Origin of the sequence: Erwinia sp. INIA01 (genome assembly GCF_025947915.1) — a bacterium.
GTDB lineage: Bacteria > Pseudomonadota > Gammaproteobacteria > Enterobacterales > Enterobacteriaceae > Erwinia > Erwinia coffeiphila.
In genome coordinates, this window is record NZ_JAPDNC010000007.1 from 1 (window position 1) to 57,671 (window position 57,671).

Here is a 57,671-nt window from a genome sequence, read left to right on the forward strand (position 1 = left end):
CCGGAGACGTTGATATCAATCCTGCGAGTGCCCACACAGATTGTCTGATAAATTGTTAAAGAGCAGTGCAGTCAGTGGCGTTAGCCGTCCTGCTGCGAGGTGGCGTATATTACGCTTTCCTCCTTCGGAGTCAACTTCTTTTTGAGAAGTTTTTTCCGGCGGTTCAGAGACTTCCCGAACCTCCTGAGTGGCTGACTTGTCAGTCGCTGTGCCGTCTCAGTGGTTGCGCATTATAGGGAGGCCGAGCGGGAACGCAAGCAGAAATATTAAGTTTTTATCTGCTTGCTGAAACTTCGTGCGAAACGCTGCTTTTTAGCCCTGTTTGATGCGTGCAGGCAGCTCTGCAAGGCTATTTAGCACCCAATCTGCCGCTTTTTCACCCTCGGCGGTAACGGGCTTCCCGGTGCGAACCAGTACTTTTTTACCCACTCCAGCCGCCGCACCTGCCATCATGTCCTCTATTTTGTCGCCAACCATATAAGAAGCGGCCATATCAATGTGCAATTCCTGCTGTGCAGACAGCAGCATTCCCGGCTGCGGTTTACGGCAGTCACAGTTTTGACGAAGCTCTTCTACTACAGCTTCAGGATGATGTGGGCAGAAATAGATGCCATCGAGATCGACATCACGATCGGCGAGCGACCAGTCCATCCACTCGGTCAGGTGCATAAACTGATCTTCGGTAAACATACCGCGGGCGATACCAGACTGGTTGGTCACCAGCACCAGCGCGAAACCCATCTTCTTTAATTCGGCCATGGCTTCAATAACGCCATCGATAAACTCAAAGTTGTCGCTTTCTGAAACATAGCCATGATCGATATTAATGGTGCCATCACGATCGAGAAAAATTGCCGGGACATTGGTAGCCACGTAGTCACTCCTGCTAAAAAATTTGCCATAGAGTATCTCACGATTGCCATAGAAGAGAGAATGCCAGTTTGAAGGACTTCGATTGATTTAGACGTCTGGATGCCTTAACATCCAGTTGCGTTCTGCTTTACTGCTGAATGCATAAGTAAGAATGAACGCCACGGACAACCCCCATCACGATAATAAATAAAGCAATGATAAAACTTTCAAATATTACCAAAGTGTTCCAGCAGGGTTCACGCACGATTACAGCGCTGTCCGATGTCAGCCTGCACGTGCCTGCCGGGCAAATTTACGGGGTTATCGGCGCTTCCGGCGCCGGTAAAAGTACCCTTATTCGCTGTGTTAATCTGCTGGAGCGCCCGACCTCCGGTAAAGTGCTGGTCGATAATCAGGATCTCACCACGCTCTCATCAGCACAGCTGACGCTGGCACGCCGCCAGATTGGCATGATCTTCCAGCATTTTAATCTGCTGAACTCCCGAACTGTTGCAGGCAACGTTGCGCTGCCGCTGGAGTTGGGCAATATGTCGAAAGCAGAAATAAAGAACCGCGTGGTTGAGTTGCTGGAACTGGTCGGCCTGGCCGATAAGTATGACTCATGGCCAGCCAACCTTTCCGGCGGTCAGAAGCAACGTGTGGCAATTGCTCGCGCACTGGCCAGCAATCCAAAAGTTCTGCTGTGCGATGAGGCCACCAGCGCCCTCGATCCGGCAACCACGCGTTCAATTCTTGAATTGCTGAAGGATATTAACCGCCGCCTGGGTATCACCATCCTGCTAATCACTCATGAAATGGATGTGGTGAAACGCATCTGTGACTGCGTCGCGGTGATTAGTGACGGTAAGCTGATTGAACAGGATACGGTGAGTGAGGTCTTCTCCCATCCTAAGACGCCGCTGGCCCAACAGTTTATTCAGTCCACACTGCATCTGGATATTCCTGAAGATTACCTTCAGCGCCTGTCCCCTGAAGCCCGTGAGAATACCGTTCCTTTACTGCGTCTGGAATTTACCGGCCAGTCGGTTGATGCCCCCCTCCTTTCAGAATCCGCTCGCCGTTTCAATGTGAATAACAACATTATCAGCGCTCAAATGGATTACGCGGGCGGCGTCAAGTTCGGCATTATGCTGGCAGAAATCCACGGTAGCGCCGACGATACTAAGGCCGCTATCGCGTTTCTGCAGCAAAATCATGTAAAGGTAGAGGTATTAGGTTATGTCTGAGGCAATGATGTGGTTAATGGGCCGCGGCATCTGGGAAACCCTGATGATGACCTTTGTCTCCGGCTTTTTTGGTTTTGTTATCGGTCTGCCGGTCGGCGTACTGCTTTACGTTACCCGCCCGGGACAGATTATCGCGAACGCAAAACTCTATCGCGTGCTGTCGGCGGTGGTTAACATCTTCCGCTCGATCCCTTTCATTATACTGCTGGTGTGGATGATTCCATTCACCCGAATGATTGTCGGAACTTCAATCGGTCTTCAGGCGGCGATTGTACCGTTGACCATTGGTGCGGCACCGTTTATTGCACGTATGGTGGAAAACACCCTGTTAGAGCTGCCAACCGGTCTGATTGAAGCCTCGCGCGCCATGGGCGCAACCCCGCTGCAAATCATCTGTAAGGTTCTGCTACCGGAAGCGCTGCCGGGTCTGGTGAATGCAGCTACTATTACTTTGATCACCCTGGTGGGTTACTCCGCAATGGGCGGTGCAGTGGGCGCAGGCGGCCTGGGGCAGATTGGCTATCAGTATGGCTATATTGGTTATAACGCCACTGTGATGAATACCGTTTTAGTCCTGCTGGTTGTTCTGGTGTATCTGATTCAGTTTGGCGGCGATCGCATTGTTCGCGCGGTCACTCATAAGTAAACACAACAGTAATATTCGTTATTTAAGGAAGGGACATGTCTTTTAATTTTAAAACGTTTGCTGCCGTAGGCGCACTTATCGGTACTCTGGCTCTGGTTGGCTGCGATCAGAAAGAGAAAGATCCAAACCACATCAAGGTGGGTGTGATTGTCGGTGCCGAGCAGCAGGTTGCTGAAGTGGCACAGAAAGTGGCGAAAGAGAAATATGGCCTGAACGTGGAGCTGGTGACGTTTAACGACTACGTACTGCCTAACGAAGCACTGAGCAAAGGCGATATTGACGTCAATGCCTTCCAGCATAAGCCATACCTCGATCAGCAGATCAAAGATCGCGGCTACAAACTGGTTGCAGTGGGTAACTCCTTCGTTTATCCGATTGCCGGCTATTCGAAAAAAATCAAATCACTGGATGAACTGCAGGAAGGCGCGCAGGTTGCCATTCCTAACGATCCAACCAACCTGGGTCGTTCACTGCTGCTACTGCAGAAAGTGGGCCTGATTAAACTGAAAGATGGCGTTGGTCTGCTGCCAACCTCACTGGATGTTGTTGAGAATCCGAAAAACATCAAACTGGTTGAGCTGGAAGCGCCACAGCTGCCGCGCTCCCTGGACGATCAGCAGATCGCACTGGCGGTAATTAACACTACCTACGCCAGCCAGATCGGCCTGACCCCGGCGAAAGACGGTATCTTCGTAGAAGATAAAAACTCCCCATACGTTAACCTGATCGTTGCGCGCGAAGATAATAAAGACGCAGAAAACGTGAAGAAATTCGTTCAGGCCTATCAGTCTGACGAAGTTAACGAAGCGGCTAACAAAACCTTTAACGGCGGCGCGGTTAAAGGCTGGTAATACTTTAATGCAGGCCGTACCAGCGGCCTGCATGCTTTACGAATAACTGACTCCCGTTCTGCATATCCCGCTCTCCCCTTGTTATTTCTGCTACGGCTTGCTTCAATAACGCCACTTTTACCGAACATGAGGATTCCCCATGCGTGTTTTGCCGCTCTGTTTGCTGGCCCTGTCGCTGACAGGCTGTTCGCTGCTGCAGAAACCCTACCAGCCCATCACGCCAATCGAGAAACCAGCGCAAACGGAACCTGCACGTGCTAAACCTACGGCTCATCCAGCTCCGGTAAAACTGTATACCGATGCGGCTGAACTGGTCAGCAAGCCTTTCCGCGATCTCGGTGAGGTGTACGGTGATGACTGCCAAAGCAGCACCCAGGACTCTCCACCGAATATTGCGACTGCACGCAAGCGGATGCAGGTCCGGGCTTCAGGCATGAAGGCCAATGCTGTACTGCTGCACAAGTGTGAAATTGTGAGTTCAGCACAGGGATGCTACCGCCAGGCGATTTGTCAGGGCTCGGCACTGAAAGTCTCCAATTAACAATCGTTATTGGTCCACTCAGCCAGAATCCTCAAGAATTTATTGCGATATTTCATCTCGCAACCTATGACAAAAAGTAAGAACCATGCCGTAAAATATCGCTAAAAAGGAAGATGAAAATCATTATTTTTTAATTACTTAGTAAGATTGCGGGTTAATTATGGGGTTGTTATATTCAGCCCCCACAATTAACATAAAAGGGATTTTCCATGCGTCTTATTACATTTTGTTTGCTGGCTATGGCTCTGGCAGGTTGTACTGCACAGTCTCATAAAACTAAGCCGATCCAGGCTGCAACACCCGTTCAGCACGCTACTCCAGCCAAAAAAATGCTGACCAACACCACCAGCCCGAGCATTGCTATTTATAACAGCGTTGAAGCGCTGAACGGCAAAGCGTTTCTTGCGCTGGGTGGCGTTTCAGGTAATGATTGCCAGATTCAAGCGAATGATTTCCCACCTAATCTGGTAAACGTTCGCCAGCAAATGCAAAAACGCGCTGCCGCACTGTCAGGTAATGCCCTGCTGATGCAAAGCTGCGAAGTATTGAGTGGCTTACCCGGTTGCTACCGCGAAGCCACATGTCAGGGTTCAGCCATAAGAGTCGCAGAGTAAATGTCGTCATTCTCCTTCCAGCAAATTGGTACTATTCATTCCCCCTGGAAGGAGAAATTCGCCGTTCCCAGACAGCCCGGTCTGATTGAGGACGGCGGTGGTGAACTTCGTCTTTTACCTCCCTATAACCAGCCGGAAGCGGTGAGAGGCCTTGAGGCATTCAGCCACCTCTGGCTGCTGTTTATTTTCCATCAAACCATGGAAGGTGGCTGGCGCCCTACCGTACGACCACCGCGTCTGGGCGGTAATGCGCGCATGGGCGTATTCGCTACCCGATCAACCTTTCGCCCTAATCCAGTCGGGATGTCCCTGGTTGAGCTGAAAGGTATCCGCTATGAACAGCAGCAGGTTATTCTGGAGCTGGGCAGTCTCGATCTGGTCGACGGCACGCCGATTGTCGATATCAAACCCTATTTGCCTTTTGCCGAAGCCCTGCCCGACGCGCGCGCGGGTTTTGCCCAACAGGCCCCCGCAGCAGATATGCCCGTTTTCTTTACTCCGGCAGCCCAGGAACAGCTGGCACAACATCGGCTTCGTTATCCACATCTTGAGCGTTTTATTTCTCAGGTGCTGGCACAGGACCCTCGCCCGGCCTACCGTAAAGGCGAAGAACCGGATCGGGAATATGCTGCCTGGCTGCTGGATTTTAACGTTCGCTGGCGTGTCACCCTTGCGGGTACCGAAGTTATCGCTATCGACCCACGTTAATTTAGTCCGGCATCTTTTGACTCACCCGACACGCTGGTACACTAGCCGCCACGTTTTTTGACTCTCTTCCGTTCATATGGAATCGTAACTCATGCGTACTACTCAATACCTGCTCTCCACTCAAAAGGAGACACCTGCCGACGCTGAAGTGATCAGCCACCAGCTGATGCTGCGCGCCGGGATGATCCGCAAACTGGCATCCGGCCTTTATACCTGGTTACCGACCGGCCTGCGCGTGCTGAAAAAAGTTGAAAACATCGTGCGCGAAGAGATGAACAACGCCGGTGCCATTGAGATTTCGATGCCGGTTGTCCAGCCTGCCGATCTCTGGCAGGAGAGCGGCCGCTGGGAGCAGTACGGTCCGGAGCTGCTGCGCTTTGTCGATCGCGGCGATCGTCCTTTTGTACTCGGCCCAACGCATGAAGAAGTGGTCACCGATCTGATTCGCAATGAACTGAGCTCCTACAAACAGCTGCCGCTGAATGTATTCCAGATCCAGACGAAATTCCGCGATGAAGTCCGTCCGCGCTTCGGTGTGATGCGCTCGCGCGAATTTATCATGAAAGACGCTTACTCATTCCACACCACGCAGGAATCGCTGCAGGAAACCTACGACGCGATGTATCGCGCCTACAGCCAGAGCTTCACCCGCATGGGACTGAACTTCCGTGCGGTTGATGCCGATACCGGTTCAATCGGCGGTAGCGCTTCCCACGAGTTCCAGGTACTGGCACAAAGCGGTGAAGACGATGTGGTGTTCTCCACCGAGTCAGATTACGCGGCCAATATGGAAAAAGCGGAAGCGGTAGCACCAGCCGGTGGCCGTGCCGCGCCATCTCAGGAAATGGCGCAGTTCGATACGCCAAATGCCAAAACTATCGCCGAGCTGGTTGAGCAGTTTAACCTTCCGGTTGAGAAAACCGTGAAAACGCTGATGGTGAAAGCGACAGAAGAGAGCGGCCACACGCTGGTTGCCCTGCTGGTACGCGGCGACCACGAACTGAACGAAGTCAAAGCTGAGAAAATTGATATCGTTGCGGCACCGCTGACCTTCGCGACCGAAGAAGAAATCCGTGCGCTGGTAAGCGCTGGCCCGGGTTCGCTTGGTCCTGTTGGCCTGCCAATGCCAATCGTCGCAGACCGTACCGTTGCCGCGATGAGCGACTTCAGCGCCGGTGCGAACATCGATCACAAACACTTCTCGGGTATTAACTGGGAGCGCGATCTGCCGCTGCCGCGCGTCGCGGATATCCGCAACGTCGTGGAAGGCGATGCCAGCCCGGATGGGAAAGGTACGCTGCAGATTAAGCGTGGTATCGAGGTGGGTCATATCTTCCAGCTCGGCACCAAATACTCGGAAGCGATGAAAGCCTCCGTACAAGGTGAAGATGGCCGTAACCAGATTATGACCATGGGCTGCTACGGTATCGGTATCACCCGCGTTGTGGCGGCGGCAATTGAGCAGAACCACGATGAACGCGGCATCATCTGGCCAGCCGCATTGGCACCGTTCCAGGTCGCGATCCTGCCAATGAATATGCAGAAATCATTCCGCGTGAAAGAGCTGGCGGAAGAGCTGTACAGCACGCTGCGAGCCAAAGGCATTGATGTGATCCTTGACGACCGTAAAGAGCGTCCGGGTGTGATGTTTGCCGATATGGAGCTGATTGGCGTGCCGCATACCATCGTGATTGGCGATCGTAATCTCGACAGCGAAGAAATTGAGTACAAATCCCGCCGCGAAGGTGAGAAGCGTATGATCAAAACCAACGAGATCGTTGAGTTCCTGGTTGCCGAACTGGCGAAGTAATTCACTGGTTTATTAACGAAAACGGCCATCGCTAATGCGGTGGCCGTTTTATTTTAAGCGGAGAAAGACGCTTAGCTGGCGGGCTGTTGCGAACGGGCGGTTAAATGATAGCGCTGCTGATTACTCAGCGGCACACCACGGACCGATAACACCTCAAGTCCCTCTTCCGTTGGGCGGAACAGCTGTTTCTCGCCGTTCATCGCCACCAGCGTTAACGTGTCTGCCGTGCGCGCCCACTTGCCGTACTGAGCAAACCGCATTCCATTGGCACCCATTTCTCGCTGCTCCAGTACATAGCTGCCATCAGCGGCCAGGAAAAGCGAAGATTCGCTGTCGCGGCAGTTTTGCCCACAGGGCATTAGCCCGCTATAGCTCTGACGCATCGGTTCCAGTGCCGCATACTGCTGCGCGGGCTGATGGTTATTACAGCCAATCAGCGTGGCAAGTACCAGTGCGGCACTGAAACTTAACAAAACCGTTTTCATCGCATCTCCTGCTGCCTGAATAAATAGACCCAAGGTCCGTTAGTCGCTGCGAACTTTGCCGCGAAGCGATTTGGTCGACGATTTACGCGCTTTACTCTCCAGCCTGCGCTTTTTAGATGCCAGCGTCGGGCGCGTACTGCGGCGAACCTTTTCAACAACCGTCAGCTCAAGGATTAAATTCTCCAGCCTTTTTAATGCCGCCTCACGGTTCATGTCCTGGCTGCGATACTCCTGCGCCTTGATAATCACTATGCCCTCAGGCGTAATCAAATGATGACTGGCGGCCAGCATGCGCGACTGATAAAACTCGGGCAGGCTGGAAGCCCGGATATCAAAACGCAGATGAATGGCCGTAGAGCTTTTATTCACGTGTTGCCCACCCGCCCCCTGCGCACGAATCGCAGTAATGTCGATTTCAGCGTCGGGAATGGTGACATTACGTGAAAGAATAATCATGGCTTCTTACCTGCATCCAACCACGTCTCAAACTGAATTTCAAGGTGGTGGGTATCATCAGATAGCCAGATTGTGCCATCCTGAATGGTTGCCTGTAACTGCATGGAACGGGATGCAAGCTGGGTGAGTGCGCTGAGCTGTTCATCGTTCAGGTAACGAATGGACAAATTATCCTGCTGTGCCAGCTTGTTCTGATTCTGCTGCCACCAGGGCTGTGCCGCACGCCAGTTATAGGCATACAGCCAGACGTGCTGCGAACGACTGCAGGCTTTTTTAATACGTCGCTCTTCGGGCAGCCCCAGTTCTACCCACAGATCAATGCCGTTATGATCGTTAAGCTGCCAAATTTCCGGCTCATCCTCGGCGCTTAAGCCGCGGGTAAACGTTAAACGTTCATGGGCATGAACCATCCACGCCAGCAGTCGTAGCATCAGGCGCTCTTCGGTTTCAGACGGGTGACGTGCCAGCGTCAGTACCTGGTCAATAAATACATTGCGGTCCATATCCGCGACGTTAACCGTCGCTTTGTAAATCGTTGCTTTCAGTGCCATAGGGATCCTTATCTTCGTTACCGGTCATTGTAACCGATGGCGCAGCAATTCACCCGTACCCGGCTGATTTCCGATAAAAGCCTGTGCTATAGTCGATGTTAGTCAGAGAAACACTCTGAAGGAGGTGCAAGTGCAAAACTATTGTGAATTAGTTCGCCGTAAATATGCCGAGATCGGCAGTGGCGACCTGGGATACGTGCCGGATGCTCTGGCCTGCGTATTGAAAGCACTCGATGAAATAGCCGGGAATCCTGAGCTAAACTCTTCCATCAGGGAACAGGCAGCCTTTGCTGCCGCTAACTTATTGGTGAGCGACTATGTTGACGAATGAAGCCTACAAACCGATCAACTGTGATGACTACGACAGCCTGGAACTCGCCTGCCAAAAACACTGGACGCTGGCGCTGACGCTGAAAAGCGGCGAGCAGTTAAAAGCCAAAGCGAAAGATATTCTGTCGCGGAAAAACGTTGAGTACCTGACGGTGGAGATTGCCGGTGAAACCAGCGACCTCCGCCTCGATCATATTGCCAGTTTCAGCCATCCCGACCTCGGCACCGTCGTGGTTAGCGAGTCAGATTAACCCACACGTCAATCATAACAGGGGCGGAAAACACCTCGCCCCTTCCCCGTCAGGGCTTCAGGCCCGCGTAGTACGCCGCTAAATCATCGATATCTTCATCACTGAGACCGGCAACAAACGCCTTCATCACCTCAGCCTGTCCGCCACTGCGGGCACCCGTTTTATACGCGTGTAGCGCCAGTCCAAGATACGCCTCATTTTGCCCAGCCAGATTAGGGTAGATCGGCGCAGCGGCTTTACCGTCTGCACCATGGCAGGCCATACAGGCTGCGGATTTTTGCTGCCCGGCGCTGCTGTCACCCGCCGCAATAACCGGCAGGCTGGTTAACAGAAACATCGCTGCCGTCAGGCTTTTTTTCAACATAGCACTCCCTGAATTCATTGTTGCCAGCGTATCCGCCAGGCGGTTTCCGCTGAAGATGGCGCCCCTTCATGGGTCACAAATACCCCCAACGCGGCAATCAGCTGTTCACCATAAAACAGCAGCGGTATACGTTCACGCCGCCAGGGCGGAATACCGGCCTCCTGCCAGAGCTTTTTCAGCGGGCGGCTGCCCGCACGGCCCACGATATGAAACGAGCCCCGCGCCTGAAATCGTACGCTGACCGTTTCCGATGACTGCGGCTGACGCAGCGATATCCCGGCATCATCTACAGCCAGCTGCCCCAGCTCAGCCGGTAACGTCAACGGCAACCAGGGTGCAGCCCAGTCGATCTGACGATCGGCCAGCGGCTCAGATGGGCGTAACCACCACAGACGATCGCGAAAACGACGAACTTCAGAAACTCCAAGCCGCAGGCACGGCGTGGCATCTTCACGGCTCAGCACCACCTCCTGCCACAGCCGCTCAAGCCCTTCCCGCGAGGGCATCGCACCGTTTTGCCGCGCAATCCAGCGCCGCAGCAGCGCAGCGCGGCGGACCGGGCTCATGCTCAACAGCGGCGTGAAACCCAGGCTTCCATCTTCGGCGATCAGCGCATCAAGCGACTCGGCCAGCAGCTCGTCAAGCAGTTGCTCCTGTTCGCCGCACAGTGCGGCGCTGCGGGCAGCGGCGGCAGAAAAGTGTGGCCAGCGTTCATTCAGTAACGGCAATATCTCTAAGCGCAGGAAGTTGCGGTCATAGCGCGTGTCCTGATTACTCTCATCTTCAATCCAGCTGAGCCGATGGCGCGCGGCCCACGCCTCAAGCTGCTGACGACTGAAATCCAGCAGCGGGCGCAGATGCAGATTGTCACCGCGCATCTGCACCGGTGACATGGCTGCCAGGCCCGCCGGGCCGCTACCGCGTTTGAGCGCCAGCAGCAGGGTTTCACTCTGATCGTCCCGGTGCTGCGCGGTCAACAGCGTTTCCTCCGGATCGATGTGCTGAGCCAGCGCCTGATAGCGTGCGCTTCTCGCCGCCGACTCAATGCCCCCCAGCCGCGCATCAACCGTCACCTTCACCACCTCCAGCGGCACCTGCCACTCCGCACACTGGCGGCGGCAGTGTGCCACCCAGCCGTCCGCCAGCGGGCTAAGACCATGATGAACGTGCAGCGCCCGCAGTCGCAGCGTCGGCCACTGCTGGCGCAGCTGCACCAGCTGGTGAAGCAGCACGGTGGAATCCAGACCGCCGCTGTAGGCCAGCAGTACGGGCTGCTCTGCCGTCAGTGAGCGTTCAAGATGAGCAAGATCTGACATGGTAATCCTAAAGAGAACACCCGGCGCGGTACGCCGGGTTTGGACGTTCCTATTTTAAGCCTGATACAGTTCCAGGGGCAAACCGTCAGGATCGCTGAAGAAGGTAAAACGCTTGCCGGTCAGCGGATCGATGCGAATATCTTCACAGATCACGCCGCGTTCGCTCAGATACTGCGTGGCGGCATCAATATCCTCCACGCTGAATGCAAGATGGCGCAGGCCGCAGGCTTCCGGCCGCGAAGGCCGCGACGGGGGTTCAGGGAACGAAAACAGCTCAATCACATAGCTGCCGTTCAGTGCCAGATCGCCCTTCCAGGAATCACGCGCTTCGCGATATACCTCTGCCATGAGCGTAAAACCCAGAATATCGCAGTAAAACGCTCGGCTGAGCGGATAGTCTCGCGCAATAATCGCGATATGATGCACCTGCTTTAACTGTAAACCGGACATGCTGTCACCTGAATCAATGCTGTTTAGCAGTACCTTACGCAGCGACGAACCTGACCGCAACGGGTGAGATTCCGTAAAACGGCCTAAATTACCGCGTCATCTTTCAGCACCCGCACCAGATACTGCCCGTCCTCGGTAAGGGTGGCACCGTGTATATCCGTTTCAAAGCCGGGATAGCGCTCCCCCACCGAACACAGCATCAACAGAAAATCGAGCACGGCGCGGCTTTCAGCAGTGATCATTTCACCCGGCATTACCACCGGTACGCCCGGTGGATAGGGCAGGATCATATTGGCCGAGATCCGCCCCACCAGCTCGCTGATATCCACGGTTTCAACATTGCCCTTAACCTGCTGCTGGAACATCTGGTGTGGAGTAAGTTTCATCTCCGGCAGTACGGCAAACGCCTGCAGCATCAGGCGCGGTAAGTCATGCTGGCAGATCAGTGAGTGGATCCCCTGCGCCAGATCCTGAATACGCATATTGCGATAAAAGTCCGGATCTTCCGCATACAGATCCGGCAGCATATTTTTGACCCGCAGATTAAGGTCGTAAGCCCGCTTGAACTCCGTCAACCCGCGCAGCACGCTCATCGCTTTGGTTTTATCAATGCCGATACTGAACAGGAACAGCAGATTGTAAGGCCCGGTTTTCTCCACCACGATACCGCGCTGATCGAGGAATTTCGCTACCAGCGCCGCCGGGATCCCCTCTTTCGCCATCTCGCCAAGCTCGCTCATACCGGGAGTCAGGATAGTGACTTTGATCGGATCAAGGTACATATGATCGGCATCCGCATCGCGAAAACCGTGCCAGTCCTCCTCGCCAGGCTGGATCGGCCAGCATTCCGGTTCATCAATGCCTTCCGGCTGCCAGATATCGAAGAACCAGCCGTCTGACTCTTCGCGCAGGCGCTGGATTTCACGGCGGAAATGCAGTGCCCTCTCAACCGAACGGTTAATCAGCCGCTTACCGGGATTACCGCGCAGCATGGCCGCCGCCGTTTCAATGGAAGCGACGATTGAATAGTTGGGCGACGTGGTGGTGTGCATCATATAGACCTCATTAAAGGTCTGTTCGTCGTAGTCGCCCTTAATGTGGATCAGCGACGCCTGCGAGAAAGCGGCCAGCAGTTTATGCGTCGACTGCGTTTCATAAATCACTTTCCCCGCCGTTCGCTCGCCGCTCATGCCGCTCAACCCGATGTAGATAGGATGAAAATTGGTATACGGCACCCAGGCAGAATCAAAGTGGATAGAGGGAACGTCCAGCGTCTCCTTAATATACTGCGTGTTATACAGCAGCCCGTCGTAGGTTGAATTGGTAATCACCGCGTGAACCGGCCAGCTGGCACGCGGCGTCTGGGCCACTTTCTGTTCAATACTCTCTCTGGTGAACTCTCGTTTCGGTATACCACCGAGTATCCCCAGAGCGTTGCGCGTCGGCTTCAGCCAAATCGGAATAACATCACTCATCATCAACAGATGGGTCAGTGATTTATGGCAGTTGCGATCGACCAGCACGGTGCTTCCGGCGGGGGCTGCATACATGCCGACGATTTTATTTGAGGTCGAGGTTCCGTTAGTGACCATATAGCTCTGCTCGGCACCGAAGGTGCGGGCAACATATTCTTCGGCCTCAAGATGCGGACCGGTATGGTCGAGCAGCGATCCCAGTTCGGTCACCGAGATGGAAATATCCGCCTTCAGAGTGTTTGCACCAAAGAAATCGTAAAACAGGCAGCCTACCGGGCTTTTCTGGAAGGCCGTTCCGGCCATGTGTCCGGGGGTACAGAAGGTGTATTTTCCTTCTTTAACGTAGGTGAACAGCGCGCGGGTCAGCGGCGGCGTGATGTTTTCCAGATACTCATCGGTGTACTGGCGTATCCTCTGAGCGATATCCTCTGCCGCGTTAAGCGCATATTCGAAGAACCAGATCGCCATACGCATTTCGTTAATGCTGACGTCCATCGTCGAATGGGTATTGATAAAAGCATACAGCGGCAGATATTCGTTCAGCTGATTGATTTCACTGCAAAGCTCAAAGCTGTGTTCATCCCAGTCAAAAATCACGCCGCTTATTCGCGGGTTGTGCTCAATCAGCTTCAGCAGGTCCGCAGCATCGTGCGGGTAGATGGTCTGGAAGCCCTGTAATTGCAGTGCGGCATCCAGCTGTCGGATTGGTTCATCTTTATAAAAAACGTTGTGCGGTCCTACGATCGCGATAATGTTCAATGCTTACCTCCATCTGCATACAAAGGCGGAAGATTGCTTCCGCCTGGTCAAGACCGGTTGACCCTGCAGTCAAACTGTAAGCATAGCGGATCGCATCCTCTTGCGCTTATCCCTGCGGGTAAGCCTTAGCAATGTTTGCCTGAGCGCTCATCGACAGCTGCGCGGTAATGTCCTGTAGCACATAAAGATCGCGACGCCGGGTCCAGGGTTGATCGGACTGTGGGTCATACCATCGCGGCAGGGAAATTCCCCCGGGTGCAAACCCACGCACCTTACGCGCCGCACAGGTCATAATGCAGCGTTTAACATGGTCGCGATGACCCACGATCGCTGCCTTGCCCATTATTGCAGGATCGCCGGAAAAGTATTTGTTAATAATTTCCTGTACAACACCATCAGTGCTGAGATAAATCAGCTTACCGCTTTCATCCCAGTAGGGCTCTATAGAAATAATGTCACTTCGTGGAATATCCGAAAACTCGGAGGAATCCATCCAGCGCGCAATTTCCCATTGCAGATAGAGAGGCATGCGTTTATTACGCCATACGGCAGCACAGCATTGGGCCAGTGCCCTGTTCATCGGTCCAGGTAAAGCAAGCTTATTGGGATCGTGTTCAGGATTAGGTCGGTTGCCGAAGGCGAAAGCCATCACCATACTGGCCTCCTGTATGCGGCCAGTCGGTGGTGTCATGTTAAAAGCGGCATCCAGAATAAACGGGGCCAGAATATCGGCCGTGTGGCGATCCTCCAGCTGGTCGCTCAGCTGATTAAGCGCCATCCGATCGAAGGTTTTATCTTTGTGTGGCTTTTCTGCTGAAACGCAGCCGCCAACGGCGGCAGCTGCCGGGAGGGTCAGTAAACCCATGGCTAATTTACGACGATTAATATCCATAATTTCCCTTCCTTTTAGTGAGTTAGCAAAAAAAGGCTAACATGATTCGGGAAAGATTACAGATAGCATAAATTGTGAAAATTCTGAGACAAAAAAGGCCCCTGAGGGGCCTTGGTTGCGAGGATGACGAAATTAAGCGTAGCCGTAATTCATCAGGCGCTGATAACGACGATCCAGCAATTCCTCTTTGCTCAATGCATCCAGCTCCGCCAGATCTGAAAGCAGCTGCGCTTTCAGAGAATCAGCAATCGCCAGTGGATTACGGTGCGCGCCGCCCAGCGGTTCCGGGATCACGGTATCGATCAGGTTCAGCTCTTTCAGACGTGGGGCAATAATCCCCATCGCTTCCGCAGCCAGCGGCGCTTTGTCAGCGCTTTTCCACAGAATCGATGCGCAGCCTTCCGGTGAGATCACCGAGTAGGTGCTGTACTGCAGCATATTCACTTTGTCGCCCACGCCGATAGCGAGTGCACCACCTGAACCACCTTCACCAATCACCGTACAGATAACCGGCACTTTCAGACCGGACATCTCACGCAGGTTGCGGGCGATAGCTTCAGACTGACCGCGCTCTTCCGCACCCACACCCGGATAAGCACCAGGGGTATCGATAAAGGTGACGATAGGCATATTAAAACGCTCGGCCATCTCCATCAGACGCAGCGCTTTACGGTAACCTTCCGGTGCCGGCATGCCGAAGTTACGGCGAATTTTCTCTTTGGTTTCGCGCCCTTTCTGATGACCAATGATCATCACCGGACGGCCTTCCAGACGAGCGATGCCGCCAACAATGGCTTTATCATCGGCATAGGCACGGTCGCCCGCCAGCTCATCAAAATCGGTGAAAACGTTACGAACATAATCCAGCGTATAAGGACGCAGCGGATGACGCGCAAGCTGCGCGATCTGCCATGCACCTAAATCGGAGAAGATTTTACGGGTCAGTTCCACGCTTTTATCGCGCAGACGCTGAACTTCTTCATCCAGATTAATATCCAGTTTTTCATCCTGACGGCCAACCGATTTCAGTGAATCAATTTTCGCTTCAAGCTCTGCGATTGGCTGTTCAAAATCCAGGTAATTAAGACTCATAATAATCCTGTTTTAGTCAAACTCCAGTTCCACCTGCTCCGATCCTATCAACGACCGCAGATCGTTTAATAAACGATCGCTGGGCGACACGCGCCAGGTCGCGCCAAAGCGCAACTTCGCCCGCGCATCCTCTCTCTGATAGTAGAGATGTACCGGAATTGTCCCCGAACGATGGGGTTCCAGGGATTGACGGAGACGGTTCAAAAGCTGGTCATCAATTTGCCTGTCCGTCAGCGATATAGCAAGTCCACGCGCATATTTTTCGCGTGCTTCGTCGATGTCCATCATATCTCGGGCCATCATTTTAAGCCCGCCGTTGAAGTCATCAAAGCTGACCTGTCCGCTGACGATCAGGATACGGTCTTTTTCCAACATATGCTGGAACTTATCTAACGCATCTGTGAATAACATCACTTCCAGACGACCCGAACGATCGTCAAGTGTACAGATACCAATCCGGTTACCGCGTTTTGTTACCATTACGCGGGCCGCCACCACCAGACCGGCCGCAGTGGTCATTTTGCCACGTTCGGTCGGGTGCATGTCTTTCAGGCGCAGTCCACCGACATAGCGCTCAATTTCTTTTAAATACTGATTAATCGGGTGACCGGTTAAGTAAAGCCCTAAAGTCTCTCTTTCGCCATCCAGCTGGATCTGTTCAGGCCAGGGTGTGACGTCAGAATAGGACTTTTCTACCTGCTCAGGCGCTTCCGCCAGCACGCCAAACATATCCGCCTGGCCAATCGCTTCTGCTTTCGCATGCTGATCGGCAGCCTTCAACGCATCGGGCAGCGCACTCATCAGCGCGGCACGGTGTGGCCCCAGACGGTCAAATGCACCGGACATAATCAGTTTTTCCAACACCCGCTTGTTCAGCTTTTTGGTGTCGGTACGGGCACAGAGGTCGAACAGCTCGCGGAAGTATCCTCCCTCGTTACGCGCCTCAATGATCGCTTCGATCGGGCCTTCGCCGACGCCCTTAATTGCCCCGATGCCATAAACGATTTCGCCATCGTCATTAACGTGGAACTGATACAGCCCGGAGTTAATATCCGGCGGCAGCACCTTGAGGCCCATACGCCAGCACTCATCCACCAGGCCAACCACCTTCTCGGTGTTGTCCATATCGGCGGTCATTACCGCGGCCATAAACTCGGCCGGATAGTGCGCCTTCAGCCACAGGGTCTGATAGGAAACCAGCGCATAGGCGGCAGAGTGTGATTTGTTAAAGCCGTACCCGGCGAATTTCTCCACTAGGTCAAAGATCTTAATCGCCAGTTCGCCGTCAACGCCGCGAGCTTTCGCGCCGTCTTCAAAGCCGCCGCGCTGCTTGGCCATTTCAACCGGGTTCTTTTTACCCATTGCGCGACGCAGCATGTCCGCGCCGCCCAGACTGTATCCCGCCAGCACCTGGGCAATCTGCATAACCTGTTCCTGATACAGGATGATGCCGTAGGTGGGTTCCAGCACCGGCTTCAGCGACTCGTGCTGCCACTGAATATCAGGATAGGAGATTTCCTCACGTCCGTGCTTACGGTCAATAAAGTTATCTACCATGCCGGATTGCAGCGGCCCGGGACGGAACAGGGCAACCAGAGCGATCATATCTTCGAAGCAGTCGGGCTTCAGGCGCTTAATCAGATCCTTCATGCCGCGCGATTCAAGCTGGAAGACCGCGGTGGTTTCCGAACGCTGCAGCATGTCGAAGCTTTTCTGGTCTTCAAGCGGGATGGCCGCGATATCGATCGGCTCAAGCCCCTCTTTTTTACGCCGCGCGTTGATCATTCCCAACGCCCAGTCAATGATCGTCAGCGTACGCAGGCCGAGGAAGTCGAACTTGACCAGCCCTGCGTATTCCACGTCATTCTTATCGTACTGAGTAACGGGGTGGTTGCCGTTTTCATCACAGTAAAGCGGCGCAAAGTCGGTAATTTTAGTCGGCGCGATAACCACGCCCCCGGCGTGTTTACCGGCGTTACGTGTGACGCCTTCCAGCTTGCGCGCCATATCAATCAGCGCTTTAACCTCTTCATCCGCCTCGTAGATTTCCGGCAGCTGTGGTTCAGCGGCAAAGGCTTTTTCCAGCGTCATCCCCGGATCGGGCGGCACCAGCTTGGAAATACGATCGACGAAGCCGTACGGATGCCCGAGCACGCGCCCCACATCGCGAATAACCGCCTTCGCCGCCATCGTACCGAAGGTAATGATCTGCGATACCGCTTCACGCCCGTACATTTCCGCCACGTGATCGATGACCAGGTCGCGCTTCTCCATACAGAAGTCAACGTCGAAGTCCGGCATGGAAACACGTTCAGGGTTGAGGAAGCGTTCGAACAGCAGGTCAAACTCCAGCGGATCGAGGTCGGTGATTTTCAGCGCATACGCCACCAGCGAACCGGCACCGGAACCACGACCCGGCCCCACCGGTACGTCATTATCCTTCGACCACTGGATAAACTCCATTACGATAAGGAAGTAGCCAGGAAACCCCATCTGGTTGATAACATTGAGTTCAACATCCAGACGCTCGTCATATTCCGGCCGGCGTTCGGCACGCAGCTGTTCATCAGGGAACAGGAATTCCAGACGCTCTTCCAGCCCCTCTTTCGATTTCATCACCAGGAAATCTTCGGTGGTCATTTCACCGGTCGGGAACTGCGGCAGGAAGTATTCACCAAGGCGGATGGTCACGTTACAGCGTCGGGCAATTTCCACGCTGTTTTCCAGCGCTTCCGGGATGTCCGAGAACAGCTCGCACATCTCCTCTTCCGTCCGCATATACTGCTGCGGGCTGTAGTTTTTCGGGCGCTTGGGATCGTCAAGCGTGAAGCCGTCGTGGATCGCCACACGGATCTCATGGGCGTCAAAGTCATCTTCCTGCAGGAAGCAGACTTCGTTGGTTGCCACTACCGGTATCCCTTCAGCAATCGCCAGATCGACCGCTGCGTGCAGGTAAACCTCTTCATCCTGGCGGCCGGTACGGATCAGTTCCAGATAGTAACGATCCGGGAAATAGGTCTGGTAGAAGCTCAGGCACTCGGCAACGCCGGTGGGATTGCCGCGCAGCAGCATTTTGCCGACGTCACCGCGCCGCCCACCGGAGAGCAGAATAATGCCCTGCTGGTGCTCCATCAGCCAGTCGCGGTCAATGGTCGGGCCCGCCGGTCCGTAGCCACGCTGGTAGGCGCGGGAAATCAGCAGGGTAAGGTTTTGATAGCCTTCGTTATCCGCAGCGAGCACGGTCAGCTGGCTCAGTTCATCGCCCATCAGCGGACTGGCAACGTTAAAATCTGCGCCGATAATCGGCTTCATTCCCTGCCCGTGTGCAGTCCCGTAAAACTTGACCAGCCCGCACAGGTTGGTGAAATCGGTGATACCAATTGCCGGCATACCCATTTTCGCCGCATTTTTCACCAACGGGCCCGTCTTCGCCAGTCCATCGATCATGGAGTAGTCGCTGTGAACGCGTAAATGAATAAAACGAGGTTCGGCCATCTGGGATTCCGTTAAAACTGAAGGGGAAGATTACAGCGTACGGGAACGCGTAGCGGCAATTTCAGCATCCAGCAGCGCATTGCGCACCGGAGCAAAACTGCGGCGATGATGCGGCGTTGCACCGTGCTGCGTCAGTTTTTCCATATGCAAGGCGGTTGGGTAGCCTTTGTGCTGGGCAAAACCGTATTCGGGATACAGCAGATCCAGCTCGGCCATTTCACGATCGCGCGTCACCTTGGCGATAATGGAAGCCGCACTGATTTCACGCACCAGGCTATCCCCTTTGACCACAGCCTGGCTGGGCATCGCCAGCGCCGGGCAGCGGTTGCCGTCAATCAGTACAAAATCAGGCGTGATATGCAGACCGGCCACGGCACGCTGCATCGCCAGCATAGTGGCATGCAGGATATTGATCCGATCGATCTCTTCCGGTTCTGCCCGTCCCAGGCTCCAGCTCAACGCTTTCTCGACGATTTCATCGTACAGCGCCAGCCGCCGCTTTTCAGACAGTTTTTTCGAATCGGCCAGGCCCTGGATAGGGTTGGCAGGATCGAGAATTACTGCGGCGGTTACCACGGCACCGACAAGCGGGCCACGCCCTACTTCATCAACGCCAGCAATCAGCGCGGCGTTGGGATAAATAAAATCACTCATGGACACAGCTCCAGTACGGCGGCCGCAGCCTGTTCATCCGCATTCCAGCGGATTTGGTGGTGCAACTCGGTAAAGGTCGCCAGTAACTGTTGACGAGCTTCACCGTTGAACAACAGTGGTTCCAGCGCCGCAGCCAGTTTCTGCGGTTCACACTCGTCCTGCAACAGCTCTTTCACCAGCTCACGACCGGCCAGAAGATTGGGCAGTGAAACATAATCCGTTTTCACCAGGCGTTTCGCCAGCCAGAAAGTGAACGGCTTCATACGGTAGCCCACGACCATAGGACATTTCGCCAGCATACACTCCAGCGCGGCAGTGCCGGAGGCAAGCAGTGCGGCATCGCTGGCCACCATTGCAGTGCGGCCTTTGCCATCCAGCAAATGCATGGTCAGATCCGGCGCAACGTCGGCTTTTATCTTTTCAAACTGCTCGCGGCGGCGCGGATTGACCAACGGTACAACCACCTCCAGCTGCGGGTATTTTTGCCGCAGCAGCATGGCGGTACGCAGGAAATCTGCGCTGAGCATTTCCACTTCGGCATTGCGGCTTCCCGGCAGCAGAGCGAGGCAAAGCGCATCGGGCGCGATGCCCAGTTCCTGCCGCGCAGCCAGCTTATCAGGCTCTATCGGCATCGCATCGGCCATCGTATGGCCGATAAAGCGGCAGGGTACATTAAAGCGGTCATAAAAGGCTTTTTCAAACGGCAGGAAGGCCAGCACCAGATCGGTAGCACGGCCTATTTTAAATACCCGCTTTTGCCGCCATGCCCAGACTGACGGGCTGACGTAATGAATCGTACGGATACCACGCTGTTTCAGACGTTCTTCCAGCGTAATATTGAAATCGGGCGCATCAATACCGACGAAAACATCGGGCTTCAGCTCGGTAAAGCGGGCAGTCAGATCCCGGCGAATATGCAGGATACGGCGCAGCCGTCCGAGTACCTCGACGATACCCATCACGGCTAACTCTTCCATCTCATACCACGCTTCGCAGCCTTCGGCCTGCATCAGCGGGCCCGCTACGCCAACGAAACGGGCATCAGGATGCTTTGCCTTCAGCGCACGGATCAGACCGGCACCAAGAATATCGCCGGAGGTTTCTCCGGCGACAAGGGCAATCGTTAAGGGATGCTTAGGCATGAGTTAACGAATCAGACCCCGGGTCGAGCGCGCAAAGAAGTCATAGAAAGGCTGAACTTCAGGGTGCACTTTCGCCAGCTCGGCAATCTCTGGCTTCACTTCATCCAGCGTCTTACCGCTGCGGTACAGCAGCTTGTAAGCATTACGGATTGCGTGCAGGGCATCTTTGCTGAAGCCACGGCGCTGCAGGCCTACAAGGTTAATACCAAATGGCGTTGCGTGATTACCCTGGGCGATAACGTAAGGAGGAACGTCCTGCGCCACACCGGAACAGCCGCCGACCATCACATGCGCGCCAATGATGCAGAACTGATGCACCGCCGTCATACCACCGATAATCGCGAAGTCATCGACGGTAACGTGGCCTGCCAGCGTGGCATTATTCGCCAGGATGCAGCGATTGCCAACGACACAGTCATGGGCAATATGCGCATTCACCATCAGCAAATTATCATCACCCAGTTTGGTCACGCCTTCTGCCTGAGCAGTACCACGGTGGATAGTCACGCTCTCGCGAATGCGGTTACGATCGCCAATCTCAACACGGGTAGGTTCACCGGCGTATTTCAGATCCTGGTTTACCTCACCGATGGAGGCAAACTGGTAAATGGTGTTGTCCTTACCAATACGGGTATGGCCATTCACCACGACGTGCGATTTTAGAATCGTGCCTTCACCGATTGATACATTAGCGCCTACGACGCAAAAGGGACCAATCTGAACGCCAGCGCCAATGACGGCACCTTCTTCAACGATCGAACTTGGGTGAATTACGGCGGTGCTGTCAATCACGAATTAAGCCTCCCGGCTGCGGGCACACATCATTGTTGCTTCGCAGACAATTTTACCGTCAACGGTTGCCACGCCCTTAAAGCGCGTTAACCCACGGCGGGTTTTCTCGAAGGTCACTTCCATGATCATCTGGTCACCAGGCACTACAGGGCGCTTAAAGCGCGCTTCGTCAATTCCGGCGAAGTAGTACAGCTCACCCGGTTCCAGTTTCCCTACGCTCTTGAACGCCAGAATTCCCGTGGCCTGAGCCATCGCTTCCAGGATCAACACGCCTGGAAAAATCGGCTTACCAGGGAAATGGCCCTGGAAAAACGGTTCGTTAACCGAGACGTTCTTCACCGCACGCAGATACTTGTGCTCTTCAAACTCAAGCACGCGATCGACCAGCAGAAACGGGTAGCGGTGCGGCAGTAGTTCAATAATCTCTTCAATCTTCAGAGTATGCGTTTCAGTAGTCAAAATACTCTTCCTGTCCTAAACATTCTGATGGCATCAATAACACGGCCTGCAACAATCGGAGATCGTTAGCAGGCCGCAAATCATTTCCGTGCGCTTGGCTTTCCCTGCTTAGCATGTTCTATTTATGAAAGCTGGGCAGCGTAAGTGGTGAATCGTCGCTCAGTCTTTATCAACCTTGCGTTCGACGGCCTTCAAGCGTTTGCTCAGTTCGTCGATGTTCATCACCAGCGCTGCAGTTTTGCGCCAGGTTTTGTTGGGCTGCAGTGGAATCCCCGAAGAGTATACCCCAGGTTCGGTGATTGGTCGCATCACCATTCCCATTCCAGTGACGGTTACTTTGTCACAAATTTCCATATGACCATTAATTACGCTGGCACCGCCGATCATGCAGTAACGACCGATCTTAAGACTGCCAGCCATAATCACTCCGCCTGCAACGGCAGTGTTGTCACCGATCACAACATTGTGTGCAATCTGGCACTGATTATCTATGATAACACCATTCCCGATTTGAGTGTTATCCAGCGCACCACGATCGATGGTGGTACAGGCGCCGATCTCAACGCGATCGCCAATAATGACCGTGCCGAGCTGGGGAATTTTCACCCAATTGCCGCGATCGTTGGCATAGCCGAAACCGTCAGCACCAATGACTGTACCTGACTGGATCAGGCAATCGCTGCCGATTTGCACTTCGTGGTAAACGGTCACATTGGCCCAAAGGCGGCTACCGGCACCAATTCGTGCTTTTTTCCCAACGAAGCAGCCAGCACCGATAACCGCGTTATCGCCCAGCACGACGTCGGATTCGATCACCGCATTTGCGGCAATCGAGACATTTTTGCCCAAAGTCGCAGTAGGATCGATCACTGCGTGAGGCGAGATAGCGGTGGCCGGCTGCGGTGTGGTATCCAGCAACTGTGCCATACGGGCATAGGTCAGATAAGGATTTTTCACTACCAGAGCCGCGCCAGCAAAGCATTCGCGGTCTGCTTCTAACAGCACCACGGCAGACGCCTGACAGGTAGCCAGCTGTTCACGATAACGGCTGTTGGAAAGGAAAGTGATCTGACCGGTTTGAGCGGATTGCATAGAAGCAATGCCGGAGATGGCGATATCGCCATCTCCGTGCAATTCTGCATCCAACTGCTGGGCTAAATCAGCCAGTCGAATTGAAGACATGTATTATTTAACCTGTTTCAGTACATCTGCAGTGATGTCTTTTGCTTTAGCCGAATAGGCTACAGCATTCTGATCGATAACCACATCATAGCCTTCGCTATCAGCAACTTTCTGCACGGCATCCTGAATGCGGCTCAGAATTTTGTTGCGCTCTTCAGCCTGACGACGACGGTTATCCTGCTCGAAAGCCTGCGCTTTGGTTGAGAAGGTTTCACGCTGTGCCATCACGTCTTTTTCCAGGCGGCTACGATCGCTGGCTTTCATGGTAGAACCGTCACGCTGTAAACGCTGCATTTTAGTTTGCAGATCGCGTTCCATGCCCTGAAGTTCGGTAGCACGGCCTTTGAATTCATTCTCAAGCTGCTTCGCAACGGTCGCACGCGCTGGTAACTGTTGGAAAATGCTGGAAACGTTCACCACTGCAATTTTGTCAGCTGCCTGGGCTCCAGCGGAAACCGCCATAGCAATACCCAGACCTGCGGCACACAACAACTTTTTCACTATAAACTCCTTACCATCAACGTTTGTGTCATGGACACATGTGTTGCGCATTGTGTGGCCTGCTTAAGCAGGCCATCACTTAACTGCGCGATACTCTTTTGCGTACTTCCTTGCTACACCGAATTACCAGGTTTTACCAATGTTAAACTGGAACTGTTCGGCTTTATCTCCATCATACTTTTTAAACGGCTGAGCGTAGGAGAACACCAGAGGACCTAAAGGTGACATCCACTGCAACGCTAAGCCTGCAGACATACGAATGTTGCTTGGATCGCTATAGTCAGGAATACCTGCCGCACGCGTTTCGGCGGTGTTTTCCCACTTAGTATCCCAGACCGTACCCGCATCCACAAACAGTGACGTACGTACCGAGTTCGAGTACTTCTCACTGATAAATGGCGTTGGCGTAATCAGCTCAAGGCTGGCGACAGCCATGGCGTTACCACCGATCGCATCGTCTGAATTACAGACTTTGTTCACGTCAGTGCCGGAACAGTCTGAAGAACCGTTGTTCAGGTATGCCGCTTTCGGACCAATGTTATTGGAACGGAAGCCACGCACGGTGCTGGATCCACCGGCATAGAAGTTCTCATAGAACGGCAGCTCTTTGCTGCTGAGCCCGTCACCATAACCTACGCGGCCACGGCCCAACATCACCCAGGTACGATCCTGATTCAGCGGCAGATACTGTTGCGTATCCAGCGTTGCCTTATAGAAGGCGTTGTCTGAACCAGGAATGGTGATTTTACCATTCAGGTTAGTACGGTTACCGGACGTCGGGAAGAAACCGCGGTCCAGCGTGTTGTATGTCCAGCCGTAGTTAAAGGTGAAGTCATCGGCCGAATAGTCTTCATCACCCGCAATTGTTGGATTTTGCCCAACAGAACGCAGATAGCGCCACATAGCAATCTGCGGCTGCATGTTAGACAGGCTGTTATGCACATAACCCAGTCCCACACGCAGGGTGTTGTTTTCGTTCACCGGGAAGCCCAGCGTGCCGTCTAAACCATAGCTCTTGTTGGTATAGTCAGACAGGTCAGCATCATCTGCTTTAAAGTCGTTGTAGAAAATACGACCACCCAGGCTGACACCGTCGACCGTAAAGTACGGATCGGTCAGAGAGAATTCAGCATAGGTCTGATAATCGTTTTTGGTTCCGCTAATACCGACCGTATTACCGGTACCCAGCCAGTTATCCTGGGTCACACCCACCTGGAAGCTGACGCCGCTTTCAGTACCGTAACCGATACCAAAGTTCAGCGTACCGGTATTACGCTCTTTCACCTTATAGACGACGTCTACCTGGTCCGGCGAGCCCGGTACGCGCTGCGTATCGGTATCCACGGTTTCGAAGTAACCAAGGCGGTTCAGGCGCTCTTTACCCTGCTCAACCAGGTCGCTACCCAGCCATGCGCCTTCCATCTGGCGCATTTCGCGACGCAGTACGGAATCTTTCGAGGTATCGTTACCTTCAAAGCGAACTTTACGCACGTAATAACGGTTGCCCGCGTCCACATTCACATGCAGCTTAACGGTTTTATTGCTGTCGTCGATTTCAGGCTGAGTCTGAACGCGCGGGTAGGCATAGCCATAGCGCCCCAGAAGCTTCTTGATATCGTCTTCCATACGGGTCACTTTGGCACCGTTATAGAGTTCACCCGGGGTGATTTTAGTCAACCCTTCGATCTCCGCCGAGTGCCCTGCCAGGTTGCCGTTTACCGTCACGCCAGAGAGCTTGTACTGATCGCCTTCGGTGATGTTAACGGTAATGTAAATGCCTTTTTTATCCGGCGTCAGGCTGACCTGGGTGGAATCGATGTTGAAACGAGCATAGCCGCGATCCAGATAGAAGCTGCGCAGCGTCTCAAGGTCACCGGCCAGTTTCTGTTTCTGGTATTTACGATCGCCCACCACGTTCCACCACGGCACTTCGTCACGCAGCTGGAAGCGGGAGATCAGCTCTTCAGAGCTGAAGGCTTTGTTACCAACGATGTTGATCTGCTGAATCTGTGCGGAAACACCTTCGGTAAACACCAGCTTCAGGTCAACACGGTTGCGCGGCAGCGGCGTTACCACTGCTTTAACGCTGGCACTGTATTTACCGACGCTGTAGTAGAAGTCTTCCAGTCCCTTCTCAATCGAGGAAATAGTGGTGCGATCCAGTGCTTCACCCACACGCACGCCTGAAGCTTCGAGGTTTTGCTTCAGCATGTCTTCTTTCACCGCTTTATTGCCGGAGAAGGTGATGCTGGCAATCGTCGGACGCTCTTTAACCTGAACAATCAGCGTGTTGCCATCGCGCAGGACCTGAACGTCTTCAAAATTCCCGGTCGCAAAAAGTGCGCGGATAGTATTACTGAGATCTTCATCGGAGACAGTGTCTCCCACGCGGACTGGCATACTGAGCAATGCCGCACCGACGGCGACTCGCTGCAGGCCTTCGAAATGAATATCCTTCACTACGAATCCGTCTGCACCGTATACGGTAGCGCTGCTAAGCAGCAGCGACGCTATGAGCAACTTTTTCATCGCCATCGTTGTTATGCATTCTTCCTAACTGGTTCTCATCGCTTAAGGGGATTTCAGCTCACGCGGCCTGTTGTGGCCTTCGCTGGCTAATTCCTGAGCTCCTAGAGGCGCGAGAAATCATTGAATAGTGCAAGCCCCATTAACAGCACCAGCAAAATAGAGCCGATACGATAACTGAAGTCCTGAACTCGCTCGGACACCGGCTTCCCTTTGATCTTTTCGATCGCCAGGAACAACAAATGTCCACCATCTAACACCGGCAGTGGGAACAGGTTGATTATGCCAAGGTTCACGCTAATCAGAGCGAGAAACATCAGATAATAAATCAAGCCATACTCCGCTGACATCCCAGCCCCTTGGGCGATAGAAATCGGCCCGCTGAGATTATTCAGTTTCACATCACCGACAATCAGTTTACCCAGCATGCTTACCGTTAACTTCATCAGCTGCCAGGTTTTTGCACTGGCTTCACCGATAGCGGCAAACGGTCCATACTGTCGTACCGTTCTGTACTCATCGGGCAGCGGAATAACCCGAGGGACTACCCCGGCAAACCCTTCTGCCTTATTACGTGGATTGATGTCCGGCGTCAGCGTTAAATCAACCGTGCCGCCCTGACGTTCAACCTGCAGTGCGATTGCCGTTCCCGGATTATCACGCACCGTCGTCACAAAATCCTGCCACTGCTCCAGCGGCTGACCACTGACTTTAACGATCCTGTCGCCCGCTTGCAAACCCGCCTTACTTGCTGCGGAGTTCTTCTGTACCTGCGCCAGTGTCGTTTCTATCTGTGGTCCGCGGGGCTGAATACCCAGGGCCACAACCGGATCCTGCTTATCGGGTTCGAACTGCCAGTTGCGCAGATCGATGCGTTTGTCACTTGTCCGATCGCTACCGAACGGCGCTACGCTGACGGTGGTACTTTCATCACCAATCTTCGCAACAAGTGCCATACGCACAGCATCCCAATCAGGCGTTTCGATACCGTCAACGGCTTTAAGTTCCATGCCTGGGGTAATTTGCGCGATTGCAGCAGGCGAATTGCTGGTTATTTCACCAATAACCGGTCGAACACCGGGAACGCCGATGATAAATACCAGCCAGTAGGCAATGATAGCAAAGATGAAGTTGGCCATTGGCCCGGCGCCAATAATAGCAGCGCGCTGAAGAACGGTTTTGTTGTTGAAGGATTGATGGCGAAGCTCCGGCGGCACGCTCTCAACACGCTCATCGAGCATCTTGACGTAGCCGCCGAGTGGGATCAGGGCGATAACGTACTCTGTTCCCTGCTTATCACGACGACGCCACAGGGCCTTACCAAAGCCGACCGAGAAACGTTCGACTTTGACGCCACAGCGGCGGGCCACCCAAAAGTGACCAAACTCATGCACGGTGATTAAAATCCCCAGCGCAACGATAAAAGCAGCAAGACTCCAGAGTACGCTCAACATAATGTTTCCCTACAGAGTCCCAAACACCAGCAGTAAAAGACAGGCAAAAACGGGAACCGCCGCGGTCAGGCTATCAATACGGTCGAGGATGCCACCGTGGCCGGGAATAAGATTACCGCTGTCCTTGATGCCCGCTTCACGCTTGAACATGCTCTCGGTCAAATCGCCCAGCACCGAGGCCAGTGCGGCCGCGATAGAGCAAACCAACAGCGTGCCTAAGGAAACCTCAAGTGGAGCAAACGCGCTGAACAACCACGAGAGCAACGCAGAGGTGACCAGCCCGCCGATAAAACCTTCCCAGGTTTTACCCGGAGAAACTTTCGGTGCCAGCTTATGTTTGCCAAACAGCTTACCAAACATATAGGCACCGGAATCGGCGCCCCATACCAGCAGCATCACGTACAGTAGCCACCAGGCACCGGCGAAGTGGTCAGCTTCGTAATGATACTGGCGTAGCGCCAGCATGCCCCAGAAAAACGGTACTATCGTGAGCAAACCAAATATCAGTCTTAGCGGCTTAGATGTCCGCCAGAGCGCTGCGGAGCCCGGGTAGAACAGCACCAGCAGCAGCGCCGCAATCCACCAGCCTAAGGCGAGCCAGAGCGCACCACTAACCTGTGGCAGCTGAACCAAATGTTGATAAGCAGGAAGAGTGATGAGCATAAATGCCAGCAGCAAGCCGCAAAGCAGCGCCAGCCAGATCCGCTGCGAACGCGAAGCAAAGCCGGAGAACTGCCCCCATTCCCAGGCAGCCAGCATGCTAATCACTAAAATGACGATCTCAAATCCTAACGGTGGCAGCAGAAACAGCGCTGCAATCACAATCGGAATTAAAATAAATGCGGTAATCAGGCGAGACTTTAGCAAAGATTACCCCCAGTGCGCCTATACGCTGCCGGGTGCTGCGCCGCCAAATCGACGCTCTCGTTGTGCAAACGCATTCAGTGCACCTTCAAAAACTTGTTCATCAAAATCAGGCCAGAGAGTATCAGTAAACCAGAACTCTGCGTAGGCGACTTGCCACAGCAGGAAGTTACTGATGCGATGCTCTCCCCCAGTCCTTATTACTAAATCCACAGGGGCCAGTTCATTGAGGCAAAGATAAGGTTCCAGCGTCTCTTCCCCAATCTGATCGGGGCGAAGAAGACCTTCCTGGACCTGCTCGGCCAATTTTCTGACACCATGGATAATATCCCAACGACCGCCATAATTCGCGGCTATGTTGAGCGTTAGTCCATTATTTTGTTGAGTAAGTTCCTCAGCGCGGCGAATACGTTCCTGCAAACGGGAATTAAAGCGGCTGATGTCACCGATAATTCTCAGTCTGACGTTATGCTTATGGAGACTTTTTACTTCACTGTCGAGTGCCCAGACAAACAGCTCCATTAAAGCCAGAACTTCCTGCTGCGGACGGTTCCAGTTTTCGCTGCTGAAGGCATACAGCGTCAGCGCGTCCAGCTTATTGCTCACGGCGAAACTGACGGCGCGGCGCACGGATTTAACCCCCGCCTTATGGCCGGAAATGCGCAGCTTACCCTGGTTTTTAGCCCAGCGGCCATTGCCATCCATAATGATGGCCACATGGCGAGGCTTCAGCCCCGCCTGGTCATCGCTTTGTAATAAATTTTCGGACGACATAACGCGTAATGATTTCCTTGTTCAGAAATACAACGGCTTAGGAATATTTCACCCGCACAGCACAAAATTCGTGCAAAAAGGGTTAACTCATCCGCTTTATCACGTAGTACCTCTGTTCGGTGGGCGGAGACTATATCATCTCCTCCCGATGCCCACAAATGGCGGTTCGCGAAATCGCGTTACGCCGGGTGAGCAGAAAAACGAGGTACCAGTGACGTCGCCAGTGCACGCGCTTCGCGATCGATAGCGAGCACCGCCTCTACACTCTGCGGCTCCTGGCTTGACAGTTTTTCCAGTACCGCAACATTGAGTGCTGCAATATCGGTAAAGCGGATTTGCGATGCAAGAAACGCCGCAACGGCGATCTCATTGGCCGCATTCAGCGCGGTAGTCGCAGCCTGTCCGGCAAGACTCGCATCGATTGCCAGTTTCAGGCACGGATAACGCGCGTAGTCCGGCTCCGCAAAAGTGAGTGCCTTCATACGGGTGAAATCCAGCGGCTGAGCACCTGAGTTAACGCGCTCCGGCCACGCCATCGCATGGGCAATTGGCGTACGCATATCCGGTGACCCCAGCTGTGCAATCACGCTGCCGTCACGGTAGCGAACCATTGAGTGGATAACGGACTGCGGATGCAGAATGACTTCCATCTGCGCATCCGTGGCGTTAAACAACCAGCGGGCTTCAATATATTCCAGGCCTTTGTTCATCATGGTGGCCGAATCAACGGAGATTTTTCTTCCCATTGACCAGTTCGGATGTGCACACGCCTGATCTGGCGTAACGCGGCTGAGTTCAGCCAGCGGTGTATCACGGAACGGGCCACCCGACCCCGTGAGGATAATGCTGTCGATGCCATTTTCCTCGAGAGAAGCGTACCCTAACTGCTGCTGTAAGGAAGCAGGCAAACTCTGAAAAATAGCATTGTGTTCACTATCAATGGGTAAAAGCTGAGCTTTTGACGCGCTGACAGCATCAAGGAACAGACGTCCGCAGGTCACCAACGCTTCTTTGTTTGCCAACAGCACCTGCTTACCGGCGCGAATGGCTGCCAGGGTCGGCAGTAAACCCGCCGCGCCGACAATCGCTGCCATCACCTGATCGACATCATTGAGCGAGGCCAGATCGCAGGCCGCCTGCTCGCCGCTCAGCACTTCCGTCTTCACATTAAGGCTCTGCAGACGCAGGCGCAGTTCTACCGCCGCCTGCTCATCCGACATCGCGGCATAAGTGGGGCGAAATTCCAGGCACTGCTCAACCATCAGTTCAACATTACGCCCGGCAACCAGTGCCCTGACGGAAAACAGATGAGGATTAGCACGAATGACGGCCAGCGTACTGGTGCCGATTGAACCGGTCGAACCGAGAATGGTCAATTGCTTCATGAGGCTGCTCTGTGTAGTGACCCGTCACAGGCGGCAACCAGGGAAAGGCAAAACCGCTCTTTGGGGGAATGAGTAAATGCAAAACGCCGCCAGATCGTCCGTTCCCAGGAAAGGCGATCTGTACGGCGTTTCATCGGATCATGATGAAATCAGAATTCCATCAGCTCCGCTTCTTTCTCGGCCAGTGCAGCATCAATTTTCTTGATGCCAACATCGGTCATTTTCTGGATGTCTTCCTGTGAACGACGGTCATCGTCTTCACTGATTTCTTTGTCTTTCAGCAACGCTTTGACTTTGTCGTTGGCATCACGGCGCACGTTACGCACGGACACACGCCCCTGCTCTGCTTCACCACGAACGATTTTAATCAGATCTTTACGACGTTCTTCCGTCAGCGCTGGCAGTGGAACACGGATATCGGTGCCCGCAGACATTGGGTTCAGACCAAGGTCAGAAGACATAATCGCTTTTTCAACCGCATTGCTGATTGAGCGGTCAAACACGTTGATTTTCAGCGTGCGGGAGTCTTCGACTGTGACGCTCGCCAGCTGGCGCAGCGGGGTCGCAGACCCGTAGTATTCGACCATAATACCGTCAAGAATAGACGGCGATGCGCGGCCGGTACGAATTTTACTGATGTTGTTTTTGAATGCTTCTACGCATTTATCCATGCGTACTTCTGCATCTTTCTTGATGTCGTTAATCACGTTGAAACCCTTGGATTCTGTTTGATCCACCAGCAACCGGCAGCGCCGGAAGCCGTTCAAATATATGTATACACGTCATAATTCAAGCTGCAGGTGCGTTTGCTGTAACCACTCACCCCGGTCACACCGTTATCGGTGCTCCCGCAGATTAACGGCTTTGCCGCAGATCGAATTATTTAGAGTATGAAGGATAACCCTGACTGGCAGAATATACCTTATCTTAACCATTTTAAATGCAGACTGATATTAATGCGTAATCAGCGTGCCTTCTTTTTCGCCCATCACTACGCGACGCAGTGCGCCAGGTTTGTTCATATTGAACACGCGGATAGGGAGCTGGTGATCGCGCGCCAGCGTAAAGGCGGCCAGATCCATCACTTTCAGTTCCTGATCCAACACCTCAGTATAGGTCAGCTGTTCGTACAGCGTTGCATCCGGGTTCTTCACCGGATCCGCAGAATAAACGCCATCCACTTTAGTGGCTTTCAGAACCACATCGGCTTCGATTTCGATGCCGCGCAGGCAGGCTGCAGAGTCAGTGGTAAAGAACGGGTTGCCGGTACCGGCAGAGAAAATCACTACGCGGTTGTTACGCAGCAGGCTAATCGCCTCTGCCCAGCTGTAGTTGTCGCAAACGCCGTTCAGCGGGATTGCCGACATCAGGCGAGCATTCACATAGGCGCGGTGCAGCGCATCACGCATTGCCAGGCCGTTCATCACGGTTGCCAGCATACCCATGTGGTCACCAACAACGCGGTTCATGCCGGCCTGTGCCAGGCCTGCACCACGGAACAGGTTCCCCCCACCGATGACCACGCCCACCTGAATGCCCAGTTCAACCAGCTCTTTCACTTCCTGAGCCATGCGATCCAGAACGCTGGCATCAATACCAAAGCCTTCTGCGCCTTGCAGTGCTTCGCCACTCAGTTTCAGCAGGATACGTTGATATACGGGTTTTGCATTAGTCGCCATGGTGTTTTTTCCTGGAAGCAATCATCGAAAAAAGGGGTATAAACTGTGCGGTATCATCCTGGAAGCAGGAGAAGAATGCTATTGGGATGAGACTGAAATTGCGCTGCGCCAGAGGCAGGCAAAAAAGAACCGCCGTTTGGCGGTTCCTTTATCGCGATTAAGACTGTTGAGACATGGCAGCAACTTCTGCTGCGAAGTCAGACTCAACTTTCTCAATACCTTCGCCCACTTCAAAGCGGATGAAGTTAACAACGTCAGCATTGTGCTCTTTCAGAACCTGGCCCACGGTTTTGCTTGGGTCGATAACGAAAGGCTGGCCGGTCAGAGAAACTTCGCCGGTGAATTTCTTCATGCGGCCTTCAACCATTTTCTCTGCGATTTCTTTCGGCTTACCGGACTGCATGGCGATGTCCAGCTGAACTTTGTACTCTTTCTCAACCACTTCCGCAGAAACGTCTTCTGGCTTAACGAATTCTGGCTTGCTTGCTGCAACGTGCATTGCCAGCTGCTTAACCAGCTCTTCGTCTGCGCCTTTAGCAGAGATCAGAACGCCGATACGTGCGCCGTGCAGGTAGCTACCCAGCACTTCGCCTTCCAGAGAAGATACGCGACGGATGTTGATGTTTTCACCGATTTTAGCAACCAGCGCAACACGCTCTTCTTCGAACTGTGCTTTCAGCACTTCGATGTCAGTGATTTTGCCAGCAACTGCGGCATCCAGCACTTTATCAGCGAACGCCTGGAAACCAGCATCTTTAGCAACGAAGTCGGTCTGGCAGTTAACTTCCAGAATCACGCTGTAGTTACCAACGATTTTGGTTTTGATCACGCCGTCAGCAGCAACGTTGCCTGCTTTCTTAGCGGCTTTGATCGCGCCAGATTTACGCATGTTCTCGATCGCCAGCTCGATGTCGCCGCTCGCTTCGGTCAGTGCTTTTTTACAGTCCATCATGCCAGCGCCAGTACGCTCGCGCAGTTCTTTTACCAGAGCAGCGGTAATTTCAGCCATTCTCTAATCCTCGGTTAGTCAGCATCTGCTGCAGCTCGCCATCGGGCAAGTCCACATCACATGTCTATTTCTCGGGAGATACATTCTGCCTCGCCGATTGTGACAAACGGCAAAGCGAAGTCGAAAAAATAAAGGGGCCATTCTGGCCCCTTACAGATTTACATCTGATTGATAAGGGCTCTGTTAAGAGCAAGCCTTATTACTCAGCTTCGGCGAAGGTTTCTTCTGCCTGCTGAGCCAGGTCCTGAGAGCGACCTTCACGTACAGTGGTAGCCACTGCAGTCAGGTACAGGCTAACAGCACGGATTGCATCGTCATTACCAGGGATAATGAAGTCAACGCCGTCTGGATCAGAGTTGGTATCAACGATAGCAAATACTGGGATACCCAGGTTGTTTGCTTCTTTGATAGCGATGTGTTCGTGATCTGCATCAACAACAAACAGTGCGTCTGGCAGGCCGCCCATGTCTTTAATACCGCCCAGGCTGTTTTCCAGCTTGGCAAGTTCACGGTTGCGCATCAGCGCTTCTTTCTTGGTCAGTTTGTCGAAGGTACCGTCCTGAGACTGAGTTTCCAGATCTTTCAGACGTTTGATTGACTGACGAACGGTTTTCCAGTTAGTCAGCATACCACCCAACCAGCGGTGGTTAACGAAGAACTGGTCGCAGCTCAGAGCAGCATCTTTTACCGCTTCGCTTGCAGCGCGCTTAGTACCAACAAACAGGATCTTGCCTTTACGAGCAGCGATCTTGTTCAGCTCAGCCAGAGCTTCGTTGAACATTGGTACAGTTTTCTCAAGGTTGATGATGTGAACTTTGTTACGTGCGCCGAAGATGAATGGCTTCATTTTCGGGTTCCAGTAACGGGTCTGGTGACCGAAGTGAACACCAGCCTTGAGCATGTCGCGCATGGAAACAGTTGCCATGATTACCTCTAAATAGATTGATTGGGGTTAGGCCTCCACGTATCCCATACAACCGACCACAAAAGCGTTAACGCTTTTGGGCACCCCGGAGTAAGGTGTCGATACGTGTGTGTTATTTACACAAAGTGAGATTTTCGCGTTCTCAGACGGGGAGAAATCCACCGAACAAAGAATCGTCGGCGCGCTTTATACCATAAAGCAGCCGTTGACGCCAATAGTTGTTGCCGCTTTGCGCTGCGCTGCATCACCCATACCAATAGCGAACAAGCATCGCCATAAACGACAATTGGCAGCGTCCGGACGGGCTGTTACCATTGCAGCACTTTCTTTATTATTGTCGAAAATGACGACAAATGCGGACTTAATGAATGGCAATTTCAATTAAAACACCTGAAGAAATCGAAAAAATGCGCGTGGCCGGTCGCCTCGCAGCCGAAGTTCTTGAGATGATTGAACCTTATGTTAAACCCGGCGTAAGCACCGGAGAGCTGGACCGCCTGTGCCACGAGCACATCGTCAACAAGCAGCAGGCCGTTTCCGCCTGCCTTGGCTATCACGGCTTCCCGAAATCGGTATGTATTTCGGTCAACGAAGTGGTGTGCCACGGTATCCCAAGCGATGAAAAAATCCTGAAGGATGGCGACGTAGTCAACATTGACGTGACGGTCATCAAGGATGAGTATCACGGCGATACCTCCACCATGTTTATCGTTGGTAAACCAACTATTCAGGGCGAACGCCTGTGCCGTGTCACCCAGGAGAGCCTGTATCTGGCGCTGCGCATGGTTAAGCCGGGCATTCGTCTGCGCGCCCTTGGCCGTGAAATTCAGAAATTTGTTGAAGCCGAGCAGTTCTCGGTGGTACGTGAATACTGCGGCCACGGTATCGGTAAAGGCTTCCATGAAGAACCGCAGGTTCTGCACTACGATGCTGATGACGGCGGCGTAGTACTGCAGGCTGGCATGGCATTTACGATTGAACCGATGGTCAACGTCGGTGACTACCGCATTCGTACGATGAAAGACGGCTGGACGGTAAAAACCAAAGATCGCAGCTTGTCCGCGCAGTATGAACACACTATTGTAGTAACGGAAAACGGCTGCGAAATTATGACGCTGCGTAAAGATGAAACCCTTCCGTCCGTTCTGACGCACGAAGGCTAATCGCCGTAAAATCGACCCTTACAGTGAGTCTGAAGCCGGCACCCGCCGGCTTTTTTAATGTCTGCAGTATCTGTCCGGAGCGGTGAAATGAATAAAGATGTGACCGATGCCAGCACGCTGAAAATTTTAACCAAGTCGCCCATACTTTGGGAAGATGCTGAAATCAATCGCGAATTCCTGAAGACTCATCTGGATAACTTTCAGCAACATCTGGCCGGAGCCTTCGATGCAGGCCAGGATGCGGAAAGCCTGATTGCCGCACGCACGCTGTTCATCGATCGGCTGCTGCGCCGTCTTTGGCGCTTCTTTGGCTTCCCGGAAAAAGAAGGTATCGCCCTGGTTGCGGTCGGCGGCTACGGGCGCGGTGAACTGCACCCGCTCTCCGATATTGATGTGCTGATCCTCAGCCGCAAACCGCTTTCCGATACTGACGCACAGCGTACCAGCGATCTGCTGACGCTAATGTGGGACCTCCGGCTTGAAGTCGGCCATAGCGTGCGCACGCTGGAAGAGTGCCTGCTGGAGGGGCTGTCCGATCTGACCGTGGCGACCAACCTGATTGAGTCGCGCATGCTGACCGGCGATCTGGCACTGTTTCTGGAGATGCAGAAAAACGTCTTCAGCGATGGTTTCTGGCCTTCCGACCGCTTCTTCGCGGCAAAAATTAGCGAACAGCAGGAGCGCCATAAGCGCTATCACGGCACCAGCTATAACCTTGAGCCAGACATCAAAAGCAGCCCCGGCGGCCTGCGCGATATTCACACCCTGCTGTGGGTTGCGCGCCGCCACTTTGGCGCAACGTCCCTGGATGAGATGGTCGGCTTTGGCTTTTTAACTCAGGCCGAACGCAATGAACTCAATGAGTGTCAGAGCTTTCTGTGGCGGATTCGCTTCGCCCTGCACCTGACGCTGACCCGCTACGATAACCGCCTGCTGTTTGACCGCCAGCTTAACGTTGCCCGCCGCCTCAACTACGAGGGCGAAGGCAATGAGCCGGTTGAGCGCATGATGAAGGATTTCTTCCGCGTCACCCGTCGGGTGGGCGAACTGAACCAGATGCTGCTACAGCTGTTTGATGAAGCGATTCTGGCCCTGCCGACCGATGAAAAGCCGCGGCCGATCGACGATAATTTCCAGCTGCGCGGTTCACTGATCGACCTGCGCGATGAAACGCTGTTCAACCGCGAGCCGGAAGCGATTATGCGCATGTTTTATACCATGGTGCGCACACCAAAAATCACCGGTATTTACTCCACTACGCTACGCCATCTTCGCCACGCGAGGCGCAATCTGAAACAGCCTCTGTGCACCATCCCTGTCGCGCGCGAGCTGTTTATGTCGATTCTGCGCCATCCGGGGGCGGTCAGTCGGGCGCTGGTTCCGATGCATCGCCACAGCGTGCTGTGGGCCTATATGCCCCAGTGGAGCAACATTGTCGGCCAGATGCAGTTCGACCTGTTCCATGCCTACACGGTTGATGAACACACCATTCGCGTACTGCAAAAGCTGGAAAGCTTTGCTCATGAAGAAACCCGCTCTCTTCATCCACTCTGCGTAGAGCTGTGGCCGCGCCTGCCGCAGCTGGAGCTGCTGCTGATGGCCGCCCTGTTCCACGACATTGCCAAAGGACGCGGCGGCGACCATTCGATCCTCGGCGCGCAGGATGCGCTGGAGTTTGCTGAGATGCACGGCCTGAACTCGCGAGAAACCCAGCTGGTTGCCTGGCTGGTGCGCCACCACCTGCTGATGTCGGTCACCGCCCAACGCCGTGACATTCAGGACCCGACCGTTATTCAGCAGTTTGCCGAAGTGATGCAGAACGAAAACCGCCTGCGCTATCTGGTCTGCCTGACCGTCGCCGATATCTGCGCCACCAATGAAACCCTGTGGAACAGCTGGAAGCAGAGCCTGCTGCGCGAGCTGTTCTTCGCTACTGAGAAACAGCTGCGTCGGGGCATGGAAAACAGCCCTGACCTGCGCGAGCGGGTGCGCCACCACCGCCTGCAGGCGCTGGCCCTGCTGCGGATGGATAATATTAACGAAGAGGCACTGCATCAGATTTGGGGGCGCTGCCGCGCGGATTACTTCCTGCGGCACACGCCGAATCAGCTGGCCTGGCACGCTCGCCATCTGATGAAGCACGATCTCGACCAGCCGCTGATCCTCGTCAGCCCACAGGCAACGCGCGGCGGCACCGAGATCTTTATCTGGAGTCCGGATCGCCCGTATCTGTTTGCCGCCGTTGCCGGTGAGCTGGATCGCCGCAACCTCAGCGTTCACGATGCGCAAATCTTTACCAGCCGCGACGGCATGGCCATGGATACGTTTATCGTGCTGGAGCCGGACGGCAGCCCGCTGTCGGCCGATCGGCATGAGCTGACCCGCCACGCGCTGGAGCAGGCAATCACCCAGAGCAGCTGGCAGCCTCCGCGTGCCCGTCGTCAGTCGGCGCGGCTGAAGCATTTTAATGTCGATACCGAGGTTAATTTTCTGCCAACCCACACCGATCGCCGCACCTACCTGGAACTCATCGCCCTCGATCAGCCAGGATTACTTGCCCGCGTAGGGGAAGTGTTTGCCGACCTGAATATTTCGCTGCACGGAGCGCGGATCAGTACGATTGGGGAACGGGTAGAGGATTTATTTATCCTTGCTAACAGCGATCGGCGGGCATTAGATGCAGAAATGCGCGAAGTGCTGCAACAACGGTTGACAGAGGCCCTTAATCCAAACGATAAAGTGTGACCCGGATTTACTTTTTAACCTCGCCACCCCGCAATGCCTTATAAACCGCATTGTTATGCGGTTTCACGGGATGGCAGAACCAGGAAAGCAGAAACCATGCAACAGTTACAGAGTGTTATTGAAGCGGCCTTTGAGCGCCGTGCTGACATCACCCCAGCGAATGCTGACACCGTTACCCGTGAAGCGGTTAACCAGGTTATCGCCCTGCTGGACAGCGGTGCCCTGCGTGTAGCAGAAAAAATTGACGGCCAGTGGGTGACGCATCAGTGGCTGAAGAAAGCCGTTCTGCTCTCTTTCCGCATCAATGACAATCAGGTAATTGATGGCGCAGAGAGCCGTTACTACGACAAAGTTCCGATGAAATTCGCTGACTACGACGATGCGCGTTTCAAAAAAGAAGGCTTCCGCGTTGTACCACCGGCCGCAGTACGCCAGGGTGCATACATCGCCCGCAACACCGTTTTGATGCCGTCTTACGTCAACATCGGTGCTTATGTTGATGAAGGCTCAATGGTGGATACCTGGGCGACCGTGGGTTCATGCGCGCAGATCGGTAAAAACGTTCACCTGTCAGGCGGCGTGGGCATCGGCGGTGTACTGGAACCGCTGCAGGCTAACCCAACCATCATTGAAGATAACTGCTTCATCGGCGCGCGTTCTGAGATCGTTGAAGGCGTGATCGTGGAAGAAGGTGCAGTGATCTCCATGGGCGTTTACATCGGCCAGAGCACCAAAATCTATGACCGCGAAACCGGTGAAGTTCACTACGGTCGCGTACCTGCTGGCTCCGTAGTGGTTTCCGGCAACCTGCCGTCTAAAGACGGTAGCTACAGCCTGTACTGCGCGGTGATCGTGAAGAAAGTTGACGCGAAAACCCGTGGCAAAGTCGGTATTAACGAGCTGCTGCGTACCATCGACTGATTTATCTGCGGGCCGCTGCGGCGGCCCGTAATTTTTTCTTTACGCTTTTCCGTTACACAACCGCTTTTTTGCCTTTCATCAGATAGTGATATTGCGCACATTCCAGGCGTATAATCCGCGCCAGTTAATTCCAGTATTAAATTTAAACGATCCTGACTGTTTCAGATGCATCCTTCGGATACACCGTAGTTTGAAACACACGAGCTAAGTGAAGACAAGGCGTAAGCGCGCAGCCACCAGAGCGTATAAAATACGTAGGTAAGGCCAGCTCTGCACAACGCAGTAGTCACAACGCGCAGCCGGATCGCCACCTAACTTATAAGGAACCGATGCTATGTATGACAATTTAAAAGGTCTGGGTATTACATCGCCTGAAGATATCGATCGCTACAGCCTGCGCCAGGAAGCGAATAACGACATCCTGAAAATCTATTTCCGTAAGGATAAAGGCGAGTTTTTTGCCAAAAGCGTAAAATTCAAATATCCGCGCCAGCGCAAAACCGTAGTGGCCGATAACGCCAGCCAGGGTTATAAAGAGATTCAGGAAATCAGCCCGAATCTGCGCTACGTGATTGATGAACTGGATCAGATCTGCCAGCGCGATCAGGTTGAAGTCGATCTGAAACGCAAAATCCTGGACGATCTGCGTCATCTGGAAAGCGTGGTATCCAATAAAATCGCTGAGATTGAATCTGACCTGGATAAGCTGACCCGCGGCGGTCGCTAATTTATTCCGTTCGGCAGAATTAAAAAAAACGGTGCTATTTATTAGCACCGTTTTTTTATTGCCCATCAGAAACGGCCGGATAGCCGGCCGTTATTCTGCGCTTACTGCATCAGCAGATAAATAGAGCTATCACCGCGCTGAATATTCAGCGCCAGCACGGACGGTTTGGCATCCAGGATTTTACGCAGCTCGCCCAGATTGGTAATAGGCTGCTGATTAACCCCGAGGATGATATCGTCTTTCTTCAGGCCAATACGCGCCGCTGCCGAACCGGCTTTCACACTATCCACCTTCACGCCTTTAACATTTTTGCTGTCGTAGTTGCTCAGTGCAGCCCCTTCAACACCGGTGTAAATCGTGCCGGAATCTACCTTCACGCCCGCACCCTGCTGCAGTTCAACGTTGACCGTCAGCGGTTTGCCATCACGGATCAGACCCAACTCCATCTTGGTCCCCACCGGCAGCGATCCCACTTCAGCACGCAGTGCAGCAAAGCTGGAGATTGGCTTGTTGTTGAGAGAAACGATCACGTCCCCGGCTTTCACTCCAGCCTGCGCCGCAGAAGACTTCGGCAGCACCTGGCTGACGAACGCGCCGCGCTGAGCATCGACTTTCATCGCCTTCGCCAGCTCAGAGTTCAGCTCGGTCCCCATAATACCCAGCTCACCGCGCTTCACCTGGCCGAATTCAACCATCTGGCTGGTCAGGTTTTTCACCATATTACTTGGGATAGCGAAGCCGATACCGATGTTACCGCCGTCCGGTGCCAGGATCGCGGTGTTGATCCCGATCAGTTCACCGTTCAGGTTAACCAGCGCACCGCCGGAGTTACCCCGGTTGATGGCGGCATCGGTCTGAATAAAGTTCTCATAGTTTTCTACGTTAAGGCCGCTGCGGCCCAGCGCGGATACGATGCCCGAGGTCACGGTTTCACCCAGACCGTAAGGGTTACCGATAGCTACGGTATAATCACCTACTCGCAGGCTGTCGGAATCGGCAATTTTCACTGCAGTCAGATTCTTGGCATCTTTCAGCTGGATCAGCGCGATATCAGAGCGCGGATCTTTACCAATCACCTTCGCGTCATACTTACGGCCATCGCTCAGCTGCACCAGAATTTTGGTGGCGTTATCCACCACGTGGTTGTTGGTCACCACATAGCCTTTAGCGGCATCAATCACCACACCGGAACCGAGCGCGCGGAATTTCTGCTGCTGCGTATCATCACCGCCCGCACCGCCCTGACCGCCCTGGCACATTGGCGAGCTCTGGAATGGCGAACCGTCCTGGCAGAACGGAGAATTATCGCCAAAGAACTGCTGGAACTGCTGCGGCAGGCGTGGAGTCCGCACTGTGGTGCTACCTTCGATATTAATGCTGACCACGGAAGGCATCACTTTTTCCAGCATCGGTGCCAGGCTTGGCAGCTGCTGAGTGGAGGTTGTTGATGACGCGGTTTCAGCGGCACTGGCGGTAACAGGGCTCATTGCCAGTCCAATGCTGAAGGCCAGTGCGCTTAGTGCTAACGTTGTTTTTTTCATTCGTTGGATTCTCAAGTGATTCAGTTAAGTAACCATTGCTGCGGTCGTGTCATTGAGATTAATTTTTTAGCGCGAAGTTCATGTTTGAATATTGATGAAAAGTAAAAAATTATTGTGCATCTTTACAAAACTCATCACTGGCATTTTTATTCTACCGCCATCAAACGGCGGTACTCATCCCAGGCATACAGATCGGTCATTCCACTAATGTAATCCTGCAACAGGCGGGCGCGATAATAATATTCCCAGATTTCGGTCTCAGCGGGAGTTTTATCCAGCCGTTCAACCGCTTCATTATAGGCCTGGCGGAAACGGGTAGACAGCTTATGAAAAAGCCGCGTTTCGATCGGATATCCTTTCAGATAATCTTTTTCAACCAGCTCGCTAAATTCCTGCTGTGTCAGCAGCAGCAGCGGACGGTAGATATCCAGCAGCCCGCTGATCACGCGATATCCCTGTAGCTCCAGCTGTTCCACCTCGGGATGGTTAAAAACATGGCGAAAAGCGACTTTCTTAAAGATATCCAGCAGCAGGCTGTGCGGGCTGCCGTCCTCCAGCAGGGCTTCATTAAACTCGCCGTGATAGACCTCGGGAAGATTATCGATAAAACGATTTGCAGCATGCGGCACCAGGCGAGAAACGGTATTCACCCGTAAATACATAAAGAACTGGTCTTCGTTGCAACGGTCGGCGGGCGTTCTGCGCGACTTCTCCAGCGCAACGGTAATCACCTCAGAAAACAGGTCATCGGACTGATGTTTCGGCCAAAGCCGGTATAAATGCTCGTAAAGCTGCTCAACGGTAAAAATATTTTTTTCTACCGCATCTTCCAGATCGGCAACGCAGTAAGAAATATCATCCGCCGCTTCCATAATATAGGTCAGTGGGAAACGGCAATGTGGCTCTAAATCTAATTCCTGCCGCAAATTTGCGACATATTCTTCTTCAGCGAGATAATACCCCGGCTTTTTCATCAAATAACGATGGCTGACGGGGATATCGCCGGTAAACCAGGCGGGGCGCGTATATTTTAAAATACAGCCGACCTGCGCCCACGTCAGATTCATTTTCATCAGCGTATGTACCATGCGGATCGCCTGCGCATTACCTTCGAAGTGAGATAAATCTTGACGAATCTTTGCACGCAGCGGGTCAAGGCCATCTTCTTTACTGCGTAAAACCGCCACCTCACAGCGATCGGCAGTGGCACTTTGCGGCTGCCAGTCAGCATCCAACCGCTGGCGGAACCAGTCGTTAATCGCCGACTCGCCGAAATGACCAAACGGCGGGTTGCCGATATCGTGCATCAGGCAGGCCATCTCGACGATGCTTTCAAACGGCCCGGTCAGTTGCGACAGCCCCAGCTGTTCCAGCTGCCCCTGCTCCTTCAGTCGGGTGAGCACCTCTTTGGCGATATAGCGCCCCACCTGCTGCACCTCCAGCGAGTGCGTCAGCCGGGTTCGTACCGCGGCGTTGCGCTCCAGCGGAAAGACCTGGGTTTTCTGCTGCAGCCGACGAATGGCCGCCGAGTTAACGATCCGCCCGCGATCGCTTTCAAAAATGCGCAGGATCTCGTGCTCGTCCTTCTCACCTTCATAGGGACGATAGCAGCGCTGCCAGTTAATTTTTTTGCGAAAGTCGATCCCGGTCATCCGGAGTTCCCTGTTATTTCCGTCATGTTGCCATGATAGACTATGCGCCGAAAACCACGAAAAATTCCACTGAAATAGCGAGTATCCCCATGAAAGCAGGCATTATTGGTGCAATGGAACAGGAAGTGACGCTGCTGCGTGACAAGATTGAAAACCGTCAAACGCTCACGCTGGCAGGCTGCGAAATCTATACCGGTACGTTAAACGGCGTCGAGGTGGCCCTGCTGAAATCCGGCATTGGTAAAGTCTCCGCCGCGCTGGGCACCACGCTGCTGCTGGAACTGTGTAAACCCGACTTCATTATTAACACCGGTTCTGCCGGTGGCCTGGCCCCGTCGCTGAAAGTCGGTGATATCGTCGTTTCCGATGAAGTGCGCTATCACGATGCCGACGTTACCGCCTTCGGCTACGAGCCGGGCCAGATGGCCGGCTGCCCGGCTGCGTTTAAAGCCGACGACAAGCTGATTGCGGCGGCAGAACAGTGCATCAGCGATCTGCAGCTGAATGCGGTACGCGGCCTGGTGGTTAGCGGCGACGCCTTTATCAACGGTGCAGAGCCGCTGGCGCGCATTCGTGGCACCTTCCCGCAGGCGATCGCCGTCGAGATGGAGGCCACGGCAATCGGCCACGTGTGTCATCAGTTCGGCACGCCGTTTGTAGTCGTCCGCGCGATCTCCGACGTGGCAGACCAGGAATCTCACCTCAGCTTTGAAGAATTCCTGGCCGTTGCCGCTACGCAGTCTTCCCTGATGGTTGAAACGCTGCTGGCCCAGCTGGCCAATGGCTAAAGGCCTCATCGCCCTGCTGCTGTGGCTGACCTTTTCCGCAGCAGCGGCACCGCAGCGGGTGGTCACACTGGCCCCCAATCTTACCGAACTGGCGTTTGCTGCTGGCATCACGCCGGTCGGCGTGAGCGACTATTCGGATTATCCTGCGGTGGCAAAAAGTATTGTTCACGTGGCCAACTGGCAGGGGATCAATACCGAAAAGCTGCTGAGCCTGAAGCCCGATCTGGTTATCGCCTGGCGCGGAGGAACATCACCGCGCCAGATCGAGCAGCTCCAGTCGCTGGGCGTGAAGGTGTTGTGGCTGGCCCCGGACTCCATCGAACAGCTTATTGCTACCCTGCGTCAGCTTGCGGAGTACAGCCCGCAGCCGCAGCAGGCAGAGCTGGCCGCTGCCACACTTCAGCAGCAGTTCGACGATCTTCAGCAGCGCTATCGCCAGCCGCAGCGTAAGCGGGTGTTTTTGCAGTTCGGTATGAAGCCGCTGTTTACCGCAGCGGATAATACGCTGCAAAACGAAGTGCTCGGGCTGTGCGGCGGAGAGAATATTTTTTCCGACAGCCGCGTGCCCTGGCCGCAGGTCAGCCGTGAGCAGGTGCTGGTGCGTCAGCCGCAGGCCATCGTGATGCCGGGTGATGCAGCGCGTGCCGTAACGGTTGAGCAGTTCTGGCAACCACAGCTTAAGGTTCCGGTCTATACGGTCAACGACGACTGGTTCAGCCGGGCCGGGCCGCGCATCATTCTGGCCGCGCGGCAGCTTTGCGCCCAGTTACAGCCCGACAGAAAGTAAGAAATACCCATAACGCAGTTAAGAATCGCGCACTGAATGCCGCTTTTTGGCCAGTAGCGTGAAGAAGAAATACGGTAGCCGTGCAGCCGCACAAGCTACCTGATTTTGGCCAACAGGCCTTATTGAAACATCAGGAAAATCAGATCATGAAAACCGTTTATCTGTCTCTGGGACTGATAATGGCGGCGCATACCTGTGTGGCTGCGACCAGCGGCACCATTGGTGTGCAACTCACCATCATTGCACCACCGTGCCAGGTTAATGGCAGTATGTCAGCCACCTCACACCTGCCCACCGTCGCCTGCGGAACGCGCAACGACGTTCAGCCGAAAATCACCGAGGCGATTCTCAGCCCAAAAACGGAAACCGATCTGGAAAAAAGGCTCATCACCGTTGAATGGTAAAGCCCTGCCCGGCACCGCTGTGCCGGGTGATTACCCTTACCGTGCAGGCCAGGGTAATCTCAGAAGAGAAGCAATCAGATGCTGAAGGAGGAACCGCAGCCGCAGGTGGTTTTCGCATTCGGGTTGGTCACAATAAAGCGCGAACCTTCCAGCCCTTCGGTATAGTCCACCGCGCCGCCGACCAGATACTGCAGGCTCATCGGGTCGACAACCAGCGCTACGCCCGCTTTCTCGATAGTCATGTCACCGTCGTTAATTTTATCGTCAAAAGTGAAGCCGTACTGGAAACCGCTGCAACCACCACCGGTGATATACACGCGCAGTTTCAGATCCGGGTTGTTCTCATCGGAAATCAGATTCTTCACTTTACTGGCCGCTGCTTCGGTAAACTGCAGGGGTACGGCTACGTCGTCGCTCATTTAAAATACTCCAGGATGCACTCAGGCCATTTGCCTGACAGGTCATTATTCGACCATTGTTATGGCTATTATCTTATACGCAGGGGTAGCAATCAAGTTATGGCTGTACCACCCCGTGCGGTGATCCCTATCTGCTGCCCTACCGTACTCAGAGTGTGGGCAGATAGTGTGGAATACAAGCGCAGTCTCTGAGTTAATTTTTTCTGCCTTTCGTTTCGCGCAGGTGTTCACTTAGAATAGACGGGTTTTTTTAATGAATAATCAGGAGCGGTTCCATGAGTAAGTCTGAAAACCTGTACGCTCAGGCGCAGCAATTCATCCCCGGCGGCGTGAATTCGCCGGTGCGAGCCTTTACCGGCGTCGGCGGCGTGCCGCTCTTCATTGAACGCGCCGACGGTGCCTGGCTGTATGACGCCGACGGCAAAGCCTATATCGACTACGTCGGTTCCTGGGGGCCAATGGTTCTCGGTCACAACCATCCCGCTATTCGCAATGCGGTGATCGAGGCGGCCGAGCGCGGCCTCAGCTTCGGTGCGCCAACCGAGATGGAAGTGAAAATGGCGCAGCTGGTCACCGAACTGGTGCCGACCATGGATACGGTGCGCATGGTTAACTCGGGAACCGAAGCCACCATGAGCGCCATTCGCCTGGCGCGCGGCTTCACCCACCGCGATAAAATCATCAAATTTGAAGGCTGCTACCATGGCCACGCCGACTGCCTGCTGGTGAAAGCCGGCTCCGGCGCGCTGACCCTCGGCCAGCCGAACTCTCCGGGTGTCCCGGCCGATTTCGCCAAACATACGCTGACCTGCACCTATAACGATCTCGACAGCGTACGTGCCGCCTTCGAGCAGTACCCGGAAGATATCGCCTGTATCATCGTTGAGCCAGTGGCCGGGAATATGAACTGTATCCCACCGCTGCCGGAATTCCTGCCGGGTCTGCGCGCACTGTGCGATGAGTTCGGCGCGCTGCTGATTATCGATGAAGTGATGACCGGTTTCCGCGTGGCGCTGGCGGGTGCGCAGGCTTACTACGACGTTGAGCCAGATCTGACATGCCTGGGCAAAATCATCGGCGGCGGCATGCCGGTGGGCGCGTTCGGCGGTCGTCGTGAAGTGATGGATGCGCTGGCGCCGGTCGGTCCGGTTTACCAGGCGGGCACGCTTTCCGGCAACCCGATTGCGATGGCGGCAGGATACGCCTGCCTGACCGAAATCTCTCAGCCGGGTACCCATGCCACGCTGACCGACCTGACGACTGAACTGGCGGAAGGCCTGCTGGAAGCCGCCGCGGCGGAAAATATCCCGCTGGTGGTGAACCACGTCGGCGGTATGTTCGGCCTGTTCTTTACCGATGCAAAGACCGTCACCAGCTACGCAGACGTGACAAAATGCGATGTGGAACGATTTAAGCGCTTCTTCCACCTGATGCTGGAAGAAGGGGTGTATTTCGCGCCTTCAGCGTTTGAGGCCGGCTTTATGTCCCTCGCACACAGTAAAGAGGATATCCAGCGCACGATTTCTGCTGCACGCCGCAGTTTCGCTAAGCTGTAATCACGCTCCCTCGCATCGCGTCGGCGGCCATCTGTCGCTGACCACAGTATAAAAAACGGGGCTTTCGCCCCGTTCATATTGATGATGCCCCCCCATTTTTCAGATGGGGTTCGTCTTTTTCATCACGACTTCCGTAGCAGATAAACAAAGTACGGCGCACCGATAAATGTCGCCAACAGCCCCGCCGGGATCTGATTGGGGAAGGCCAGCATACGCCCGCACCAGTCGGCCGCAACCATCAGGCCACCGCCCAACAGCGCAGCCATCACTTGCTGCGGTAGTGCGCGGCGGAAGCCGAGCATACGCGCCATATGCGGCGCCATCAGCCCGACAAAACTCAGCGGACCAATGGTTAACGTCGCGGCAGCGGTCAGACAGGCCGCCAGCAGCAGCAGGGCCAGCCGCGAAGGCGTCAGCGCCATGCCTACCGCTTTCGCCGTCATGCCGCCCAGCGGCAGCACGGTCAGCCAGCGACGGCAGAGCGGCACCAGCGCAATCAGCACCACGGCGATGATCACCGTGCGCAGCGCCTGCGGGGCGTCGATTTTGTAGGTCGATCCCGCCATCCAGGTCAGCAGGCTGGCCATCCGCGGATCGCCGCTGGCCAGCAGCAGCATGGTGATGGTGGTAAAGGCGGTACTCAGCGCCATCCCCGCCAGCAGCATACGTTCCGGCGAGAAGCCCCCCCGCCCGGCAGCAATCGAAATGATCAGCAGCGTCACCGCTGCACCCAGCGTACCCGCAGGCAGCAGCCAGCCAAATGCATCACCGGGCACGATAAACAGCATGATCACCACGCCGAAGGCGGCACCGGAGCTGATGCCCAGCACTTCCGGGCTGGCCATCGCATTCCCCGTCAGGCGCTGCACCATACAACCCGCCACGCCGAGCATCATCCCGGTGGCCAGCGCGGCTACCAGCCTTGGGCCACGCCACGGCAGCAGCTGCTGCCAGAGGTCACCTGTTGCCCATACCCAGCCATCGGCATTGCGGCCAAAGCTCAGCGCGATCGCCGCCAGCACCAGCATGACTCCGCCGCCGCACAGCGACCAGAGCAGCACGTTCTGCCGTTCCGCCGGCACGCGATCGCCAAAGTTCATCGCCGGACCGCTGCCGCCGGTCCGCAGGCGCGGCAGCAGCCACAGCAACAGCGGTGCACCGATTACCGCCGTTACCGTTCCGGTAGAGATTTCCCCCAGCCGATCGGTCAGCCACAGCACGCACTGGTCCGCCAGCCACAGCAGCAGCGCGCCGATCAGCGGTGCCAGCAGCAGACGGCTGAACAGACGACGGAAGCCGAGCATCTTCGCCAGCAGCGGAGAGAACAGCCCGATAAAGCCGATAATCCCGGCAGCATTCACCAGCGAGGCGCTGATCAGAATGGCGATCGCCAGCACGGCAAAACGCGCCAGCGACAGCCCCAGCCCGAGGTTTTTCGCCACGCCGTCGTCCAGCCCCATCAGGGTCATCGGCCGCAGCATCAGCAGCGTCAGTACCACACCGGCTAACAGGCGCGGCCAGATAAAGCTGACGTTGCTCCAGTCCATCTGATTCAGCGAACCGGTGCTCCACAGGAACATGTTTTGCAGCTGATCGTGATTAAAGATGGCGAAAATCTGGTTTACCGCACCGCAGTAGAGCGACAGCACCAGCCCGGCGAGGATTAGCGTCACCGGCGACATGCGTTTACCCCACGCCACGCCAAACACCAGCAGACCGATAGCCACCGCTCCGATGGTCGCCGCCAGCTGCTGGGTGACTAATCCACCGGGCAGGCTCCAGAGCGTAGCCACAGTGATACCGAGCTGGGCACCGCTAGCCACGCCAAGCGTGGTCGGCTCCGCCAGCGGGTTGCGCAACACCTGCTGGAACAGCAGGCCGACCAGCCCCAGCCCGGCACCGACCAGCAGCGACAGCACAAGGCGCGACAGCAGACTGTGGTGGAACACCATTTGCTGAATGTTATCGGAATCCGGAGAACGCAGCGCCAGCAGCCACTGATCCCTCGGCAGATGATGCGTAAAGTTACTGAGGGTCAGCAGCAGCGCGGAAACAAACAGCAGCAGCAGCAGGAAAATGGGCAGGCGATACGTTTTGATCATTTTTCCCCCAGCGCGCTGTCAAGAGTATGGATCAGCTGAATAGCCGACAGCGTTGCGCCGTAGAACCACACGCGTGGCACCTGGCGGAAACGGCCCTCGCGGACAAACGGCAGCGACTGCCAGAGCGAAGCGGACGTCACCTGGTCGATAATATTCTGGTTGTCGTGCTCAAAGTTAATCGCCTCAACATCGTGCATATTGGCCAGGCGTTCAATGCCGACCACCACGCTGCCCCAGAAAGTCGTCTCCCCTTTCCAGGCATTAACCAGCCCCAGATCGTCCATCACCTGCTGGAACAGACCGTTCGCGCTGAACACAATGGCATGGCGTGCGTCGAAGATAGACATCAGCAGCAGCGGTCGCTGCGGTCGTGCCGCCAGACGGGTTTTCACCCGCAGGATCAACGCATCCAGTTCGGCCAGATGCGCCTCCGCCTGCGGCACGCGATGAATACGTTTAGCCAGCGCCATTAGCGAGTCGCGGGCGGCGCTCAGCGGTTTACCTTTGCCATCGTTAAAAGAAAACCCCATGCCCGGCGCGATGCGCTCAAAGCGGGCCGGATCGGGACCGTAGCCCTGAGAATAGAGGATCAGCGACGGCCGCATCTGGGTGAGCAGTTCAAGATTAGGTTCGGTACGTAGCCCGACATCAACAACGGAAGACGGCAGCTCCGGCTTGCCGACCCACTGGCGGTAATTAAACAGTTCAGCGGCGCCCATTGGCGTTACGCCCAGCGCCATCAACAGCTCCAGCGGCAGCCACTCCAGCGCGATAATCCGCTCTTCGGTCGGTAGCTGGGCAATAGCGGGAAGATGGGCGAGCAGCGGAGAAAAAGCGAGCGCCGTCAGCAGACGGCGGCGTGTGATATCCGGGGTCACAATCAATCCTTAGTAAACAAAGCTTACCGGTGCCCCACCCTGCGGATGCGGCAATATCCCCATCGGAATACCGTAAATTTCCTGCAGCACATCGCCATCCATAATCGCTTCGGGATCGCCCTGAGCAATCATTTCACCACCGCGCAGCGCCACCAGGTGGTCGCAGTAGCGGGCAGCCATATTAATATCGTGCAGCACGGCAATCACCGTCAGACCACGCTCGCGGCTGAGGCGTTGGATCAGCGCCAGCACTTCAACCTGATGGGCAATATCCAGTGCGGAAGTCGGTTCATCCAGCAGCAGGCAGCGGCTGTTCTGCGCCACCAGCATGGCAATCCACGCACGCTGGCGTTCTCCTCCGGAGAGGCTGTCCACCAGTCGCTGGGCAAACGGCTTCAGGCCGACCAGCGCAATGGCTTCATCCACGCGTTCGCGGTCTTCAATACCGTAGCGACCTAACGCACCGTGCCACGGGTAGCGGCCAATTGCCACCAGCTCGCGCACCGTCATCCCTTCAGCGGCAGGCAGCTGCTGCGGCAGGTAGGCAACTTCACGGGCGAAGGCTTTGTTCTGCCAGTCCGCCACCGGGCGATCGTTGAGCATCACCTGCCCCGCCGTTGCCGCATGATGGCGGCCGAGCATTTTAAGCAGGGTGGATTTACCGGAACCGTTGTGGCCAATCAGCCCACAGACTTTTCCGGCAGGAAAGGTCAGAGACAGCGGCTGAAGCAGCGTCCGGCCTGGAACGGTAAAACTGACATTATCGAGAGAGAAAGTCGTTTCTGTAGCGTGCTGAGGTTGCATAGCGATCTTCTGATTGGCGGGCGCGGCGAACCGCGCCCGGTTAGACATTTAGAAGCGGAAGGTAGCCGTACCAATGATTTGACGATCTGCGCCCCAGTAGCAGGCATAGTCGCGGTAGCAGCTGGCAACATATTCACGATCGAACAGGTTGTTGATGTTCACACCCACGGAAGAACCCGGCAGGCCGAAGCGACCCAGATCGTATTTCACCGCCGCATCAACCACCGAGTAGGAGGCCACGCTGAAGTTTTTATTGATATCGGTTCCGGTGCTGTACTGACCCACGCTATTACCCACGTAGCGAATGCCGCTGCCGATGGTCAGGCCGCTGAGAGCGGTTTCATGGAAGGTGTAATCAGCCCACAGGGAAGCCATATTTCTTGGCACCTGCACCGGGCGCTGGCCCTGAAGCTCGGAATCCTTGGTGTACTTTGCATCGGTAAAGCTATAGGACGCCAACACATTGATATTGGCATTAACCGCTGCTTTGGCCTCCAACTCAATGCCACGTGAGCGAATTTCGCCGCCCATAGTGCTGTAACCAGGGTGATCGGCATCAGCGGTCAGGTTTTTGGTTTTGGTCAGCTCATAAACAGCTGCGGTCATAATGATCGGACGATCCTTCGGCACAAACTTCACGCCTGCTTCGTACTGCTTAGCGCGGGAAGGTTCAAATGCCTGAGAGGTATAGGACTTACCTGACGTTGGAATGAAGGATTCGCTGTAGCTGAAGTAAGGCGCAATACCGTTATCAAAGACGTAGTTTACGCCGCCACGCCAGGTAAAGGCCTGGTCGTTGCGTTTATCCAGCGGATCGGTTCCGGCGGCAGCATTGCGGTTGTAAACGGAGGTCATCGCATAGTCGTAACGACCGCCCAGCGTGAGGACCCAACGATCCCATTCAATCTGATCTTGCGCATACAAACCTGTCTGCTGCTGCTTATCAACCACGCTATTCGGATAAGTGGTGACCATAGCATCTTCGCTGTACTGCGGGTTGAGCAGATCAAGAGAAGAACCCGCGAGGTAACCGAAGCCAGCATTGATATCGTTATGCATACGCTGGAAGTCCACGCCCAGCAGCAGAGTGTGATCCACCGCACCGGTAGCGAATTTCGCCTGTGCCTGGGTGTCAACAGCGAACGAACTCAGATCTTCATCAGAGACAGCGGTCGAGCGCTGCAGGGTTGTGGTACCCGGTATCACACCGTAACCGTACAGGCTGCGGTAATCAGTTTGCACTTTCGCATAACGCAGATTCTGGCGCACGGTCCAGGTGTCATTAAATTCGTGGTCAAAACTGTAACCCACCATCTGCTGCTTGCGGGAAATTTTATTTTTCCCGTCACCGTCATCAAAATCGGTCGACAGCTTGTGCTGATTGCCATTGGCGTCGATCAGCGGAACCACCGTCCCTTCACGCGGCAGCCAGCCGTAGTAGCCGGTTTCCGGCTCGTTCTGGAAATAGCTGAGGAAGGTGAAGTTCGTTTTCTCATCTGGCTGCCAGCTGAACGAAGGCGCAATGGTGTAGCGCTTCTCTTTGTTCATCTGTTGTTGTGAGTCGGCACTGCTGGCTTTACCGGTCAGACGGTAGGAAAATTCGTTGTTGTCATCCAGCGCGCCGCCAAAATCAAAACCGGTGGCATAAAGATTGTTACTGCCCATCTGGAACTGCACTTCACGCAGCGTTTCCGTGGTCGGACGCTTGCTGATCATCGATACAATTCCGCCAGGGTTACTGCGCCCGTAAAGCACGGACGTAGGACCACGCAGCAACTCCGCGCGCTCCAGGAAGTAAGGATCGATGCTAAATTCAGAATAGAAGTCAGCGGGCAGCTTCAGGCCATTAAAATACTGATTAGTATTGGTTTCGCTAAAGCCGCGAATAGACAAAGCGTCAATGACGTTAGAGGCACCACGGTTGCCTACCATCACCCCCGCACTGTAGCCAAAGGCCTCTTTGACCGACTGCGGCTGGCGCAGTTCGATTTCCTGGCTGGTCACCACCGAAACGGACTGCGGGTTCTTTTCAAGTGCGGTGTCCGTTTTCGTCCCGGTTGCAGAACGTTTTGCTGCAATCGTCGGGGAAGGTCCCCATGCACTTTCCTGCGGTCCATTCGCGGCATTAGCACTTACGGTGATCGTCTGTTCACCGGCGGCAATCGCATTGCCTACTCCCGCCAGCGACATGGCGACAAAAATTGCCAGCTGACGCTTACGGGTGTTTATGATTGAATTATTTGATGAAAAATCGCGCGAATGGGCCATATTGCTTTTCTCTGAACAAAGAGTGATTGAGTGAGTGGTAAATGTGAAGCTAAACGAGAATTATTATTATAACGGATTAGATAATATGCGAAACAAAGCAAGTTCTGCAAGAAAAAATCGGCTTGTTGAAACGCAGAAAAGGCCGCGCAAGCAATGCTCACGCAACCAGAAAAGAGATTATTGTTTGTAAGGTTAAAAATAAGATCTATAGCAAATCAATAATATTGCCGGAAATAGATTAAAGATACTTACTGATGAAGTTCTGCTTTAACCTGCTCTATTTGTTTATCGAATTCAGGCAACGTTTGCAGGCGTGCATATTCGGTTGCACCAACATAACGTCCGGCATCGACATCGCTCTGCCAGTGGGCACCGCAAATAACCCGGCTTTGACCAAACTCATAGCCTTTTTTCATTAACTCTTTTGCCCGCTCCGGCTTCGCCTGCGAGAATACCAGTGCCGTCAACGTACCAAAAGCGGTATGGCCAGAAGGGTAAGAACCATTTTTTCGCAACGCTGCTTCATCGGCGGGCCGGCAGGTCGGGTTATTAAACACCACGAACGGACGCACTCGCATGTAATGCTGCTTCGCCCGGTTGCTGGCATAACCAGCCCCTACCACCAGCAGCTCTCCCAACATCTTCCAGGTCTTCGGCGTGCTGGTTTCGCTGATATTAACACCCAGCGCTTGCGACCAGACCTTAGCCTGATTTGCCAGGTGAAGATCGGCATCTTCCGCCGCCTGCTTCCAGCGTGCCGATCCCTTCATTTTGAAGCCGTTACGATAGGCCGCTTTGTCATTTTCAAAGGCAGCATCCCCCTGTTTCGGCGGCGGTGGCAGGTAGTAAAGGCTGTCGACGGTATAAGATTCTTCGTGAAGTGGAGCGGGCTTTAATTGCGGTTGATCGGCTGCCTGAATGGCGGTCGTCGATAATAACGTAGCACTAAACAGCAAGCTGGAAACTATTAAATTATGCTTCATGCATTATCCCTTTAATAAAATTAATCAGCGCTCACATACTCTCTGAAACAGATGTTTAAAAAATGCGCTTACGATCCTGTTTTTATAAAAGGATGTAAAATAAAAGTTTAAATAGCACGCAAGGTTAAAGTAAATGGTTAATACAAACAATTAATTATTCACAAATCCCATAAGAATAAAAAACCCGAATTGATAACAATATCGAATTCGGGTCTTATTTTTTACTGATATGCCGAAGTACGCCTTATTTCCGGGGAGATTATCTCCCCGGTTACGCTGATATGTTCAGGTTAATTACTGACCAAACATATCCTTAATCCAGCCAGCGACACCATCGCTATCCTTCTGCTGATCCTGTGACTGCTGCGGCTGAGTCTGCGGCTGCCCCTGAGGATTCTGCTGAGGATTGTTGTTTTGCTGCAGCATATGCTGCTGTTGCTGCTGCTGATCAAACTGCTGTTGTTGCTGCTGACAGAGCGCATCGGCGTCGGTGGTCCATACCGGCAGTGAACGCCAGCTGCTGCTGCCGGAGCCACAAACAAAGTTACCGGCAGAGTCGACGTTCATTCGGGCGATGTCCTCAGGAGGCGTCAGCTGCAGCGGCATCGGTGCCTGATTTTCCAGATAGCGGCGATACAGCTGCATCGCACCGCTGGCACCATACAGCTTGGTCGGCTGGTTGTTATCACGACCAATCCAGGTAATCGCCACTTCTTTACCGTCGATCCCGGCAAACCAGCTGTCCACCAGGTTATTGGTCGTACCGGTTTTCCCTGCCAGCATCGCTTTCGGATATTTGGCACCCAGCGCACGCGCCGTACCATGATCGGCAACCTGCTGCATGGTATAGAGCGTCAGGTAAGCCGCCTGCGCGCTGATCGTACGCTCCGCCTGCGGGAAGCTCTGATACAGCACGGTGCCGTCTTCCGCAATCACCGAGCGTAAAGCCGACAGTGGAGCACGGTTACCGCCGCTGGCAATCGTCTGGAAAGCCTGTGCGACTTCAACTGGCGTCAGGTTCAACGCACCCAGCAGCATGGCCGGAACCGGCTGTAGCTGATCTTTCGATACGCCCAGCTTAGTCCAGGTATCCACCACCTGCGGCAGGCCCAGCGTCATCCCCAGATTCACCGTCGGCACGTTCATCGAGTTGGTCAGCGCATCCACCAGCATCACCTGGCCGCTGAAACGACGATCGTCGTTCTGCGGACGCCAGATCTGGCCGTTAGGCTGCTTCAGCGAGATCGGATTATCGGCTATCCACGTGTTCAAACGGTAGGTATCCGGCTGGCTCAGCGCGGTCAGATAGGTCGCTGGTTTCGCCAGTGAACCAATTGAACGCCGCGCCTGAAGCGCACGGTTATAGCCGGCAAACTGCGGATCGGCACCGCCAACCATTGCGCGCACTTCACCGCTGAAGCGATCGACCACCACCATCGCGGTTTCCAGATCGTTCAGGCCACGCTGTTTACGCAACGCCGGGATACCATCCTCAACGGATTTCTCCGCCGCATCCTGCGAAACCGAATCCAGGGTGGTGAAAATCTTCACGCCGGAGAGATCTTTAACCTTATCACCCAGCTTCGCCTGCAGCTCGTTACGTACCATCTGCATAAATGCAGGCTGCGGCGTGATCACTCCACCTTTCGGCTGCACGCCCAGCGGACGGGCACTCAGCATGTCGTAGAGCTCCTGGTCGATCACGTTTTGCTGCTGTAGCAGACGCAGCACCAGGTTACGACGCTCCAGCGCCAGCTTAGGATTGCGCCACGGGTTATACAACGACGCGCCCTTCACCATGCCCACCAGCAGCGCCTGCTGATCGAGGCTCAGCTCATCAACCGGACGACCGAAGTAGTAAAGGCTGGCCAGCGGGAAGCCACGGATCTGATCGCTGCCCGCCTGACCGAGGTAAACCTCGTTCAGATACAGTTCAAGGATACGATCCTTGCTGTAGCGCGCATCCATAATCAGCGCCATATAGGCTTCGTTAGCTTTACGCCACAGCGAGCGCTCGTTGGTCAGGAACAGGTTCTTCACCAGCTGCTGGGTCAGCGTACTGCCGCCCTGTACCGCGCGACCGGCGGTAATGTTGGCAAGAAACGCACGGCCAATCGAGTAGAAACTGATGCCGTCATGCTGATAGAAGTGACGGTCCTCGGTAGCCACCAGTGTGTCCACCAGCAGGTCAGGGAAACCGGAACGGGGAACAAACAGGCGCTGTTCGCCGTTCGGCGATTGCAGCATGGTAATCAGCCGCGGATCGAGGCGGAAGAAACCAAAGCTGCGGCCGTTGTCGAGGTTTTTAATGTCGCTCAGGCTGTCGCCGATAAAGCTGAGACGTGCGCGGATCTGCCCCTCTTTACTGTCGGGGAAATCAAACGGACGGCGGATCATCTCAATACTGTTGGCCTGCACGGTAAACTCACCGGGGCGCGTCATGCGCGTAACCTGGCGGTACTGCGTGCCTTCCAGCAGAGCGATCATCTCTTTTTTGTTGTAGGACATGCCCGGCTCAAGGCTGACCATACGACCATAGACCGTGGCCGGCAGCTGCCAGACTTTGCCATCAATACGGCTGCGGATCTGTGAATCGAGATAAACGCCATAGGCGGCCATCGCCACAATAAAGATCACTAGCAGTTTAAGCAGCAGTCTTAGCCAACGGCGTTTTTTACGCGGTGGTTTACCTTTTCCCTTACGTGGCACCGGGGTTACCTCCTCGTCTTCCTGGTCATCATCCTGATCGTCATATTCGTCATACTCTTCTTCCCTGTAGCGACCTTTTCCCGCAGATTTCCGCGTTGGCTTGGGCTGCTTACCTTTGCGCCCGATAGGCTCGCGATCGTCAGACATTCGTTTCATTTCTCCTGAGGCAGGCGTCGGCAACGCCGACTACTCTCGTCTTACTCTGGCTATTGCGGAAGAAGAACCTTCCGAAATAGCGCGGCCGTCATGCCAGCTAAACAAAGCCGGGACTTATGACAGGTTGGAAAATTTTTTAACCCGCCGCGTGGGGAGCGCGCTGGCGGGATCGTCGGGCCACAGATGCTTTGGATAGCGCCCTTTCATCTCTTTCTGCACGTCACGGTATGCTCCGGCCCAGAAGGCCGCCAAATCGCGCGTGATCTGCAACGGCCGATACGCAGGAGATAAAAGCTCCAGCACCAGCGGCACTCTTCCCTGCGCAACGCTGGGATTCTGCGCTTCGCCGTACATCTCCTGCAGTCGCACCGCCAGCACCGGGGGCTTATCATCATGGTAGACGATCGGCAGCCGACTTCCGGTGGGCACAGTGTAATGAGTTGGCAACACAGTATCCAGTTGCTGACGCTGTGACCATGTCAACATTTGTAAGAGCGCACCCACCACATCCAGCTGCTTCAGTCCTTTACCGTCGCG

Annotated in this window: 54 protein-coding genes (1 of these 54 running past the window's edge); 17 read left to right on the forward strand and 37 right to left on the reverse strand. The window is 54.4% G+C overall.

All coding sequences use genetic code 11. The features are described 5' to 3' along the window. Positions 1-312 precede the first annotated feature (312 nt). Positions 313-873, reverse strand: coding sequence for a D-glycero-beta-D-manno-heptose 1,7-bisphosphate 7-phosphatase (gmhB, locus tag OMR58_RS13390; RefSeq protein ID WP_105595473.1), 561 nt, complete (start codon positions 871-873; stop codon positions 313-315). A gap of 194 nt (positions 874-1,067) precedes the next feature. On the opposite strand from gmhB, the gene metN reads away from it, so the two are divergent. From metN to proS, 7 genes are all read left to right on the forward strand, one after another. Next, positions 1,068-2,099: a methionine ABC transporter ATP-binding protein MetN gene (gene metN / locus OMR58_RS13395; protein WP_264546184.1), complete on the forward strand. Its 1,032-nt coding sequence runs from the start codon at positions 1,068-1,070 to the stop codon at positions 2,097-2,099. Continuing rightward, the gene (locus tag OMR58_RS13400; RefSeq protein WP_105595471.1) at positions 2,092-2,745 is read left to right on the forward strand and encodes a methionine ABC transporter permease MetI; all 654 of its coding nucleotides are present in this window, start codon (positions 2,092-2,094) and stop codon (positions 2,743-2,745) included. Before metN ends, OMR58_RS13400 begins: the two co-directional genes overlap by 8 nt. Positions 2,746-2,780: 35 nt before the next feature. Then, positions 2,781-3,596, forward strand: a complete 816-nt coding sequence (locus OMR58_RS13405; protein WP_105595470.1) for a MetQ/NlpA family lipoprotein — start codon at positions 2,781-2,783, stop codon at positions 3,594-3,596. 139 nt (positions 3,597-3,735) lie between these two features. Further along, a complete protein-coding gene (rcsF, locus tag OMR58_RS13410) occupies positions 3,736-4,137 on the forward strand; it encodes an Rcs stress response system protein RcsF (protein WP_200545318.1) in 402 nt (133 codons plus the stop codon). 209 nt (positions 4,138-4,346) lie between these two features. Then, the gene (gene rcsF, locus OMR58_RS13415) at positions 4,347-4,751 is read left to right on the forward strand and encodes an Rcs stress response system protein RcsF (RefSeq protein WP_264546185.1); all 405 of its coding nucleotides are present in this window, start codon (positions 4,347-4,349) and stop codon (positions 4,749-4,751) included. Beyond that, positions 4,752-5,459 (forward strand): tRNA (N6-threonylcarbamoyladenosine(37)-N6)-methyltransferase TrmO, encoded by a 708-nt coding sequence (gene tsaA / locus OMR58_RS13420; RefSeq protein WP_264546186.1) that lies wholly within the window; start codon positions 4,752-4,754, stop codon positions 5,457-5,459. Between the two features lie 91 nt (positions 5,460-5,550). Then, on the forward strand, positions 5,551-7,269 hold the full coding sequence (gene proS / locus OMR58_RS13425; RefSeq protein WP_200563030.1) for a proline--tRNA ligase: 1,719 nt from the start codon (positions 5,551-5,553) through the stop codon (positions 7,267-7,269). A gap of 71 nt (positions 7,270-7,340) precedes the next feature. Here the strand turns inward: proS and OMR58_RS13430 are convergent, their stop codons facing one another. From OMR58_RS13430 to OMR58_RS13440, 3 genes are read right to left on the reverse strand one after another with little or no spacing between them, the layout of a single operon-like run. Next, positions 7,341-7,754: a copper resistance protein NlpE N-terminal domain-containing protein gene (locus tag OMR58_RS13430; RefSeq protein ID WP_200563032.1), complete on the reverse strand. Its 414-nt coding sequence runs from the start codon at positions 7,752-7,754 to the stop codon at positions 7,341-7,343. Positions 7,755-7,793: 39 nt separating this feature from the next. Continuing rightward, the gene (gene arfB, locus OMR58_RS13435; RefSeq protein WP_105595464.1) at positions 7,794-8,210 is read right to left on the reverse strand and encodes an alternative ribosome rescue aminoacyl-tRNA hydrolase ArfB; all 417 of its coding nucleotides are present in this window, start codon (positions 8,208-8,210) and stop codon (positions 7,794-7,796) included. Beyond that, complete coding sequence (locus OMR58_RS13440; protein WP_105595463.1) at positions 8,207-8,761, reverse strand: YaeQ family protein; 555 nt, start codon at positions 8,759-8,761, stop codon at positions 8,207-8,209. Before OMR58_RS13440 ends, arfB begins: the two co-directional genes overlap by 4 nt. Before the next feature lie 130 nt (positions 8,762-8,891). On the opposite strand from OMR58_RS13440, the gene OMR58_RS13445 reads away from it, so the two are divergent. After that, the gene (locus OMR58_RS13445) at positions 8,892-9,092 is read left to right on the forward strand and encodes a YaeP family protein (RefSeq protein WP_105595462.1); all 201 of its coding nucleotides are present in this window, start codon (positions 8,892-8,894) and stop codon (positions 9,090-9,092) included. Further along, the gene (gene rof / locus OMR58_RS13450; protein WP_105595461.1) at positions 9,079-9,342 is read left to right on the forward strand and encodes a Rho-binding antiterminator; all 264 of its coding nucleotides are present in this window, start codon (positions 9,079-9,081) and stop codon (positions 9,340-9,342) included. Before OMR58_RS13445 ends, rof begins: the two co-directional genes overlap by 14 nt. Before the next feature lie 49 nt (positions 9,343-9,391). Here rof and OMR58_RS13455 read toward each other — a convergent pair whose 3' ends face one another. The 23 genes from OMR58_RS13455 to OMR58_RS13565 form a co-directional block, all read right to left on the reverse strand. After that, positions 9,392-9,706 carry a c-type cytochrome gene (locus OMR58_RS13455; protein WP_105595460.1) on the reverse strand — a complete coding sequence of 105 codons (315 nt, stop codon included), beginning with the start codon at positions 9,704-9,706 and terminating at the stop codon, positions 9,392-9,394. A gap of 14 nt (positions 9,707-9,720) precedes the next feature. Beyond that, positions 9,721-11,022 (reverse strand): tRNA lysidine(34) synthetase TilS, encoded by a 1,302-nt coding sequence (gene tilS, locus OMR58_RS13460; RefSeq protein WP_200563036.1) that lies wholly within the window; start codon positions 11,020-11,022, stop codon positions 9,721-9,723. Between the two features lie 54 nt (positions 11,023-11,076). After that, positions 11,077-11,472: a VOC family protein gene (locus tag OMR58_RS13465; RefSeq protein ID WP_105595458.1), complete on the reverse strand. Its 396-nt coding sequence runs from the start codon at positions 11,470-11,472 to the stop codon at positions 11,077-11,079. Positions 11,473-11,555: 83 nt separating this feature from the next. Next, positions 11,556-13,706: a lysine decarboxylase LdcC gene (locus OMR58_RS13470; RefSeq protein WP_264546187.1), complete on the reverse strand. Its 2,151-nt coding sequence runs from the start codon at positions 13,704-13,706 to the stop codon at positions 11,556-11,558. 106 nt (positions 13,707-13,812) lie between these two features. Further along, entirely contained in the window at positions 13,813-14,598 is a 786-nt protein-coding gene (locus OMR58_RS13475; protein WP_234472048.1) for a hypothetical protein, read from the reverse strand. A gap of 132 nt (positions 14,599-14,730) precedes the next feature. Next, on the reverse strand, positions 14,731-15,690 hold the full coding sequence (gene accA / locus OMR58_RS13480) for an acetyl-CoA carboxylase carboxyl transferase subunit alpha (protein ID WP_200545309.1): 960 nt from the start codon (positions 15,688-15,690) through the stop codon (positions 14,731-14,733). Positions 15,691-15,702: 12 nt separating this feature from the next. Beyond that, entirely contained in the window at positions 15,703-19,185 is a 3,483-nt protein-coding gene (gene dnaE, locus OMR58_RS13485) for a DNA polymerase III subunit alpha (RefSeq protein ID WP_105595454.1), read from the reverse strand. Between the two features lie 30 nt (positions 19,186-19,215). Then, positions 19,216-19,839 carry a ribonuclease HII gene (gene rnhB / locus OMR58_RS13490; RefSeq protein ID WP_200563038.1) on the reverse strand — a complete coding sequence of 208 codons (624 nt, stop codon included), beginning with the start codon at positions 19,837-19,839 and terminating at the stop codon, positions 19,216-19,218. Beyond that, entirely contained in the window at positions 19,836-20,981 is a 1,146-nt protein-coding gene (gene lpxB, locus OMR58_RS13495; protein WP_200545306.1) for a lipid-A-disaccharide synthase, read from the reverse strand. The genes rnhB and lpxB overlap by 4 nt, the downstream gene beginning before the upstream one ends. Before the next feature lie 3 nt (positions 20,982-20,984). Next, positions 20,985-21,773, reverse strand: coding sequence for an acyl-ACP--UDP-N-acetylglucosamine O-acyltransferase (gene lpxA / locus OMR58_RS13500; RefSeq protein WP_264546188.1), 789 nt, complete (start codon positions 21,771-21,773; stop codon positions 20,985-20,987). Between the two features lie 3 nt (positions 21,774-21,776). After that, the gene (gene fabZ / locus OMR58_RS13505) at positions 21,777-22,232 is read right to left on the reverse strand and encodes a 3-hydroxyacyl-ACP dehydratase FabZ (RefSeq protein ID WP_105595450.1); all 456 of its coding nucleotides are present in this window, start codon (positions 22,230-22,232) and stop codon (positions 21,777-21,779) included. Positions 22,233-22,391: 159 nt separating this feature from the next. Beyond that, complete coding sequence (gene lpxD / locus OMR58_RS13510; protein ID WP_264546189.1) at positions 22,392-23,414, reverse strand: UDP-3-O-(3-hydroxymyristoyl)glucosamine N-acyltransferase; 1,023 nt, start codon at positions 23,412-23,414, stop codon at positions 22,392-22,394. Positions 23,415-23,417: 3 nt separating this feature from the next. Beyond that, positions 23,418-23,915: a molecular chaperone Skp gene (skp, locus tag OMR58_RS13515; RefSeq protein ID WP_105595448.1), complete on the reverse strand. Its 498-nt coding sequence runs from the start codon at positions 23,913-23,915 to the stop codon at positions 23,418-23,420. Between the two features lie 123 nt (positions 23,916-24,038). Continuing rightward, entirely contained in the window at positions 24,039-26,450 is a 2,412-nt protein-coding gene (gene bamA, locus OMR58_RS13520) for an outer membrane protein assembly factor BamA (protein ID WP_264546190.1), read from the reverse strand. Between the two features lie 95 nt (positions 26,451-26,545). Next, positions 26,546-27,895 carry a sigma E protease regulator RseP gene (gene rseP / locus OMR58_RS13525; protein ID WP_105595446.1) on the reverse strand — a complete coding sequence of 450 codons (1,350 nt, stop codon included), beginning with the start codon at positions 27,893-27,895 and terminating at the stop codon, positions 26,546-26,548. Between the two features lie 9 nt (positions 27,896-27,904). Then, the gene (gene cdsA / locus OMR58_RS13530) at positions 27,905-28,762 is read right to left on the reverse strand and encodes a phosphatidate cytidylyltransferase (RefSeq protein WP_105595445.1); all 858 of its coding nucleotides are present in this window, start codon (positions 28,760-28,762) and stop codon (positions 27,905-27,907) included. Positions 28,763-28,780: 18 nt separating this feature from the next. Further along, the gene (gene ispU / locus OMR58_RS13535; protein ID WP_200563046.1) at positions 28,781-29,533 is read right to left on the reverse strand and encodes a (2E,6E)-farnesyl-diphosphate-specific ditrans,polycis-undecaprenyl-diphosphate synthase; all 753 of its coding nucleotides are present in this window, start codon (positions 29,531-29,533) and stop codon (positions 28,781-28,783) included. 179 nt (positions 29,534-29,712) lie between these two features. Further along, on the reverse strand, positions 29,713-30,918 hold the full coding sequence (gene ispC, locus OMR58_RS13540) for a 1-deoxy-D-xylulose-5-phosphate reductoisomerase (RefSeq protein WP_264546191.1): 1,206 nt from the start codon (positions 30,916-30,918) through the stop codon (positions 29,713-29,715). Between the two features lie 149 nt (positions 30,919-31,067). Continuing rightward, positions 31,068-31,625, reverse strand: coding sequence for a ribosome recycling factor (gene frr / locus OMR58_RS13545; protein WP_105595477.1), 558 nt, complete (start codon positions 31,623-31,625; stop codon positions 31,068-31,070). A gap of 246 nt (positions 31,626-31,871) precedes the next feature. After that, entirely contained in the window at positions 31,872-32,597 is a 726-nt protein-coding gene (gene pyrH / locus OMR58_RS13550; RefSeq protein ID WP_105595442.1) for a UMP kinase, read from the reverse strand. A gap of 157 nt (positions 32,598-32,754) precedes the next feature. After that, positions 32,755-33,606 carry a translation elongation factor Ts gene (gene tsf / locus OMR58_RS13555; RefSeq protein WP_105595441.1) on the reverse strand — a complete coding sequence of 284 codons (852 nt, stop codon included), beginning with the start codon at positions 33,604-33,606 and terminating at the stop codon, positions 32,755-32,757. A 199-nt stretch (positions 33,607-33,805) separates the two neighbouring features. Then, a complete protein-coding gene (gene rpsB / locus OMR58_RS13560; RefSeq protein WP_105595440.1) occupies positions 33,806-34,531 on the reverse strand; it encodes a 30S ribosomal protein S2 in 726 nt (241 codons plus the stop codon). A 186-nt stretch (positions 34,532-34,717) separates the two neighbouring features. Further along, entirely contained in the window at positions 34,718-34,912 is a 195-nt protein-coding gene (locus tag OMR58_RS13565; RefSeq protein WP_146114203.1) for a hypothetical protein, read from the reverse strand. On the opposite strand from OMR58_RS13565, the gene map reads away from it, so the two are divergent. From map to OMR58_RS13585, 4 genes are all read left to right on the forward strand, one after another. Further along, positions 34,900-35,694 carry a type I methionyl aminopeptidase gene (gene map, locus OMR58_RS13570; protein ID WP_200563050.1) on the forward strand — a complete coding sequence of 265 codons (795 nt, stop codon included), beginning with the start codon at positions 34,900-34,902 and terminating at the stop codon, positions 35,692-35,694. The genes OMR58_RS13565 and map overlap by 13 nt on opposite strands. 87 nt (positions 35,695-35,781) lie before the next feature. After that, a complete protein-coding gene (gene glnD, locus OMR58_RS13575; protein WP_264546192.1) occupies positions 35,782-38,439 on the forward strand; it encodes a bifunctional uridylyltransferase/uridylyl-removing protein GlnD in 2,658 nt (885 codons plus the stop codon). A 96-nt stretch (positions 38,440-38,535) separates the two neighbouring features. Further along, a complete protein-coding gene (gene dapD, locus OMR58_RS13580; protein WP_105595437.1) occupies positions 38,536-39,360 on the forward strand; it encodes a 2,3,4,5-tetrahydropyridine-2,6-dicarboxylate N-succinyltransferase in 825 nt (274 codons plus the stop codon). 334 nt (positions 39,361-39,694) lie between these two features. Beyond that, on the forward strand, positions 39,695-40,087 hold the full coding sequence (locus tag OMR58_RS13585; RefSeq protein ID WP_105595436.1) for a DUF3461 family protein: 393 nt from the start codon (positions 39,695-39,697) through the stop codon (positions 40,085-40,087). Positions 40,088-40,188: 101 nt separating this feature from the next. Here OMR58_RS13585 and degP read toward each other — a convergent pair whose 3' ends face one another. Next, positions 40,189-41,628 carry a serine endoprotease DegP gene (degP, locus tag OMR58_RS13590; protein WP_200563054.1) on the reverse strand — a complete coding sequence of 480 codons (1,440 nt, stop codon included), beginning with the start codon at positions 41,626-41,628 and terminating at the stop codon, positions 40,189-40,191. Positions 41,629-41,774: 146 nt separating this feature from the next. Continuing rightward, a complete protein-coding gene (gene dgt / locus OMR58_RS13595) occupies positions 41,775-43,280 on the reverse strand; it encodes a dGTPase (RefSeq protein WP_200563055.1) in 1,506 nt (501 codons plus the stop codon). Between the two features lie 89 nt (positions 43,281-43,369). Between dgt and mtnN the strand changes: the two genes are divergently transcribed. The 3 genes from mtnN to OMR58_RS13610 all read left to right on the forward strand — a co-directional run bounded on the left by mtnN (position 43,370) and on the right by OMR58_RS13610 (position 45,259). Then, positions 43,370-44,068 carry a 5'-methylthioadenosine/S-adenosylhomocysteine nucleosidase gene (gene mtnN, locus OMR58_RS13600; protein WP_205066776.1) on the forward strand — a complete coding sequence of 233 codons (699 nt, stop codon included), beginning with the start codon at positions 43,370-43,372 and terminating at the stop codon, positions 44,066-44,068. Then, on the forward strand, positions 44,061-44,855 hold the full coding sequence (gene btuF / locus OMR58_RS13605) for a vitamin B12 ABC transporter substrate-binding protein BtuF (protein WP_264546193.1): 795 nt from the start codon (positions 44,061-44,063) through the stop codon (positions 44,853-44,855). Before mtnN ends, btuF begins: the two co-directional genes overlap by 8 nt. Positions 44,856-45,001: 146 nt before the next feature. Continuing rightward, positions 45,002-45,259, forward strand: coding sequence for a hypothetical protein (locus tag OMR58_RS13610; RefSeq protein WP_200563058.1), 258 nt, complete (start codon positions 45,002-45,004; stop codon positions 45,257-45,259). Between the two features lie 74 nt (positions 45,260-45,333). Here the strand turns inward: OMR58_RS13610 and erpA are convergent, their stop codons facing one another. Further along, complete coding sequence (erpA, locus tag OMR58_RS13615; protein ID WP_105595431.1) at positions 45,334-45,678, reverse strand: iron-sulfur cluster insertion protein ErpA; 345 nt, start codon at positions 45,676-45,678, stop codon at positions 45,334-45,336. 275 nt (positions 45,679-45,953) lie between these two features. Here erpA and hemL point away from each other — a divergent pair, with 275 nt between their 5' ends. Continuing rightward, positions 45,954-47,234, forward strand: coding sequence for a glutamate-1-semialdehyde 2,1-aminomutase (gene hemL / locus OMR58_RS13620; RefSeq protein ID WP_200545289.1), 1,281 nt, complete (start codon positions 45,954-45,956; stop codon positions 47,232-47,234). 122 nt (positions 47,235-47,356) lie between these two features. Here hemL and fhuB read toward each other — a convergent pair whose 3' ends face one another. The 7 genes from fhuB to hrpB all read right to left on the reverse strand — a co-directional run. Beyond that, positions 47,357-49,336: a Fe(3+)-hydroxamate ABC transporter permease FhuB gene (gene fhuB / locus OMR58_RS13625; protein ID WP_444861318.1), complete on the reverse strand. Its 1,980-nt coding sequence runs from the start codon at positions 49,334-49,336 to the stop codon at positions 47,357-47,359. Further along, entirely contained in the window at positions 49,333-50,214 is an 882-nt protein-coding gene (gene fhuD / locus OMR58_RS13630) for a Fe(3+)-hydroxamate ABC transporter substrate-binding protein FhuD (protein WP_264546194.1), read from the reverse strand. The genes fhuB and fhuD overlap by 4 nt, the downstream gene beginning before the upstream one ends. Before the next feature lie 9 nt (positions 50,215-50,223). Continuing rightward, complete coding sequence (gene fhuC, locus OMR58_RS13635) at positions 50,224-51,018, reverse strand: Fe3+-hydroxamate ABC transporter ATP-binding protein FhuC (RefSeq protein ID WP_264546195.1); 795 nt, start codon at positions 51,016-51,018, stop codon at positions 50,224-50,226. 48 nt (positions 51,019-51,066) lie between these two features. After that, on the reverse strand, positions 51,067-53,286 hold the full coding sequence (fhuA, locus tag OMR58_RS13640) for a ferrichrome porin FhuA (protein ID WP_264546196.1): 2,220 nt from the start codon (positions 53,284-53,286) through the stop codon (positions 51,067-51,069). Between the two features lie 248 nt (positions 53,287-53,534). Continuing rightward, positions 53,535-54,269, reverse strand: coding sequence for an acid phosphatase (locus OMR58_RS13645; RefSeq protein ID WP_264546197.1), 735 nt, complete (start codon positions 54,267-54,269; stop codon positions 53,535-53,537). 294 nt (positions 54,270-54,563) lie between these two features. Further along, positions 54,564-57,125, reverse strand: coding sequence for a bifunctional glycosyl transferase/transpeptidase (mrcB, locus tag OMR58_RS13650; protein WP_264546290.1), 2,562 nt, complete (start codon positions 57,123-57,125; stop codon positions 54,564-54,566). A gap of 123 nt (positions 57,126-57,248) precedes the next feature. Next, a protein-coding gene (gene hrpB, locus OMR58_RS13655) for an ATP-dependent helicase HrpB (protein WP_264546198.1) crosses the window boundary here: on the reverse strand, positions 57,249-57,671 show its end. Its footprint extends 2,019 nt past the window's final position; 423 of the gene's 2,442 nt are visible here — the last part of the coding sequence; its start codon lies beyond the right edge, outside the window — the gene reads right to left on this strand; its stop codon occupies positions 57,249-57,251.

Coding starts and splice junctions, on each gene's coding strand:
- fhuB (WP_444861318.1), bottom strand. CDS start 49,336: ATGATCAAAACGTATCGCCTGCCCATTTTCCTGCTGCTGCTGCTGTTT.
- arfB (WP_105595464.1), bottom strand. CDS start 8,210: ATGATTATTCTTTCACGTAATGTCACCATTCCCGACGCTGAAATCGAC.
- rof (WP_105595461.1), top strand. CDS start 9,079: ATGTTGACGAATGAAGCCTACAAACCGATCAACTGTGATGACTACGAC.
- OMR58_RS13405 (WP_105595470.1), top strand. CDS start 2,781: ATGTCTTTTAATTTTAAAACGTTTGCTGCCGTAGGCGCACTTATCGGT.
- OMR58_RS13465 (WP_105595458.1), bottom strand. CDS start 11,472: ATGTCCGGTTTACAGTTAAAGCAGGTGCATCATATCGCGATTATTGCG.
- OMR58_RS13610 (WP_200563058.1), top strand. CDS start 45,002: ATGAAAACCGTTTATCTGTCTCTGGGACTGATAATGGCGGCGCATACC.
- fhuC (WP_264546195.1), bottom strand. CDS start 51,018: ATGCAACCTCAGCACGCTACAGAAACGACTTTCTCTCTCGATAATGTC.
- rnhB (WP_200563038.1), bottom strand. CDS start 19,839: ATGAGTGATTTTATTTATCCCAACGCCGCGCTGATTGCTGGCGTTGAT.
- tsaA (WP_264546186.1), top strand. CDS start 4,752: ATGTCGTCATTCTCCTTCCAGCAAATTGGTACTATTCATTCCCCCTGG.
- pyrH (WP_105595442.1), bottom strand. CDS start 32,597: ATGGCGACTAATGCAAAACCCGTATATCAACGTATCCTGCTGAAACTG.
- glnD (WP_264546192.1), top strand. CDS start 35,782: ATGAATAAAGATGTGACCGATGCCAGCACGCTGAAAATTTTAACCAAG.
- rseP (WP_105595446.1), bottom strand. CDS start 27,895: ATGTTGAGCGTACTCTGGAGTCTTGCTGCTTTTATCGTTGCGCTGGGG.
- ispC (WP_264546191.1), bottom strand. CDS start 30,918: ATGAAGCAATTGACCATTCTCGGTTCGACCGGTTCAATCGGCACCAGT.
- proS (WP_200563030.1), top strand. CDS start 5,551: ATGCGTACTACTCAATACCTGCTCTCCACTCAAAAGGAGACACCTGCC.
- btuF (WP_264546193.1), top strand. CDS start 44,061: ATGGCTAAAGGCCTCATCGCCCTGCTGCTGTGGCTGACCTTTTCCGCA.
- bamA (WP_264546190.1), bottom strand. CDS start 26,450: ATGGCGATGAAAAAGTTGCTCATAGCGTCGCTGCTGCTTAGCAGCGCT.
- OMR58_RS13455 (WP_105595460.1), bottom strand. CDS start 9,706: ATGTTGAAAAAAAGCCTGACGGCAGCGATGTTTCTGTTAACCAGCCTG.
- OMR58_RS13645 (WP_264546197.1), bottom strand. CDS start 54,269: ATGAAGCATAATTTAATAGTTTCCAGCTTGCTGTTTAGTGCTACGTTA.
- mrcB (WP_264546290.1), bottom strand. CDS start 57,125: ATGTCTGACGATCGCGAGCCTATCGGGCGCAAAGGTAAGCAGCCCAAG.
- erpA (WP_105595431.1), bottom strand. CDS start 45,678: ATGAGCGACGACGTAGCCGTACCCCTGCAGTTTACCGAAGCAGCGGCC.
- OMR58_RS13400 (WP_105595471.1), top strand. CDS start 2,092: ATGTCTGAGGCAATGATGTGGTTAATGGGCCGCGGCATCTGGGAAACC.
- map (WP_200563050.1), top strand. CDS start 34,900: ATGGCAATTTCAATTAAAACACCTGAAGAAATCGAAAAAATGCGCGTG.
- lpxB (WP_200545306.1), bottom strand. CDS start 20,981: ATGCCTAAGCATCCCTTAACGATTGCCCTTGTCGCCGGAGAAACCTCC.
- degP (WP_200563054.1), bottom strand. CDS start 41,628: ATGAAAAAAACAACGTTAGCACTAAGCGCACTGGCCTTCAGCATTGGA.
- dgt (WP_200563055.1), bottom strand. CDS start 43,280: ATGACCGGGATCGACTTTCGCAAAAAAATTAACTGGCAGCGCTGCTAT.
- tsf (WP_105595441.1), bottom strand. CDS start 33,606: ATGGCTGAAATTACCGCTGCTCTGGTAAAAGAACTGCGCGAGCGTACT.
- OMR58_RS13430 (WP_200563032.1), bottom strand. CDS start 7,754: ATGAAAACGGTTTTGTTAAGTTTCAGTGCCGCACTGGTACTTGCCACG.
- dapD (WP_105595437.1), top strand. CDS start 38,536: ATGCAACAGTTACAGAGTGTTATTGAAGCGGCCTTTGAGCGCCGTGCT.
- metN (WP_264546184.1), top strand. CDS start 1,068: ATGATAAAACTTTCAAATATTACCAAAGTGTTCCAGCAGGGTTCACGC.
- hemL (WP_200545289.1), top strand. CDS start 45,954: ATGAGTAAGTCTGAAAACCTGTACGCTCAGGCGCAGCAATTCATCCCC.
- mtnN (WP_205066776.1), top strand. CDS start 43,370: ATGAAAGCAGGCATTATTGGTGCAATGGAACAGGAAGTGACGCTGCTG.
- ispU (WP_200563046.1), bottom strand. CDS start 29,533: ATGTCGTCCGAAAATTTATTACAAAGCGATGACCAGGCGGGGCTGAAG.
- fhuA (WP_264546196.1), bottom strand. CDS start 53,286: ATGGCCCATTCGCGCGATTTTTCATCAAATAATTCAATCATAAACACC.
- tilS (WP_200563036.1), bottom strand. CDS start 11,022: ATGTCAGATCTTGCTCATCTTGAACGCTCACTGACGGCAGAGCAGCCC.
- OMR58_RS13585 (WP_105595436.1), top strand. CDS start 39,695: ATGTATGACAATTTAAAAGGTCTGGGTATTACATCGCCTGAAGATATC.
- OMR58_RS13475 (WP_234472048.1), bottom strand. CDS start 14,598: ATGGATATTAATCGTCGTAAATTAGCCATGGGTTTACTGACCCTCCCG.
- dnaE (WP_105595454.1), bottom strand. CDS start 19,185: ATGGCCGAACCTCGTTTTATTCATTTACGCGTTCACAGCGACTACTCC.
- rcsF (WP_264546185.1), top strand. CDS start 4,347: ATGCGTCTTATTACATTTTGTTTGCTGGCTATGGCTCTGGCAGGTTGT.
- OMR58_RS13440 (WP_105595463.1), bottom strand. CDS start 8,761: ATGGCACTGAAAGCAACGATTTACAAAGCGACGGTTAACGTCGCGGAT.
- lpxD (WP_264546189.1), bottom strand. CDS start 23,414: ATGTCTTCAATTCGACTGGCTGATTTAGCCCAGCAGTTGGATGCAGAA.
- accA (WP_200545309.1), bottom strand. CDS start 15,690: ATGAGTCTTAATTACCTGGATTTTGAACAGCCAATCGCAGAGCTTGAA.
- rcsF (WP_200545318.1), top strand. CDS start 3,736: ATGCGTGTTTTGCCGCTCTGTTTGCTGGCCCTGTCGCTGACAGGCTGT.
- rpsB (WP_105595440.1), bottom strand. CDS start 34,531: ATGGCAACTGTTTCCATGCGCGACATGCTCAAGGCTGGTGTTCACTTC.